The organism is Rothia sp. P4278, from assembly GCF_048512945.1.
Lineage (GTDB): Bacteria > Actinomycetota > Actinomycetes > Actinomycetales > Micrococcaceae > Rothia.
Genome location: NZ_JBLXXU010000001.1, coordinates 1 through 57,671, shown reverse-complemented (window position 1 = coordinate 57,671; position 57,671 = coordinate 1). Strand labels below are relative to the sequence as shown.

Here is a 57,671-nt window from a genome sequence, read left to right as displayed (position 1 = left end):
AAATCGTCGATATAAGCTTTGACGTGCTCTGAGGCTTCACGCTCAACGGCCTGAATACCACCGGCGACCACACTCGGCAGGGCAGCAGGAATCTGGTCTCTACTCACAGTGGAGGTGTATAGTGCCGCCATCTGCATCAGTTGCTGAACGTTCGTGAACTTCGAGATACGGTTTACCACTTGGAACCCAGCGCCAGAGGGCTTAACCTCCACCGCTGACTCAGCCTTAGTAAAAACGGACCCAAAGGCATCAATGGTCTTGATACCCATCTTCTCTGTAATATCCGGGCGTAGATAATGGGCCATCACCCACATCTCAGCTAAGGAGTTAGCAACTGGGGTTCCCGTGGCAAAGGTAGCGACCGAGGGCAACTGGCCGTTATAGACCCCCGCATCTTTGAGAGCTTCGATTTTCAAATCGCGCAGGGTCCGCAGGATAAAATCCATATCCATTGCCTTATTAGACCCCACACATGCCAGCTCTCTAAAGTCAGAGACACGAGGAAGATTCTTATAATGGTGAGCCTCATCAACGAAAAGGTAATCGCAGCCGGTCTCTTCGAAAGTGATGCCCGCGACCTTAGAACTCATGAGCTTTTCAAGACGAGCCTCACGGCGGGCGATAGCAGCCTCAATTGTCTTGACCTGCACCCTATCCCCAGCGCTCTCGCTCAGGGACTCACGCAGTGCGTCAATCTCATCTTGAACCCATTGCCGCTGACGACGCGGGGACACCCCAATCTGGCTAAAGACTGACTGCGGACAAATCACTGCGTCCCAGTCCCCACCAGCACTCATTGCCGCAAATCGACGTCTCTCGGCGGCACTAATTCCAGTGGGAATAGTCAGAACTTTGGCCCCCGGATACCACTGGGAGAACTCACGCGAAATCTGGTCGGTCAGGTGGTTAGGCACCACCATCCACGGTTTATGAGCCACACCGGTACGGCGTAACTCCATAGCACCCATAATCATGGAGCCGGTCTTACCCGCGCCCACAACATGGTCCAGCAGAACCGAAGGTTCATTGACGATACGTGCAACCGCTTCACGCTGGTAAGGGTGAGGCACAAACTCAGGGGCCAGCCCCGGCAACGTTAGAGCCTGTCCCATCGTCGAATAGTCAGGCTGAACATAGGCGTTGTACATCTGATTGAAACGCGTCTCAATATCAGCTGCTCGTGCCGGGTCAGAAGCTACCCAGGAAGCGAACCGTTCTTTTAGAGCCTCACCGCGCTCTCGGGCTAGGCGAGTTTCTCCCTGGTTGACTACATTGCGGGTCTTACCGTCCTCAACGATCTTGTCGTGAACCGTAATCGCACGGTTATTCATGAGCTTCTGGAAAATATCAACCGGGGTACGCCGGGAAGTGCCAAATTCAAAGAGAACAGCGGTGGAAAGTTTGGACTTTGAGACGTTCGGGACATCCCAGCTCCCATCGGCAGCCCGCTCAATCTGCATATCGACGCCAAGCACCTCACGGGCAAAATCACGGTACTCTTCAGCAGATACGAAATGTACCCCCGGCTGAACGGAAATTTTATCCAGGGTGGCCCATTCCGGTAGTACCGCTTCAAGTTGTTCAACGTTTGCCTCGTACCGGGAATCTTCGGCGGCCGCGCTCTGAGCTTCCTGTAGTTTCTGCCGCACATCTCCAGCGAGGTACTTCACTGCAGGAACCAGTTCCCCAGTCGCAGGATCATCAAACACCAGAGACCCCAGCTGCTGACGGGCTTCTTCTTCGCTTACGCCCAACAGCTCACCAATACGCCCCAGCGACACTGTTCGAGTCTCGTCTAAGCTAATCGCCAGAGCATCAGCGGGGGTATCTGCAGCGCGGGCACCAATCCTCGGCTGGTACATCTCAGATGAGAAATACTGAGACTTGGTTGCCTTCTGCTCAGCCTCATGGAAATTCTCAAGTGCTACCAGCTTCCCAAAATCGGGGTCAGCACGTAGTGCACTCAGATGAGCTTGAATTTTAGTGTCCGGTAACGGTTTAGAGGCCTCAGACTTCCACTCCGCTAGCATTTGCTCATCAGGGCTCAGTAAGGCGCGTTCTGAAGCTGGTAGCTCCCGGTGGGTATCTTGCCAGCGTTTCAGCTCCGTGGCCACAGCCTTTTCTTGTTGCTTCTCAGTCGGGACTTTACCGGCTTTGAGAGTGTACCGGTTAATAAGACCATAGCGCTGAACATACTGGTCATAGCGAGTATTCAATAGCTCTAGTTGTCGTGATACTTCATCAGTATCGCCACGAGCATCCACCGCTGCACGTACAGTTTCTTTCAACTGCACCAGACGGTAAAGCTCATCATCGCTAATCCGGTTTGCCCCACGTCCAGGAGCCGAAAACGCACGCCATGTTCTGTCCTCCCCCAGCACCTGCACCCCACGGTCCCCTACAGTACGCAAAGATCCCACAAAGGTGTCAGCATCAGCCTCATCAGCTTCAACTAGACCACCAGCGGCCAAAGCTGACAGAGAGACTGACCGACTGATTTCAGGAGAGTAAGGGCGGGAATCACGGGCAACGTCAATATGGTGCCGCAACGCATGGTCAATCCGAGACACCAGCTGCTGACGGTCATCATCACTTGTAACCAGTAGACAAGGACGCGGAGGGTAGCCACCAATACCCAGATTGGTCTCGCCCAGCACAAACTGTTTGTTCTCTTCAAAATACCGTGAGGTATAGATGCTGACCTGTTCACCGTCCATCTCCCCGGTAACAGCGTGCCCACGTACCCACCGCTCATGTTCGGCAGGATCAAGAGGCACCCCATCCTCACGGCGGCGGAAAATCAGAATATCGGTAGCAACCTCTGTACCAGCCACACGGCTAAAAGCCCCAGAGGGTAGACGCACCCCTCCAATGAAATCGGAATGCTCCCCAATGACCTCCCGTGCTTTAGAGGTTTTTGAGTCCATCGTGCCTGTTGAGGTAATAAATATCCCGTATCCACCAGCAGGCAAATGCTTCATGGACTTGTGAATGAAGTAATTATGCAGGCTAAGGTTCTCGCGGTTATCCACCCGGTCAGCTAGGCGCGTATCACCGAAAGGAACGTTGCCAATGACCGCGCCCAAAGCCCCATCGGGGATAAAAGTTTTTTGGTAGCCCTCAGCCCGTATCGTTGCTGAGGGGTAGAGGTAATGAGCGATTTTCGCAGTCATAACATCAAGCTCAACCCCGACCATCTGTGCAGAGTCTGGGGCCTGTCCAATGAAGTTGCCCGAACCGCAACCTGGTTCTAATACGGTGCCACCATCAAACCCGGCATACTGCAAAGCATCCCACATGGCCGAGGCAATCAGTGGATCGGTATAGTGCGCGTTGAGAGTCGTTCGGGAAGCCTGAGCAAATTCCTCAGCGCTCAGCAACTCCTCCAGTTCTTTGCGTAGCTCCTGCCAGTCCTCCCGGTAGGAAAAGATTTGGGGTATAGCGCCCCATGATGAATAACCGGCTAGAATCTGCTGTTCCTCAGCAGTGGCATTACGCTTCTCAGAATCAAGACGTCGAACCAGCGCTAAAGCATCCAGGTTAGCTCGTGCACGAGCTTTTAGCCCAGAGGGTACGTGAATCTCAGTACCGGGCGAAAAATTTACGCTCGAAGGTTTTCCGCCTCGATCTGGCTCAGCTCCACCTGATTCACTTCCTGCATCATCTGCTCTAGTTGCTGAACGCTGACGTTCTCCGGGGTTGGACTGCCCGGTGCGTCCTCCAGCCGCTCCTGCCACAAACGCATCAGCAGACGCCGCCGTTCCACCGGTAGCTGCTGAATCCCCTGAGTCTGAGGCAGATGCTCCCACATCTGCTCGAACCGTACCTCCATCGGCATTTGATGGAACTCCCACTGAACCGCCCAGCGTCCCGCCCGGCTCTCCCACTCCCGTTCCAGAGCTTGCCCGTTCTCTTCCCTGGACTCGTCCATCTGCGCCAAGTAAGGTGCCGGAACTTGCTTCTGCTCCATCATCTACTCCTAGTGTGTCAAAAAGATCAGGGTGCTCGTCAAAAGCCTTGGTGTTCATTGATACTACCTACAAACGTCTTGAAAATGAGGAAAAGGAATTACACGCATACCGGCAGGGTGCGTGTAATTCCTTCAAAAACTAGGGGTTGAAACGGCCTGAACCATGCGCTCTATTGCATCTGCGCGCCGTGGTCCTGCTGGCTGTGAAGCATCTGGTCCTGAGCCGCCTGCTGGTGATTAGGCTGCTGAGCAAGCGGCGGGCCCTGTAGCGGTTGCGGACCACCGGCCACCCCTTGCTGCGCCTGCACTCCTTGTTGGGCTTGAGCCTGCACCACTTGCTGCGGAGCTTGGTTCGGAACCACTTCTACCGTTGCAAAGCGCATAGAGGCAGATACGTCCGAAGCCCAAATACGACTAGATACTTGGGGGTTGCCCTCCTTGTCAAGGTAGGCATGAGTGGATAAATCCCCCTCTACCTTGACGAACTGCCCTTTTTTCAGCGATGCCTCAACGTTTTGGGCAAGATGTCCGTTTGCCTTGTTATCGGCATCAATGGCCACGTCATAGTAAATTGGTGCACCATCAGTCCAATTGCCTTCTGCATCGCGAACCCTGGTACTTTCTGCCAGGGTAAAGGTGGCCAAATTACGTCCCTGCGGTGTAACTACCCACTGAGGGTCTGCCACAAGGTTGCCTTTGACCTGGTGATCTCGAATACGGGGTGAAGCCATGAGAAGAAGCCGTCCTTTCAAGATTGCTTTACCCCCTAGCCCGACCAGTAGCCAGGAGGTTCGAAGCGTTCGCCTCACCCCGTATTCACAGGTACACCACAACATGTAAATGATTTACAAATACCAATGGTCTAATAAGATTATGTTTAGCTCTTTTTTTCTCGACCTCTGGTCATTCTTCAAAACAGAATCAGCACCAGTAACAGCTATTACCGCCATACTCGGTGTTCTATTTGCAGTGCTCAACCTCAGAAAACTGGCCCAGGACTCCCACGACCGCACCCGCCCATATATCGCCTTAGAGCCCCGGCTCGGAGTGCAGCTCAACGGGGCCATAGACCTGGTAGTAACGAACTATGGCCAATCCCCCGCCCAAAACGTAGTGCTCAGACCATTGGAAAAATTTGAGCCAGGGGATGATGAGTACATACTGGAACGACTTGAGAAAGTCCTTAATCGCCCTTTCTATATCGCCCCGAATGCAAGTTTCAGAGTTATGTGGAGAAGTATTTACTTGGGTAATGATTCTGGGGCCCCGGAAGTTGTCCAAGTAGAAGTCACCTATCAAGACACCAAGAAACGTTTGTTTCGAAAGTCCCGAACCTACCGCGAGATACTAACAGTAGATACTGGTTTTGCCGTCGCAACGCCCCTACCATCTCAGGGCCCTAGGCGAACATCAGGAAAAGAATCTGAAAAGGCTCTCGTCAATATTGCCAACGCTCTTAGAACCCTCAACCAGCACATCGGCAACCGCTACTAACAACAAAAGAGGGGCCTAGCATAACGCTAAGCCCCTCTGATCGAATAACCTACCGCTCCCAGTCCGGAGACGAACTATCACTCTGTTCAACGAACAGATGATACTGCTGCTCACGCTCCCGCTCAGCATCAACATCCCAACCCTCTGGTGCTACTGTCCCAACTGGGACAGTAGCACCTCTCGTAAACTCAGTCTCACCCCAAACTGACCAAGCACCCTCAATACGCTGCACATCCTCACGTTCCTGTGCTGAATCCCCAGCACCATCAGCCCAGGCCCACCTATCGGCCAACAACACCGCAGTACCACCCGCAGGTTCCTGCACACGAGTCTCCGAAACAACCACCGGCCTATCACCGATAATCTGCTCACCCGGCTCATCAACCCATTGCCACCCAAGATGCTCTTCAGCAATCACACGAGCCTGCCCGTCTGTGACCACCTCACCAACCGGCAGCTGGTGCTCATCCGCAGACTCACGGACCACAACCCACGCATCCTCACCTGCACGAACAAGCCCATCCCGACCGGTCTCAAACTCCACTGCACCCTCAGCGTGAGGTAGCTCAGGGCGCGCACCTGGCACCCCGTCCCACTCCCAACCAGCCCTTGTAGCAAAATCATAGGCATCATCACGATCAAGAACCTGACCGCGATACTCAGCTAGAAACTCAGCGCCATCCCCCACTTCCCAACGACCCTCATCATCCATCACAAGGTTCTCCTGCTCCACCAGTCGAGCAAAAGCTGGGTCCTGCAAATAGGAAGCAAACTCATCATCAGCTTCACGAGCATGCTCCCAGGCAAACTCATCATCACCCAACCGCTCCTGCCGCTGTTCAACGGACTCAGTACGATGCCCCAGAACCTGCTCAGGCAAAGAAGCAACCGACATAGCTAAGTCATCTCCGGTCTCACTGCTCTTTGGAGCTACAGGCCTTGCCCCATCCCCTTCAACCGGGTTCAACCTCCGTCCGTCCGTCAAATCAATAAACCCGGCCGTCTCGCCAAATTCATCTACCACCTTCGCGTGATTACCCCATTGCTTCTTATCAGCCGGTGCCCACGAACCTACTTTTACACGACCAGACTCAGCTAAAGAACGCATTCGCGCCTGCCAGTACATAGCCTCTTCTTTAGATAGCTTCATCAGCTCAACCATCAGTTCCGCGAACTCGGCCGAGACCTCTTTATCCGCCATTACGCTCCCTTACCCTCTCCAGCTTCAACCGACCGAACCGAAAACTCATCAACATGCCAAGCCCCATAAGAGTCCTGATACTCCCAGAATGTACGGGACAAATCAGCGCCAGAAACCTGAACGCTCAACACCGGCGCACCCTCCCCGGAAAAGGACACCACTGGCTCCGTAACATGCAAAAACGGTAGAGCCTTTTCAGGGACCTCAACCTTCTCAGAGCGCACTTCAGTCCCATCTTTAGTCACCAGTACAGCACGCCATGAACCAGCTGAGACCTGCTGATTCACATCAGTAACTTGATGCAAAAGCCGCTGCCAAGCCCACTCATCGGTATCAATAGCGTTTGGATCCACAGCACCATTGAACTGTTGTTCCACTTGATGCTCACCATTCCGACACCGAACTTGAGAACACCCCGCCAGACGCTGAATCAATCCCGGATAATACGCGTGCCAAGCTGTAAACGGCGTCAAAGAAGCATCCGGGTTATGCCATGCCTTCACCTCAGCATTAGCTCCAACCCACAAAAACTCAACCACATCTGAATGCAAAAACCAGCACCCCGGTAACAACTTCTTATCAACCTTGTACGTCACAGCAAACCAGTCCACCCACCCCCTCAACCAAACCCACGCGTCCCGCCGAAGATCATCATCAATCTCACGCCAGGCATAACCTAGAAAAGGATGAATATCCCGCAAATTCGCCGCATCAGCCATTTTCAAAGCCGGAGGGTCATAAAGCTGCCCACTATCTCCTCCACTGGTTTGTTCACCAGAAACATCCGTCAAATCACCATCAAACTCCTGAGAACCTTGCCCCATCAGCGCATCTAACTCCGCGTCCAAATCACGCCCAGAATCAATGTCATCCCACTTACTAGCCACCTAAACCACCTTCCTAGTACCAAAAACTGCAGCAGAAATACGCTCACTCAAAGCAAGCATCGACTCAAACATAGACCCACCAACCGAACGCCTAATTGCCCTAATCTGCTCATAACAAGCCACATCAACAAACATTCCGCAGCCCAAATTCTCATCAGCAATCAAACGTCTTTCCTCAGATACCTCATAGGGCCGCCCGCACACAAAACAAGCACGTTCACCCTCTAACTGGCACATCAACGAACAACCTTCCTCATTACAAAGAAACTATTTACCCGTATTGGCTCCCAAGCGACCCCGCGTCAATCTCTGCTGGCGCGCCCGAAAACTATTAATAATTCGCAACGACGCTAAACGCCTATCCAGACCCACAAAATCACGGCCATTAGTATCCAAAATCCTGTGCAACTGCTCATGATCCTCACGACACAGCAAAATCACATCTGAATCTTGTTCACCAGATACCCAACGACCTGACGCATCCTTCTCCACACCTGCATACGACAAATGATGCAGCTCTAACGCAGCACCCTCCCCACGCGTCCGACCGCATCCAGCACACGCAGGAACAATACCGGCCGCCCTCAACCTGGCATAAAAACCCCGCCGAAAAGAAGCCCACGCATCAGACCGCAAATACCCTTGCCGATACCCAACAGCCCGTGAAGCATGCTTACGCCCCAGACCCACCTGTAATCACCTCACCCGGCGTCAACTCATATGCCTCCTCAATAGTGGTAGCCCGTCCAGCCATCAAGTCCTCAAAACGCTTCTTAGATTCCTTAATATCTTTCGCGTCTTTCCGGTCAATCCACCGAATCATCTTCATCAAAATCGGCCGGGAGTTACGGTTCAGCAAAATACCGTACCCGGTAGGGATACGCCGCAAGTCAGAAACAGGCAACACCGCAACCTTCGTCTTTTGGTAACTTACTGACTGCCCCTGAGCATGGGAATATGATGTCGAATGAGTCTCAACCTCACGCTCACCAGCAAGGTCCGAAAACCGCCTCAATTCTTGCTCATTATTAGAACCCCCCAACTGAATCTGCAAAATAGCAGAATCAATCAGAGCCTGTGCTTCATCTTCGCCCCACTGGCCACGAGCCTGTGCAGGCGACTGGAAAATAACAAACGCAGAGATGCCAACACCACCGCCATCAGCCATAATCTGCGGTAGAGCCTTCCACGGTGCCATGTTCGCAATCTCATCAAGCACCAGCGACATGGGTGGGTCCAAACGGTTACCTGGTAACTTGAAAGCCATCGTGCGGGCCGTCTCCACAATCTCATCCATCAGAGCAATCAAGAATGGGGCCACAGCCGCGCCACCAGCCTTAGACCCCACCAGATATAAAGTGCCCTTCTCACGGATAAACTCAGCAGGATCAAGGACCTTATCCCCCGGTTTCGGGTCAAGAGTCTCAGCAACCTGCGGCACACTTAACGCAGCAGTAGCGCCCTGCACCCCCATCCACCGCGAACCACGGGTCTTAGGATCAGATTTAATCTCACCATCAAGCGCATCAGCCCAGCCCGGAGTCGCATCAGGAGAACGCCGCAAAATATTGACCGCTTCAACAGCAGTATCAGCGTTCTGGCCCCACAAGGCGAATGTAGCAACCGACACCTTACCAAGTGCTGCCGCTTGCAGCAGGTACGTCAAAATTGTCTTAGCGTAATCAGCCCATTCAGCATTATTAGTTGAAGAGCCCAGACTCGTTGCACCAATCAGCGCGCTAGCACGAGAAACTGCAACCACCGGAGACTCACACCCCCGATAGGGAGTCCACTTCAAAGAGGAACGCACACCCGATAACCCTTGCGGATCAAAAACAATGCACGGACCAACTTCCTGGCGCTTCTTATACGTCATGGCGACATTATCCCCACGAGTCGAGGTAGTAATCACCGCACCCGGAGAATCAAGAATACGGTTCACCACCAGGTAGAAACCTTTACCCGAACGAGGAGGCCCCAACACAACAACAGAATCTTCCAAGGTCTGCCAAACATCCTGTAAGTCGCTGCTTCCCAGCTTCACACCAACATCAGACAGTTTCGGCTTCTTCATCGTTGGACGAATACTGTTCGCCTTCTTACCCAGAGCCTTACGACCAGCTTTCAGCTTAACCTCACGCCCCTTAGCGATACCATCACGCTTCTTCAGATCCATTAGGAAACGGGTATCAGACTCCTTCCAATTGCCCCAGGCCACCAACACAGCTGTAACCAAAAGAGCAACTACAACGATAAAACCCACTAGCACCCACACCAACATTGTCTGAGAAGGAACACACTCACCAGCAGCAAGCCCAGCAGGGTCAAAACCAGAGAAAATCGCTCCTAACAGAGGGCCTGGCCCAGGGTAGACCATAGAACCAGCACCACAAGAAACCATAAATGAAACCCAGAAAACAGCTGCTGCACCACCCAAAAATCCCACTATTAGCAGGCAACCGGCAACCAACAACAGCAACTGCCCATCAACGTACTTACTCACGCCGCTACCCTCTCTTTCTTCTTCGCGTCCTCAGCCTTCGCAATCTCCATTGCCGCGTTTGTATTGAATACCGGCTCCTCAGGCTTCGACATCCTGTTCTGAACCTTGAAAGGCTTACCCTCCAAAAGCCATAGCCCTTGCCCCTGCTTCAGCTTCGACACAATATCCCACTGCCGCTCAGACAGGCCCAACTTCTCAATAGTGCGTTCACGCTCAGACTTATTCTGGTGGTACACCACCTGAACCGAAGAGTCACCCAACAAGGAATATGCAGAAGCACGAGAGGCCGAGCCCTCATCACCAGCCATATCTAGGTCAGAAAGCTTGTGCAAAACTAGGACGTTGAAAAGCCCATAGGCTCGTGCCAGCTTCACTTGGGTTATCATGCGCTGCAAAGACCCGGCATCATTCAGAGCTTCCATCCCCTCCTCATACACCACAATGCGCTGACCATACTCATCAGTGGTGACAGCAGCTTCAGCCCATGTCTGGATACAGGCATAAGCAATCTTCTTCACCTTGTCAGAGCTATTAGCGAATGACCGGGTATTGAATACAGTAATCGGTGCCCAAGGATTGAACTCAACAGTTGAAGCACCATCAAACATGCCTTTCAAATCACCCTCGACCAGGCGCTCCAGAGTATTTGCTAGTTGCTCAAACGCCTCAGCCCTGCTTGCACGCCCTAAAAGCTCAGGTGCTGGGGACCGTACTTCATCCAACAAGTCCGGAATAATTACAGTGCGCCCCTCTAAAGCAGCCTTGGCCTGGGCTTCATCCAAAGCAATCGCCAGGACGTTAGACTCGGCAGAAGTTAGCTCACGGCCCTCAGTAACAACACAAATTGCGTTCATCAACGACAGGCGGCGCTCACGTACCATCTGCGCCCATTCCTCATCGCTCAGGGGCTGTCCATCAACATTGAGCTTCGGGCGGTTACCCGCATCCAAGGGGTTAATCCGAGTTCCAGAACCCTGCCCAACGCTGATGACATCTCCGCCAAGGTAATGCGCGACCGGGACCCACTCACCCTTCTTATCAGTCATAACCAGGCCCAACCGGCCTGCCTGCACCAACCGGCACACTAAAGATTTCACCAGAGTGGACTTGCCCTTACCTACACCGCCCAGAGCTATCATGGACATACCGGTGATAACGCCCGCCGCGTACAATTCCCACGGGTCAAAGTAGAAACCACCGCCACCCATTTCATCCGAGCCAATGTATACCCCAGGCACACCCAGGGAACCAGAGGCAACAAAAGGGTAAGCCGCAGCCAATACATAGGAGGTAGTTCGACGGGTGCGGAATACACTGACGATACGACCGAAGAAATTATTCTTACGATTCGCCCCTCCTGGACCATACAACGGCCCAGGGATGTAATTCACTCGTTCACGGTCTACCTCACGCTGGTACTTCTTCCGCACTTTGCGCTCTAACGCACGCTTCTCAGCCCGGGTGAAATCCACTTCATTTGGATCATCCCACGAGAAGATACCAAGCTCTTCAGGTTTCTGCTGAATATCGTTAACCATGTCCTTATAACCCCCTGTATCCACAAAATCTTTTTGGCTCATAGACCTAGAAACGGTCAGCTCCATACCCCAGCTGAGCAGTTGCCGCCAAAAAACCTTCAAACTGTGCCCCGTAGCACTTGATAAGCTTCAACTGGGCACGGGCTGCCGCGGAGAACAAATCACGCTCATGTGCTTCCAGCTCCTCACGACTCCTAGCAGAAATCGAAATATAGGCGCTGTAGGCAACGTCAGAAGAGCCCTCCACCAACTCCTGCTCCCGACGCTCTAGGTCTTGCATCTCTCGCTCAGACTCACGAGATAGACGGCGGCCCATGCTCTGGGCAATACCCTGAGCCGTCTCATAGTTCTTAATTTCGTTATTGATACGGTGCAGTGCCTGCTCGTCCTCGCCCCGCTTGATGACCTGAGTAATGGAGTGCCGAAAATCAAGACCCAATACAACCTTCTCCATGAAGCCCGGCTTCACAGGTTTCATCGGCCATTGATCTACAAAGTAGGACCGATGCCAGACATCGTTAATCTGCATCTCAGTCCAGTACCGATTAGCACCGACAATGAGCGTGTCAGTATTGTGGGTCAAGTTATTAGATGGAGTCATAAAGTCACTAGTCATACGGCGACGTTCAGGGACGCTCACCCAATGAGACGAATACCCAGACGCTACGATGTCACCCTCAATAGCGTCCATTTTCGCGTCAGCGGTACGCAACATACCAACCACACCACCACCGTTATCCTTGATTTCTCGTACCATCTCAGGCAGGGACAGATTAACCGTTAGATACTGCTCATGTTTCTTCTGCACGTTGTTACGCAACAGATCAATATAGCCCTGGTGAGCTACAGGGTTCAGCGCCTCACCCGCACCATTAGCCTCAGCTGCCGCCCGGTAGTAATCAATCATCTGCTCACCCGATACCACTGTGGTTACATCCGAAGGAAACAGGGCCTGTACTTCACGGTGAGCACCCACCAGGTTAATGACAGACTCCCAGGAGTCCAAGATGTCCTCCTGGCCGCTAACATCCTGCATCAAGAAATTCTTTGCATCAACAATGGCTGTAACTACCAGCCTCTTCTTCACAGGATTATGTACTACGCAACGGCCACTAGGAGAGGAATAGACGTTTAGCTCATTCGCGGCACCTGGAAGATTCAGGCGGATAGGTTTGGGGGTCTTAGCAGGAACGGGCTCACCCCACTCTCGTGCTTCTGCCTCAGCCTTCGCATCCGCTTTAGTAGCTGCAGCATCCGACCTGGCGATTGCTTTGGCATCTGCATCCACGCCAGCATAACGATACTTATTCTGTCCTGAAATCTTCCGTAACCAATGCTGCATCCCTAGCTCAATCCACTCAAACAAGTGCAGATTCCTAAACCTGCCCCACCCAACAAAACCGATAAAACTCAACATCCCAGGTGCTATTACCCATCCCAAAGGGAAAGGCAATATCAGCACCAAAACCACCGTAAAAAACAGCAGCATCAGCACCACTATCAGAGGCAAAAACTCAAGCCCCAGAATCACACCGCGTTTCTCCTTACGCGGAAAATTAACTTCCTCTAAAATCAATTCCTCAGTAGACATCAGCCAGTCCCTCCTACTTCCGACGCGACCGACGAGTTGCTGAACGAACTACGTTAACGCCCCCACGAACTGGCCCAGTAGCTGCAGAACCAGTTGCCTGATCCACACCGCCGATAGAACCAACCGACGTAAAGGCCACCAGCTTCACCGCAGCAAATGGCATAGCAATCGCCAGTACAAGCCCCGCCAGGCCGGCAAAAAATTGTGACGACGAGTTGGCATAGTTGAAAATATCCTGTGACATCAAAATCAAAGCCGCAGAAAATGGCTTAGCTAACAACAAGCCAACCACCAGTTGAGACCATGATGAAAACCACGACTTAGTAACCTCTAAGCTGGTAGCAACAACAGCCCAACCGGCCATAGCCGCAAGAATCACAATCGCCATTGACCGTAGCGACATCACGAAGCCCAAAATCATTGAAAGAAACCAAATAATAATCGCCAGCAATAGAGCCCCAAGAAGCTGCCAACCACCAGCCTTATCAGCCAAGCCGTCCCACATGAAGTACCCATCAGCAACACCGGTAATCTTCCTGTCAGAAACCTGCAAACCCAAAATGTTAATAAAAATACCTGCGTGCCCATCAGAGTAACCACCCATGAGATAACTTGTCGCCTCATCAGCAACAGCAGACCCAACTTGCACAGCCCACACAGCGATATAAGTCCCAGGAACCCCCAGTACTGCTCCCACAAAAGCTCTCGCCATGCTCAAACCTGAGCCCTTTACAAGAGCCACAATGACCTGAATAGAAACCAGCAACACAAGAATCGGGACAATAATTGGCATCCATGTCGCCAGCATCCCATCGGAGGAAGGAGTACCAACTACAGCTGCCCACCAAGAATCATCAATATTGCTCGACTCAAAAGCATCTTTGAGATACTGATCGGAATCCACGATGAACTTCTCAATCGCATCAAAAAATGTTTGGCCGGAATCCTGAAAAATATCCAGAAAGCTCATCGCCTATACAACCCTTCATACGTACTGATGGTTAAAAATCAGTAGCCGCTGTCGCGGCTACTGACTAACTCGTTTAGACGATTGACTGTCCTGTGAGCCAAAATACCAAACCAGAGATGCTACCAAGCAGGATGACCCCGGCCAGACCAAGACAGATACCACCAATACCGACCTTCTGAGCACCGGAACTTGAAACAGCGCGACCAATGAGGGCAATCATGATTCCGATAGCCAAAACAACGACTGAGCCAAGAATCAATGTACCCACGACCGAGCCAGAAAGACTCTGAATTGTGCCGAACCAGGGGCCGTCGCTATTGGGGGTAACGCCAGGGTCAAACCCACCAGACTTTGGTTTTTTCTTCTCTGCCGCCACGATGATCGGGGTGGCAACGGAGTAAAGATGAGTTGAAGCAGTAGCAAGAATGGACAAAATAAACTCCTTGTATTGAAGTGAAAAAATATTTGGGATATTCAGGGGGTAATAATTTAGAACTCTTTTGCGTCGCCGCCACAAGTTCCGGAATCAAAGTCATCGTGCTCGACCCAGGTTGCATGCTCGACAAGCGGGGCCTTGGGGTCAAAACTGTCGATACGACTCTTGTACGAAACCTTGATCTTGTAGCAAGGGTCAGCAGCGTTCTCGTTATCTGCCTTGGGCATGTACTCAATACGCGAGAAATTCTTCGCATTGTCACCATCGCCGGAAAGGTCATACTCTTTATTCAGCTCATCAAACTTAGAACCTAGAATCGACTTAGCCACAGCCAGATTGTCTGAGTCTTTCTTAGCGGTATAAACCTCCTTAGTTTCCATACCGTTAACCTTGGTGTAAGCAGCTACCACCTTCTCTGGCTCAGCAACTTTCGCTGGAACATATAAGGTTGAACTCCACGCAACAGCCCCAGATGCAGAGCCAAGAAGCAGTGCACCGGCAGCTGGCAAAGCCAACTTCCCTGCATCCATCGAACGGCTAACAAAATTAGACCTACCAGTGAGCCGCTGGGCCATTACACAAAAAATCACAAAAGCAGCCAACGCTACTAGGGTGACAATGAATCCTCCAACGGCCATACCTACACCATGCGTCAGTGTTGGGAGCTCAGCTGATGAGTTAGTACCCACTTGCGGAATCCTCCTAAGTAGAGAGAAAAATCAGGTCAAGCACGAACGCTCACCCTGTATTCCTTCCCTGCCCCACCTGCGTAAATCAAAAACTTGGAGAATACTGGCACATCTTGCCCAAAACATTATGTAAACCTACCTAGCCCCCGGTAGGCTGAAAACATATTCAACGACCCCACAAGGAGACCATGATGGAAGGCATCGTCGCCATCGGAATTATCACCGTACTAGTCCTAGCAATAGCCAACTTCGCCATTGATCTAGCACGGGCAGTTATACGCCAGATCTTCTCCCCTGCCGGGGCAATCCTCGCTTTCATCGCCATCATCATCTTCATCTTTAGCGGGCGATAAGCCCCCATATCCCAGCTACAAAAGGCTGTGGCCCCTAGCTCAACAGCTAGAGGCCACAGCCTTTACCCATCTATCCTCTTACTGAGGCAACTCATCACGCCAAGCATACGACCCAACTGACCACGCGCCATCAGAGCCCTGAACCATCACCAACTCGTAAATCCGCACCCTTTCTTTCTCCGCCCAGTACATGCCGTCCTGCCCCATCCAATCCCAACGCACAGCAAGCTGGAAAAACTGCACAGGTCGCCCATCACGAGCCTGTATGCCCCCGGATCTCACAACATTAGAAAAGTCGGAATAAATCTCATAGTTCATGACATGAGGAGCAGAAAACGCCTTCTTCTCTACCACCTTCTCATCCCACGCAACAGCTTCAGCAGGAACCTCAGCCACCCGCTTAGCTAGGGAACTATCAAAAAGAGGAACAGTACGTTCAACTGCCTCACCATAACCGGTGTCACGCGCTGAATCCCAAGTTGCAAGAGAGAGTACCGCAATACGCGCAACCGACTCAGCATTTGATCGGCTAACAGAATGGACATCTGGGAACTGAACCTCCTTTACTACACGAGCCTCCGCTAAACCAGATACAGAAGCTGAAGCAGATTGTGCAGAAGAAGGAAGCTCAGAAGCAGAAGGAGAAGAACTCTCCACCACAGGTGATTCGCGGGCAAGGAAGCCCGACTGACCCCAATACACCCCAGCCCCAACTGCACCCACTAGCAACAATAAGACAGCTAAAACCTCTACGATACGCGCCCGATGCGTTCCCCCAGAATTTGAACCCACCACAAAACCTTTCACTTCAACATGACTAGCGTCCCAAATGGGACAGTTTGACTATTTCGCTTCAAAAACCCCAGTGGAAACATCATCAACCAGCCATGAACCATCCTCCTGCTGCACAAGTAGCAGGTTCACCGTGGCATAGCCGCCGTCCATACTGCCCCCCGCGCGGCCAACCCAAAGCCACTGAACCATCTTCGATTTATGAACTACACCCTCATCGGCATAATCCATCTCCTCAGTTGGAGCATCCGAGACCGTAGGCCGGGTATATGCCTTATGGGCACCGACCTCAACCCACTGATTCTGCAAAGCGTTCCGCTCCGGCTCCACCAATTTGCTTCTCAGTCCGTCAGTCATCAAACCATCCGCCCGGAGCATACCAGCAGTCATCGTAGAATCAACAACAGAATCAAAGCAGTATGAAATCTCAACAAACCGAGTAGCTACAGCATCTGGATCAGCTTTATCAACACCATCAGCGGTCTCACAGGTGCCATCAGCCAGCACATAGGTCTCAATTCCGCTCCCACCTCCCCCACTAGGCGAGGAGGACACGATACTAGATACGGCTGAAGCTGTTCTATCTGCACTGGCATTAGCAAAAGCGTCCGGCTTCCCAGCCCCTAACCGCTGAACCACCATCACGCCAAGAACAACCACAATCACGGCCAGCACAACAACCACGGGAATTAAGACCTTCTTAGTAGAGTTCATATCATCTCTCCTTTCGCACCAGCACCTAGTTCACCCAGGCGCCCTTAGCTTTCAATATCGGCTCCGGGTCCAGGTTGCCCGACCGGTCTTTGAACCACCCAAAATTTCGGGTATCAAAACCAGGCTTATAAATCTCTAAATGCAGATGCGTGGGCGGCTGCTTCCCACCCATCTCCAAAATCGAGCCTGCGGTATTACCCTCAACCCCAATCACATCTCCACGTTTAAGCTCCTGCCCCACACTGACCTGCTCAGAATGCAAATGACAAAAACCAAACGTGAACTTAGGCTCGGCAACAGCAGTACCCCATACGCAACCGTCCTTGGAATACTCTTCAATAATGACCAAGTCAGTAGGAGCAATAATAGGGACTCCCGGGTTATAGCCAGCCCCAGGGGTAGCAATATCTACGCCCCAGTGCATACCACCATTCTTGGCGTCGACACCATTGCCTAAGTCACGAGCGCCGTACCCGTTTGTGTACACACAGCCGGGGCAGGGATTAGTCCATTCACCCTCCCCAAGGTCACCATCCCAAGTCACTGGCTTACACGATTCAGAGAACTTCACCTGGGCCGCACCTAAAATCTTCTTCACATACCCCTGAGTCTCAGGGAATGGAGGGATACCCCCATACTGCTGCACTGCCCCCGGACCAGCATTATAGGCCGCCAGCGTCAGCTCAAGGAGCTTAGTAGCATCATCACCCGCTTTGTCTATGAACAGGGTTTTCAAATCATTCATATAAAGGGCATAAGCTTTCATCGCATCATCCGGGTTATAAGGGTCCCCGCCAGGCACATACTTATAAAACGTCGAGTCAATAAACTGCGCCAACCCCTTAGCACCAGCAGGGGAACCAGCATGAGGGTCAAAATTGGACTCCGCCCAAATCTGCGCAGCAACAACAGTCTCCGGTAACGCTGTTTCCTGCGCGGCCTTCTTAATCCGCTCAGCATGTTCCGGGGGAACGTTAATAGTGCGGCCGCCCTCAGAACCAGTTGACTCAATCCCAACCGTGCACCGTTGCGAGGCATTCTGAACTTCCTGTTGCTGCTGCCAGCCCACCACAGCAGTATTCATCAGCAAAAAAGCCACCAAGGCTAAAACAGTACCGAAAATAAAAATAGCCGGCGCAAAAGCAATGAGGAATTTAGCAAGCAAACCTTTAGCGATAAAACCTGTTGCCCGCCTAGTAACGCTCATCGTCTAACCCACCAAACCGTCTCGCTCATGCTGTCCCAGATGGGACAGTTCCGCCGAGGAATTCACGTCCTTGAAATCCTTCTCTACACCACTGGGCATCCCAAAAATCAGAATCGTCACCAGCAAGAAGCCAACGACCAGCAAAAAGGTTAACAACCCGAAAATAGCTATCCGGCCACGGGAATCACCGATCCAAGCCCCCAACCGCTCAACAAGCTCAGACGACTGCGAGAAGTCCTCCCGGAACCGCTGCAACAGGGAAACATCGTCAGAATCAGTCTGTGAGGAATAACGTGAACGTCTACGAAAAATACCCATACACACCATTCAGATTCCTACCTAGTGGGCGTAAATCATCCTCATCTCAAGAGAAACCCATAACGCGGGGGCTACCGCCGCCCCCACACCCCTGCGCCAGCACCCGCTGGACCCGGCTGCCGCACAAAACCCGGCCCCTCCTTACGCGCAGAGCGCGACAGAGGGGCCGGGTTTTGCTTGCCCTGAGAAACGGTGGTTAGGTAAATCTGTGTTCACCTGAATTAGTCAAGAAATAGAACAAGGCGGCTATGCTCTAACCCGCTTGGGGGCAGGTAGAACACAGCCACCTTTTACTAACACCGAAATTCTCTTTCTTCACCCACTGCTCGTTATATCCTCCCTACAAAGAACCACTTTCCACCAAAGACCTGGCAATCATATAGAACTGCTGACACCGATTAATCAGGATTCGGCAGGTATTCGGTGAGTAGCCAGTCATCTCACCAACCTGAGCAATAAGCACCTGCTTATCTACAGCCCAGCCCCCAGCCTGCAAGACCGCAATGGGGAGAGTGCGCAGCCATGCGCGTTCAGCATCGTCGCTCTCTGGGAAACATTCAAGGAGTTCCCGAACGTTCACTGGTTCCAGCTCTCGCCCCTGAGTCCTCCGTTCCCAGTGCACATCCAAAGCCTTATCCACTAATGCTGCAAGATCCTGGAATTGTCGATGGGAGTGACGTAACGTAGCGGGACTAATGCCAAGCCTCGTTGCAGCTTCTTTTACATCCCCATCACACTCACGGATAAGCACCATAGACCTATCAACCATCTCGTGGGAATCACTCACCGCATAGATGACTTCCATGATTTTAGCTAACCTACCAGCTCCTACTATCTTGTCCGTTACCTGCACACCAATATCCTCAGTAACCGGGTGGTAGGACTGGTGAACTTCATCGTGCATGAACGACCCGATGGGAGCTTCTTTGGTTGATACTCCACCTGACTGCTGGAGGATTAGATTTTTGGCGATACCCATCAACCAGCCTTGGAAGTTCCCTTTACTGGCATCGTAGGAAGGCAACCGTCGAGTAGCGGTAATAAAGGCTTCTTGGGCAACATCTTCTGCTGTTGCCCCTTTGCCCAGTGCCCACATCCGTTTAAGGACATATTGGCGTACTTGTGCGTAGTCGGCCAACATCGTTTCGTTCCAGGTGTTCTCTGGTGTAGTTGCAACCATAATCATTCACCGCTCAGTCCACCGTATTGAAGTTGCTCTCTCATTGCTCCCCCTGGAAAAGTTCAGGCCGTGCTTCTTTGAGCTCATTCAGGCGGTTTGATCCGGTACGTGGGCTCTTCCCAATGAACCTTCCAACGGATGCACCAGTGACCTTCTGGCCGGCATCAAGCTGGTTTTTTACCCATGCTGCTAGCAACTCCATGTCATCCGCCCCTTCCTTCTCAGAGTCATCAATATTCTGTTGAGCCGGTTCAGCTTTAGGTGGCTCTGGTGCTAAATTGTCGGGTGTCTCGGTCTGCGGTTTTTGGTCTTGTTCAGGTGAAGCCGATTCTTCTGAGACGGCTTCTTTTACACCGGAGAGAGTGGGCAATGCGTGCATGCTACCCGTTCTACCCTTATTAGTTGCTGGTAGCTCTTCCTGTGGTTTGGAATGCTGGTGCGCCACTGAATCTAGGATTTGGATACCCTTGTCTGAGGTATCAGGTCCATTAGTCAGCGCTACTGGTGCCCGAAAGGCAAGACGTGAAAGTTCTTCAGTGGCAGCAAATACTGCAATCGGGGCCGCGGCGGCGATAGTCGCTCCAATGACCATCTGAACCAAGGTTGTTCCCTCGCCCTTGCTCAGGGCATGGACGGCATTCGCCACAACTGAGATGAGAGTGAATACCCCTAGGGATACCCAAGTGGCCGCCACTCGTTCGTTTCGTGCTTTGTGGATGACGGCAGCCATTGAGTAGGCAAGTATCGAAATATCGATGAAGGCCGGGACTGTCCATCGCAGGTAGCTAGGTAGCCCTACCCAGGCAGCAACATCCAACAAGCCGTTGAAGCTGACTAAGAAGGAGGTGACTCCAAGGATGAAGATCAGCACAACTGTGAGCCACAGAGTCTTAATGGAATCTGGATTGATACGAGGGCTACTGGTAGGGGTTATTTTCACGGCTTCCTTATGGCCTCTGCTAAACTGACCGTGAACAGTACGCAACGGTCGTTGAATAGCTAGCGTGTCCTGTTTATTTAAATCGGTGGGAGTCTTTTGGGTTGAAGCTGAAGGCTCCCACTTTTTTGCGCTCATTTTCTGGCTACTCATCATCGCCCCTCAAACCGCTCAGTACGGTGTCAATGGTAAGCACTGATGAGTCAAGCACTTTGATGATTTCTTCGTTTTCTCCAGTGAGATCAGGCTGAAGATTGAAGAGGTTGATAAGCCCAGCAGTAGCCAATAGCGCCCGGGAGGTCGCAGTGACAAGATGCAGGGTGACGACATCGCTATCGAATCTCTGTCGGTTGTTTGCAAGCATGGACGCTTTGATGGCTTCTTCCAGCTCGGTAGCTAAATCCTCTACCGCTGTCAGCCCATAATCGAGACGGGCTTGTGATGTTGGAGGTGAGACCTTTACCTGGGGCTTATCTTCCTTTGTGCTACTGAAGTATCCAATCCCCATTGACTCTGCTGGCATGTCTAGCAAGCTCTCGTCGAGTACCGGTGCATATTTCTTTTTACTCGTGCGAACTTTGCCGTCTTCACCAGTGATTTCCAGTTCATCGGGCAACTTATTTTCTTCCTGAGCCTTCTGAATCTCACGATTTACCGTAGTCTTTGAGATTCCTGTGCTGGTAGCAATCGCTCGGGTAGGCATACCTGCCTTTGCCATCTGAATAACGGTCTGGGACCGTTCTTCCTTGGGCAGAGCCACCCGTAGATCTCCGAACTCGCCTGTGATGTACCCGTCCCAGCTGGTGTATCCCAGGGTTTTCCATACCTGGTGTTTCCAGGCGTTGATGTAGAGCTGGGAGGTGTCATGGAGGGAATCGCGCAGGCGTGCGGTGAGAGTCTTTGCTTCCTCTAGGGGTAGTTCTTCTAGCAGGTCTGTGTTTTCGATAGCAGGAGCTACGATTTTTTCGATGGTGGTGCTCATGGTCTTTTCCTTTGTTGTTTTTCTTATTTGCTGGATTTCAGTTCTTTGCGCACAGCGCGGGTAGCGTCAATGATAAAAACTGTGCCCAAGGCAATAATCAGAGCTTCGATGGAAAGTTCGGCCGTGGTTCCAGCTATGAAGCTGCTTCGTTCGTCCTGTAGGTCAATTCCAGCGTTATGTAAGCCGATGGCTGCCGTGATAAGGATTGCTAGTCCCGCGAAGATAAAGATCAGTGCCCATTTGGCGAATCTAGCCAGAATTAGAAATGCGATGTTGCTTGCTGAATTTGCCTGCTTTGTGGTGCTGTTCTGTTGTGCAAGGGTGGTCATGGTTTTCCTTTCGGTTGGGTTTGGCCCGCGAGTCGGTCTGCCCGGCAGCCGGGGCACTCGTTGCCCTGGACGTGCTCGGTGTGATGTAGGGGGCAGGTTATGCGTTGGGGAGCTGTAGCCGGTTTTAGCTGCTGTAAGACTGATTCGGCCAGTGAGACCAGTTCACGGAATTCCTTGGAGATACATGAGAAAGCGAACCGCTGAGGGCTCCTAACTGTCTGAGTGGAGCGGGCAAAGACTATTTGGATAACTTGGGCCAGCACTTCATCAGATACCGGGTCAAGCTCGTGGCCAGCTTGTTGCAGGTCTTGCCGTAGCTTTTGGTGATTGACTCCTTGGGTGATTGGTGCCGGGGGCATATCAGTTTTTATTGCTTCGGTCTGTCCGTCAGTCCTTGAGTTATCCACAGGCGCTGTTTCTTTGACAGACTGACTGATTGGGATAGTCAATGGGATAGTCCGTGCGCGCGTTCCTTTTAATGCGGAATCTTCAAAAATGTCAGAGTGATACCTAGCCTGTGTCAGAGTGACACCTTGTGTGTCATCAGGTGTCAGAGTGACACCTACTGGTTGATTAGGTGTTTCATAACTGGGTGTCAGAGTGACACCTACTGTAGATAGCGAGTTATCCACAGGCTGCCCATCTTCGCCCATGCTTACAATCGGTGCCCCAAAATGTGCTTGCCCGGCCTTGTGTAACTGCTTCAATGCTTTCAGCGTTCGCCAGGGTGTCTTGGTCCCGATGTTGTAAAGGTGCAGCACAATGAGGTCTGTTGAGCGGCCACCAAATTTTTTATATGGGCGGCGTTCACGGTGCAACAGATCGGCTTCCTCGAATTCTTTGAGGATGCGAATTACGGTTGATTTACTGACGCAGGTTTCATGCATGATGAACGCCAGGCCCTTATCACCCTCATGGTCAGCGATATAACCATCATCGTCAGCCTGTTCCGCCAGAAACCGCAAGACTGATGTTCGAGGCACAGCACCGTTCTCGAACTCATGTGTTCTGGCCCATTCAATAGCCTTGCTACTCACGCCACGCCTCCAACGACATGCCGCGTTAACTCTTCAATGGGCACCTCCATATAGATTGAAATTTTTTCAATCTCGCTGGGCCTAAACTCAATCAGCCCATTGAGCCTCTTTCGCAGTGATGTCTCAGAAAATCCGAGAAGTTCGGCCAGTTCGTGACTTTTAACGTTGCGACGCGAGGCTTCTGCCCTCACGTTTGCAGCAATCGATTCTGAATAACTCATGGTGCAAGACTATAACTCACAGTTGTATCTTGCAAGATGGTTTCATAACTTTAAGTTATTTTTTTGAATTTTATGTTGCCTTGCAAAATCATGGGGTGTACCGTATCAACCATGAGAACTGAAATTGCATTAACCCCAAACCAGGTTGCAGGCCGCGAAATCAAGACTTGGATGCTACGAACTGGCACAAAGCAGAAGGATCTAGCTGAACTTCTAGAGATGACCCAAGCAGGCGTCTCAAAGAAATTGCGAGGGGATGCGGCGTTCACACTCGATGACCTCTTGAAGATTGCCGCCTTCTTCGACCTGTCGTTGGCTGAACTTTTGGGCGAGGGCGTTCTTAACGCAAAAATCCCCTCCACTGCACCAGGCAGTGAAGGGGAGAAGAAAATCGCCCCAATCGGTTTCATACCGACTGGGGCGACCTATCAAGTTGCGGGGACAGGATTTGAACCTGTGACCTCCGGGTTATGAGCCCGGCGAGCTACCGAACTGCTCCACCCCGCGGCGACTCATATAACTATACACACCCCTACTCCTCAGCGCAAGTTGAAAAGACTATTTGTGAGTGAGAGTACATTTGTAGTTCCGCAAAAACTTAACTCACCTGCCCCTGGCTCTCTGATCTGCCCAGTCATACTGCTGGGCAACCAGCCCCCCCCCCCAGAAACCTAGCCAGCACAAAAGGCGCGGCGCCCTCCCCCGCAGGGGAGAGCACCGCGCCCTCAGATGGAGCCAGGATAGCTAGCCCAAGAAACCGGGCAGCTAGAGCGAGCTAGTTGCCAGCTGATGCTGAGGGGCTAGCCGAAGGACTAGCGCCAGAAACCTGACCTTCGATACCCTCAGCCTCAATCGCGCGCTGGAGGGAATCGTTCAAACGCTTCTGAGCTTCACCGTAGGCAGTCCAGTCACCGGCCTTCATAGCGGCATCGGAATCCTGCATAGCCTTACGGGCATCCTGTAGCGCGCTCTGCAGGGTGCCACTGTCACCACTTGCGGTGCCGCCGGTGGCCTGAGTGGCCTCGGACTCATCGACACCGGCGTCGGTGGCTGTCTGAGCACCTGAGGAGCCACTAAAGAGCTCGTTCAGGGCCTCCTCCAGGGTGGGGGCAAAGCCAACCTGCTCACCAAAGCCCACCAGCACGCGGCGTAGCGACGGATAGGCCGCATCACCGGAGGACTGAACATAGACCGGCTGGACATAGAGAATACCGCCGCCCACGGGCAGGGTCAGCAGGTTGCCGTTGATAACGTCCGAAGCGCCCTGGCGGAGCAGGTTCAGCTCGGTCGAAACCGCAGTATCAGAGTTAAAGACGTTCTGCGCCTGGCCGGGGCCAGGAACCACCGATGAACGCGGCAGTTCCAGCAGGGTCAGTTTGCCGTAGCCTGCGGCCTTCTCGCCGTCCTTACCGGTCCCCGCGTCACCGTTAGCAGAGAGGAAGCCGTACATGACGTTACGGGTGTTGCTATCCGACTGCTGAGGGATAAAGGAGGTGGTCAGCGAGAACTTAGCGGAATCCTCGCCGGGCATCTGCAGGGACAGGTAATAGGGCGGGAGCGGCTTACCGCTATTGTTGGTGGGGTCGTTCGGGATTGACCACATATCATCCCGCGCGTACAGGCTTGAGGCATCGGTCACATGGTAGGCGTTGAGCACCTCACGCTGAACCTTGAAGAGGTCCTGCGGGTAGCGCACATGCCCAATCAGTGATGCGCTCATCTCGCTGTAGGGGCGCACCGTCCCGGGGTAGACCTTCTGCCAGGTCTTCAGAACCGGGTCCTGGTCATCCCAGGCGTAAAGGGTCACCGAACCGTCGTAGGCATTCACAGTAGCCTTGACGGAGTTACGAATGTAGTTGACCTGCTTGTTGGGCAGAGCCTGCGCGACACCGGTAGCTGTCTCTGAGTCAGCGGTAGCGCTCTCAAGGCTAGCTGCCTGCGAGTAGGGGTACTGATTGCTGGTGGTATAGGCATCCACGACCCACTGGACCTGACCATCGATAATCGCCGGGTAGGGGTTCCCATCCACCGTCAGGTAGGGGGCGACCTTCTTAACCCGGGCTGACGGGTCACGGTCGTAGAGGATCTGGGACTCAGAACGTACCGCATCTGAAAGCAGAATGTCAGAAGACTGGAACTTAATAGCGTAGGACAGACGGTTAAAAGCGTTACCGATATTGGGGCCGCCCTTGCCAGTAAAGGTGTACTTGGCGTCATTCCCGCTGGCGTCGTCAGTGGTCTGTGGGCGGTCCAGTTCCAGGGGCTCGTCCTCAGCGCTACCTCCCACAATAGAGTATTCCGGGGAGCTCTGACCAAAGTAAATGCGCGGCTCATAGTCCTCGCTAATAGCACCGGTCGCGCGGATACCGGACTGAATAAACTTGGGCTTACCGTCAGCCTCAACCTGGTTGCCGTAGGCGGCAATCACACCGTAGCCGTGCGTGTAGACAACGTGCTGGTTCACCCAGGATGAGTTGGCGTTCTGCGCTGGGTTCAGCTCACGGGCCGCAATCACGGTATCGGTTTCTACCCCGTTAATGGAGTAGCGGTCCACCGAAAGATTCTTGCCGAACTGGTAGTAGGGGCGGAACTGCTGAAGCTGGGCGAAGGCACCCGAGACCACGTTGGGGTCAAGCAGGCGAATGTTAGAAATCGTTTCGCTCTCCCCCCGCAGGGCACCTGCGGCAGTGGAGGTCGTAGCATCGTAGTTCTTGACCTCGATAGCGTCAAGGCCATAGGCGGCGCGAGTGGCATCAATATTGCGCTGAATGTAAGGGGCCTCAGTCGCCTGCTCGTTGGGCACAACCTGGAAACGCTGAATAACCCAAGGGTAAATACTGCCTGCCACCAGAGAGGTCACAACCAGCACCACGGTGCCAATAAGGGGCAGGCGGAAATTGCCCTTAAGAATTGCCACGGCAAAGAGCGCAGCCACCAGAAGTGAGGCAACAGCCAAAATGGCGTTAACCGGGATGATTGCGTTCACGTCGGTGTACATGGCACCGGCCCACGAACCGCTCTGATCCTGGGTAGCGTTATAGCGGGCCAGCCACAGGCTCGCCGCCCGCACCAGAATAAAGACGGCACCCAGCAGAGCCAGATGACGGCGGAAGAAGACTGTGGTGGTGATGCCCTTTTCACCCACGATGATTCCACCGTAGAAGTAATGCACCACCAGGCCAGCCATGGCCGAGAACAGGATAAAGGTGCTCAACAGACCGGTCCCAAAATTAAGGAAAGGCAGAGTAAAAAGGAAGAACCCCAGATCAAGACCGAACTCGGGGTCGGTCTGGCCGAAGCTCTCACCGTTCATAAACAGGAGCACAGACTCCCACTGGCTGGTAGCACCCGCGCCCACAAAGGCACCCAGCACCAGGGGAACCACCAGGAGCATGAGCTTACGCATCTTATCGATGCTCTTACGGTAGCGCTCCATGTTCTGGTTGAACACTTCCTGGATATCTGCGTAAGGATCAGGAACTGGGTCACCGTTAGCGTCAATGCGCGGAGCCGATGCCCGCCGGGGGGCGGGGGTCTGCGGTACACCGTGTTTGTAGGCGTAGCGCATACTAGCCCAGATAGCCAGACCGGCAAGTAAGGTTGAGCCTAGGAAGACAGCACCCTTAGTCAGGTTCTGGGTAATGAACACCTGCAGGTAGCCCAACTGGTCATACCAGAGGACGTCGGTGTAAATCTGGGTGGCCCCAACAAAAGCAATGACGAGAACCGCCACGATTGCAACGGTCATGCCCAGGGGCTTGTTCTTACCTTGGGGCCTGCGTGATGGAGAACGGGGAGGGGTGTTTCCGGTACTCACGGATGTCCTTTAGTTGTCTTGTGTGTCTGCCGCGCGAACGGCTCGGTCCCACAGCGCCACAATCAATACGGGGACGCTGTGTAATAAGAAACTATTTTGCCAAAGAACAGGGTGACTTACGAGAGCTGGCTTACCTTTTCAGCTCTCAGCACCGACTTTTGGGGCAGTGCAGGTCGGGAAGTTAGCGGGGTCTTGGCCCTGACCAATACGCGTCACCGCCTCGACCGCTTCATCCAGGGTCTCCACCTTAACCACCGACAGGCGGCTGGGGACCTTGCCCACCACCTCATCGCAGTTACTGGCGGGGGCCAGGAAGACGGTGGCACCGGCATCGGCGGCACCCTTCATCTTCTGCTCAATGCCGCCGATAGGGCCTACCGTGCCGTCAGATTCAATGGTGCCGGTGCCAGCAAAGTGCTCGCCACCGGTCATATCGCCCTCGGTCAACTCGTCAATAATACCTAGCGCGAACATCATGCCCGCCGAGGGCCCGCCCACTTCTTCTAGCCCGTACTTGACGGTCAGCGGGAAATTAAAAGTGCGGGAAAGATAGAGGCCAAGAACATAGCGACCGCTCTTATCGTTATATACGGGGGTGACCGTTACCTGCTGGGTCTGAGCATCACGCTTCAGGGTCACGGTGACAGGTTGGCCGCCGGAGGCATTAACCCGGTCAGTCAAGTCGGAATATTTGGTGAGGGGTTCATCGTTGATGTCCGTGATGATATCGCCCTCCTGAACCAGGCCTTCACTCGGGCCACCCTCCACCGCGCCAGAAACATTCAGTGTCTCGGTGTAGTCGATACCCAGCTGAGTCAGAGCCGCTGCCTGAGCAACCTCCTGGGAGTTGGTCATATCGGCGCTATTGCGAGCGCTGACCTCTTCACTGGTGACGGTGGGGTCATAGACCAGGTCGCTGGGGAGCACCGTGGTTGATTCCTCCAGCCAGGTCGACAAGGCACCCAGGGAACCGAGGGTTGAGTTGGGTCCACCGGCTACTTGCACGGTGGTCATGTCCAGGTAGCCGGTTACAGGGTAGGTCTCTGCGCCCTCAATCTCAATCAGCGGCTTCTTATTGAATTCGCCGATGGTGTTGAAGGTAGGCCCCGGGGACTCCGTGACAAAGTTCACGGGGATAACTAAAGATAGTAGGGAGAGGCCCGTAAGGCCTGTTGCGCTCACCGTGTATAGATTTATGTGGGGCTTGCGCGCAAGGCGGCCCATCTGTTCCCTCGATAAAAAACCCATAGGAACAAGATTACAAGTAAAAAATTCGCTCCGTCCCTCAACCCAGCAAACTCCCACTTGGCTGTGGGCTAAAAGCCACTTTTTGCGGCAGGTAGACCAGTAGGCTAGAGGGAAAGCGGGGCGGCGCTCCTGTTGCCCCACCGCGTGTTCTGGAAATGAGGCAAGCAGTGTCGAATCACCCCTTTGATTCTTCAGGTCATGACCCCCTAGAAGAGTTCCTGAAAAAACTCCGTGAGCAGGGTTTTGACCCCAATGCCATGAACGGTGCCCAGGCTTTTGATGCCGATGCCCTGCGCAAGATGGGTCTTCCCCTTGACCCCGCCATGTTCTCGGGTATTTTTGCCCAGGTGAATTCTATGATGAACGCTCAGAGCAGTGATGAGCCGGTCAACTGGGATCTTGCCCAGCAGAACGCCCGCCAGGTACTGGCCCTGGGCAAGGACCCTTCGATAACTTCTAGCCAGACCGGTGCGGTACGAGATGCCGCAGCTCTGGCTGACTTGTGGCTTGACCCTGTCACCATTTTTGAGCGTCCGGCCTTTAGCGTCGAAGCCTGGTCTAAGGCTGAATGGGTGGAGAACTCGTTTGCTACTTGGAAAGAAATTGCTGGCCCGGTAGCTACTGAGGTCACTTCGGCTATGAACGCTTCGATCCAGCAGCAGCTGCCCGAAGAACTTTCCGGCATGCTCGGTGGCGGCAATATTTTTGCGGGCCTGGGCGGCATGATGTTCGGTATGCAAATGGGGCAGGCTATCGGCAAGCTTGCTGAAGAGATTGTCTCGTCCACCGACATCGGGATCCCCCTGGCTCAAGGGCGTTCTGCTCTGCTCCCCGGCGGTGTTGCCGCTTTTAGTGAGGGCCTTGAAATCCCGGCCCAGGAGGTTATCCTCTACCTGGCAGTGCGTGAGGCCACTCTGATTCGCCTGCACAAGGCTAACCCCTGGTTACGCGAGGACATCATCGGCCTGATTCAGCGCTTCTCACGCGGTATTCGCGTTGATATTGAGCGTATGCAGGCATCAGCCCAAGAGATTGATTTTGATCCAGCTAACCCCGAGGCCATGATGGAGGTCTTTGCCGGGGACATGTTCGCTCCCCAGCACACCGAGGACCAGCAGCTGGCCCTGGACCGTTTGGAAACCCTGCTTGCTCTCATTGAGGGCTGGGTATCTCTCATTACCGAGCAGGCCACCAAGAATCTGCCGATGGCGCCCCAGCTTTCTGAGTCTATGGCCCGCCGTCGTGCAACCGGTGGCCCAGCCGAACACGCTTTCGCCCAGCTCGTCGGCCTGGAGCTGCGCCCCCGCAAGATGCGCGAAGCCCTGGCTTTCTGGCGGCATTACGAAGAGCAGCATGGCTTTGAAGCCCGTGATCAGCTCTGGCAGGGCCCTGAGACTCTGCCCACCAGTGAAGACCTCGATGATCCCGAAGGCTTTGCCTCCCGCCGTGCTCTGCTGACAGCTAGCCAAGATGAGTTCGATGCGGCTCTCGAAAAGCTCCTGGCCGGTGGCTACGACCAGCCCGATGAAGAACCCGGTGAAGGCTCAGAAGGTGGTGGCTCCCCCAAGGCTTAGGCCCTCAACCTTGGGGTTTATTTGATCCGAGGTAGGTAAGGCAGGCTCATAGCGAATTTGCTGGCCGGGGCTGGCCTACCTTATGAATAATCCTCCTTATTTATTCCCCTGATGGGGGTGGGGTGCCAGGCACGCGCTGGCCGAAGGTCACTCCTTCCAGAAAGGCACGCGCCTTCTCCTGTTCCGGGTAGAGGGCTTCTAGTTCCCTAAATTGCGGGCTGTGGTTGGGTTCTAGAAAGTGGCAAAGCTCGTGAAAAATCACGGAATCAAGCACGTAGCCAGGAGCACCTTGCAAGGTGTGGGAGATGCGGATAGTGCGCTCAGCCGGTGTTGCTGACCCCCAGCGGTGCTGCTGGTTGGTGACCCAGCGGATAGATGAGGCAGACGGTGCCTGCGGGAGGTAGGCCCGGCGAAGTTTCTCAGCTCTTTGAGCCAAAAGCTCATCGGAAATAGCTCTGCTGTGGCTCTGTTTCTTTCGAGCCGCGCGGCGCTGTATTTTGGGGAGCAGGTTCTCTATGTAAATCTCAAGGTCCTCTGGTGTGCTGGATGCAGGAACCATCAGGCGAATCCGCCCGCCCTCAAGTGGCTGAGCCTGGACGGTGCGCCTGCGGCGGGTGGAGCGCACCACCTCAATCTCCGGGCGGTGCGCGGTGGCCGGCAGTACCTCTCGGATGCTAGCCATTTAAACTCCCTGAGGGGCGATGTCGTCCAAGAATCGTGAGCGCTTACGCCCAGCCCTACCGCCGGGGGTACGCGAGCGCGACCAGGTGAGGGTTAGGTAGGAGCGGGCGCGGGTGATGCCCACATAGAGTAGGCGGCGTTCTTCGTCCACCTCGTCACTGCTCTGGGCAAAGGAGATAGGCATGAGCCCCTCATTGAGGCCACAGAGGAAAACAGCCTCCCATTCCAAGCCCTTGGCTGAGTGCAGAGAGGCCAGGGTGACACCGTTGAGGGAGGGCGCGTCGCGGTGCTGGGAGCGTTGAATGAGGACAGCTACTAGCTCGTAGAGGGTGAGCTCCGGGGGCAGTTCGCTTGCACCGTTGGCTTGGGCCTGTTCACGCGCCAAGGTGCGCTCAGCAACCAGCCGGTCGGCCAGGGAAACCAGTGTTTCCAAGGACTCCCAGCGGGCGCGTTCCTGGCCTGAGCGCTGGGGCGCTTGGGGTGACCAGCCTAAGTTTTTGAGGTTATCGCGTACCAGCTGGGGTATAGAGTCGGTCTCTTCTGCGCCCTTGGCGGCACCCTGAAGCATGCTGATAGCGGCGCGCACCTCAGCCCGGTCAAAGAACTGTTCAGCACCGCGCAACTGGTAGTTGATGCCAAGGTCGTTAAGGGCCTGTTCCAGGGCGGCTGACTGGGAGTTGGTGCGGTAGAGCACAGCAATGTCAGCGGCGGGAATGCCGTCCTTTTCTATCAGGTCTTTAATGTCTTCGGCTATACCGATCGCTTCTTGCTCATCGTCAGCATACTCGAACCACTGGGGCGCCGGCCCTTCCGCACGCTGGGAAATAAGTTGAAGCGGGGGCGCCCAGGAGTAGCGGGTGGAGTCAGGACGCTGTTTGCGGGCGGCCAGCAGGCGGTTGGCTAGGCCGACCACCTGCGGGCTGGAACGGTAGTCGCGCACCAGTTTGACCACGGTGGCCTGCTCAAAACGGCTGCGGAATTCCAGCAGGTGGCGGCTGGTTGCACCAGCAAAGGAGTAGATGGTCTGGGAGGCATCGCCCACCACGCACAGGTCGTCGCGGGCACCCAGCCAGGCATCCAGAAGCCGCTGTTGGAGGGGCGAGACGTCCTGGTATTCATCAACCACAAAGTGCCGGTATTGCTGGTGAATCTGGGCGGCGATTTCGGGGTTCTCTTCGATAATTGCCACGGTCAGCAGAAGGATATCTTCAAAGTCGATGACGTTGCGTTCGTCTTTGAGTTCCTCGTAGGTGCGCAGCAGGCGGACCATGTCGATAGGGCTGATATCGGCGGGTAGTTCCCGGTGGGCCAGATGGGGCATGAGGGTCTCTGCGGTCAGCATGGAGACTTTGGCCCACTCAATTTCACTGGCAAGGTCGCGGACGATAGCGCGGTCAGTTGCCAGGCCCAGCCTGCGGGCCGACTCAATAATGTACTGGGCCTTGTTTTTGATGATTTCGGGCAGGCTCCCCCCAATGGCCTGGGGCCAGAAGTAGCGGAGCTGGCTTAGGGCGGCAGAGTGGAAGGTACGGGCCACCACTCCGGTAGCACCGAGCTGGCGCAGGCGCACCTTCATCTCTTCGGCGGCCCGGTTAGTAAAGGTTAGGGCCAGTACCGCGCGTGGGTTGTAGCGACCAATAGCGATGCCGTAGGCAATGCGGTGGGTAATAGCCCGGGTCTTACCAGTGCCAGCACCGGCCATAACGCACATGGGGCCAGACAACTCGGTCGCCACCCGGCGCTGTTCGGGGTCAAGGCCCTCCAGAATACTGTCAGCGGCGGGGGCGGTCAGGCTAATGGGGTGTGCCCGTAGTTTGTCCTGGTTCATGGTGCTACTCCCCTTGCCCTCGCTGTGTATCATTGGGCCCCGAGCAGGGCCGGTTATCTAGTCTACCGCTCTCCTTTAACCGGGAGCGGAGCGCCCAGCCAGTATTCTATGAGGTGGCGGGAGATTGAACCGGTGCCCGGGAGCTGAACCTCGCCCGAGCTATAGGCCCGGACCAGCTCCTGGCGGGTAAACCAGCGGATTCTTTCGATTTCCAGGCCGTCGGGTTTGACCGCTTGCGGGTTAGAAATCTCAGCCATAAAACCGCACATGAGCGAGCGCGGAAAAGGCCAGGGCTGTGACCCCAGGTAGCGCATGGCGCTTACCTGACCGCCGCACTCTTCGTAGACTTCCCGCAGGACCGCGCTTTCGAGGGCTTCCCCGCCCTCCACAAACCCAGCGAAGGTTGAGTAGCGCCCCGGCCCCCAGGCGCGGGCCTGGCCCAGCAGAATTTTCTCTGCTCCCTCCCAGCGAGCGGTCACTGCGCTAATCACCGCCGGATCGGTGCGGGGGAAAATCTCGCGGCCCGATTCACTGACCCGCACCCAGCCGGCCCGGGTAGCGAATGTAGCCTGCCCGGTAGCCGGGTCAAAACCTGCCGAAGCGTGCCAGGCGGTCAAGGAGGCAGCCGAAGCTAGCACCCGACCCCAGGCATAGGCCAGGCTCGACCCGCCGTAACCGTAAGCCGCATAGTCACGGATGCCCACCCAGCGACCACCGGCACGGGCCGCCAGCACCTGGGCGATGCCTGCTTCTTGGTTCTCAAAGCCCTGGGCCACTATCGGGCCAAGGCACAAGAAATCTTCAAACCGATCAGTCAGCGCAAGAACGGGGGCCTGCCCTAGCTGGGGTTGACCCGGCCCCTGTGATGCGCTCGTGTTCTGCGCGCGGGAGCATAGACTGCCGGCGTAGAGCAGACTAACCTGCCGGTGCCTATCCACCGCCGTGTAATCCAGCAGGGCAGCAGTATTCAGCTCAAAAATCTCTGCTAGATTCAGGGGCACCGGGCGTTCACCCTCCCCCACCAAAACGCGACCAGAATCCACGGCAACCAGGTAGGGCCGTTGCGCCCAGGGGTAAAGCTCCCGCCAGCAGGTAGGTAAAGCCGGGTCAAGCTCACCGGCCAGTGCCCGCCCCAAACCTGCGAAAAAGCCCTCGACCTCCCGCGCCCCTGCACAGGCAGGCACCCCATCAGCCACCAGCGGTAGCGGCCCCAAAGGCCTGAGCACACCGGGAGCAAGGCCCCTACCCGCCCCATCGGCTAAGAGATTGGTCAAATTCTCAGCGTTCATCTCCAATTCATCCCGTCTTCTCTTGTACCCTTGGAAGTGTGACTTCAACTCCCCTTCAACTTGCCGCCATCGTATCAGCAGGCGTACCCGGGCTCTACCCCGTAGCCGCACTGCCCTCAGCCGACGATGCCCTCGACTTCGACTCAGCTATCATCATCGACTCAGCCGACAAACGCTGGCGCGTGCGTGCACCCAAACACCCCGAAGCCAGCGTGCGCCTTGAAGCCGAACACGTTATCCTCCAGTCTTTCTCGCCCGGTATCCGCGCCCGTCTGCCCTTTTTGGTACCCACCATCGTAGGAACCGTACCGCTCGATGGCCGCCAAGCCTTCATCTACACCCACATCCCGGGTAAGCACTGCGACATCGACGAGCTAGCCGATATCTCCTACTCCACCCGCGAGGGCAAAACCAACATCGCCGATGAGATCGCCCACTACATCGCCACCATTCACGTCTTCCCCACCACCATCGTTGAAGAAGCCGACCTGCCGGTCTACACCGGCGAACAGATCCGGGAACGCCGCCTAGCCGAGCTTGACCGCGCCGTAGCTACCGGCAAAGTCCCCTCAGGTCTGCTCACCCGCTGGGAACAGCAACTCAATAACTCCGCCATGTGGCAATTCCGCCCCCGCGTGATTCACGGCGACCTCAACGAAGACAACCTAGTACTCGACCAGAAAAAGGTCGTCGAAATTACCGGCTGGTCCGAGGTCTGTGTAGGCGACCCTGCCCAAGACTTTGCCTGGCTCTACGCCTGCGAAGACCCCCTCTTTAGGGAGCGGATCTTTGAAACCTACCGCAAAGAAATGCCCCAGGAGCCCGACCGCAACCTAGAAGCCCGCGCCAGCCTCTACGCAGAGTTCGGCCTGGCTCAGTGGCTTATTCGGGGCACCGAGCTTGAAGACCGCGTCATGATCTCTGAGGCGGTCTCCATGCTCAATCACCTTGAAGCCGAACTGCTTGCTGTCAAGGCGCTTGCCCCGGCCCTGGACGAGGAAAAACCCCAGCCCCTGGACTAGCTCTAGCCTTCCCGCCCCAGCTTCTCGGCCCGGGCCAGGGCCTTCTCCAGCTCTTGCAGACTACTAAAACGGGTAATTTCTTTAGTTTGGCCCGTTGAGGCATAGAAGAAGTAGGCCCGGACCTGCTCCGGTACAATCCCCTGCAGGCGAGCAAAACCCAGCCGGTAAAGCGAAAGCTGAACCGACCGCTTTTTAAGTTCCTTCTCCGTACGCGGGGGCCGACCGGTCTTCCAGTCCACCAGTTCCCAGACAGTCTGCCCCTGCTCATCAACGGTGGTAAAGACCGCGTCAATACGGCCACGCACCGTCACAGCACCCAGTGGAGTTTCTAGGGGATACTCCAGCGCCCAAGGGGTTCGGTCCGCCCACTCACTGCCCAAGAAGTTCTCTTGAAGCTGGGGCAGGTTCAGCTCTTGGTCAGCGACATCATCGTCAAAATCTTCATCCACATCCAGCATGCCGGTCTGCCCAAAATGCTCCTCTACCCAGCTATGGAAGAGGGTACCCTGGCGGGCGGCAATACCCGGCCTCTGCGGCATGGGCCTGCGAATCTGGGCCAGCACCTGCTCGGGTGAAGCCACCAGGTTCACCAGCAAGGAGGCAGAAAGATGCCCCGGTAGTTCAAAGTCACTCTCGGCAGGTGGTGCAGCAAGCAGAGCCAGCAGAAGCTCGGTTTCCTCCTGCCAGTCCTCGAGGGTTTTAAGGGTCTGCGCTCTCTGCTCCGCACTTAGCTCAGCAAGGGCCTGCTCGGGACTGGGCCCCTCCTGCGGGTCAAGACCGCCACGCACCACGTTCCGGGCCGCCCGCTCCACCACCTGCCGGGGGGTTAGCCCCGTAGCAGACCCGACTGCTACCGGCTCCACCTGCAGGGGAGCATCGGTGGCGGATTCAAGTTCTTCTAGGCTCTGCCAGGTGCGCACCTGCGGCCCGTCAAAGGGGTCAAAAGGCCAGGCGGCGGTGGTGATGCTAGCCGACTGCGGGTTGGCAACACCCACCTGGTCCTCATCCACCCTGGCGATTACCTCCGCCAGCGGGGTGGGGGCCTGGATAAGTTCTTCCACAAACTCCGAGAATGCACGGGGCTTAGTTGCGGTACCCTTCCAGGCCGAACTGGTCAGGGTAAGCAGGGAACGCGCACGGGTAAAACCCACATAGGCTAAACGGCGCTCTTCACCGATGCGGTGCTCCACAGCCTGCTCCGAGAGCAGGGCGGTAAACTCGCCCAGGTCGCGCAGGTTTTCAAAGTCCTCGCGCCAACCGGGCAGATAGTTTGCGTCCCCGCGCAGGGGCCAGGGCAGGGTACTACTCTTCTTAGTCCACCGCTCATCCTTAGCATCGGGGAACTCTCCGACCGCCAAACCGGGCACATAGACATGATCCCATTCCAGGCCCTTAGAAGCGTGGACGGTCAGAAGCTGGACGGCATCGTGCCGGGGAGCCTCAGCGGCCATATCCAGCCCGGACTCTTCCTGAGCAGCGGCATCCAACCAAGCCAAAAAACCGCTGATGCCTGAGGCTGACGAAGCGCTAGAACTCAGCGAGAAGCGCACGGTGTTTTCGCCCTCCTCCGCCTCCAGACCCTTAGCTGCGGCCAGAAGCAGGGCGTTCACGCGGGGGGCGCTGGCCTCATAGGAGGCCGCGACCTCCTGGAAAGCGTCCAGGTGGCGGCGGGCAAGGGCCGAACGGGTGCCGGAGCGGGCGGCCAACTCAATATCAAGCAGTAGGGTGCGCTCAATTTCAGTCAGCAGGGTGCCCAGGTCATCGGCAGTGAACTGGCGCAGGTGCTCTAACTCCTGGGCAAGCAGGTGCAGGCGGTGCAGGCCCTCATCGGTGATACTCCGCCCGGTGCGCGGTGATACCCACCCCGGCTCGGGCAGATTCTCCAGGGCCTCAACCAGGGAGGAGCCATCGGTGACATCGGGGGCCGCCGCCTGCAGGAGCCTGCGGTAGGCCTCTTCCGGTGCTAGTTCTTCCTCCTTCCCCTGGGTAGCAGGGCTTGGGGCCCTATCCAGGCCGTCCAGGATTTCCTGTTCAGCCCGCACCTGGGCATACTCAGCGGCCATACCGTAGCGGATTTCCAGCTCACGCTGGCGTTTGAGAACCCCCGACCACTCAGCAAAAGCCAGCAGGTCAGAAACACCCAGTCGCCAGCGGGCACCGGCCAGTAGGCGCATGAGCGCATCCGACCGTCCCGGGTCACTGAGCACGCGCAGGACGGCTACCGTATCGACGATCTCGGGGGTATCGAGCAGACCGCCCAGGCCCACCACCTGGTAGGGAAGGCCCAGCTCGTCCAGGGCCTCACGGATAGGCTCCATCATGGCCCGCTTCTTGCAGAGCACCGCCATGGTGGGCATCTGGCTCAGCGGTTCATGGGCCCAGCGAGCACGTTCTGAGGCGATCTGCTGAGCCAGGGCACGAGCCTCGTGCTGGTCGGTCAGATAGTTGCCCACCAGCACACGGCCAGCGTCGGCCTGCTCACGGGGCTTTAGAGCGGGCACCTCGATGCGGTGGGCCGAACGTACCCACTCCGGCTGAGAACTCAGCGGGGCGGCGCTGTAGTTAGCCACATCCAAAATCGCCCGGTCGTTACGCCAGGCCACCGTCAGGTAGCTGGCGCTGCAGTCCTGGGCAGGGAAATAATCGTAGAAGCTAAAGAGCTGACCGTCCGATGCCCCACGGAAACCATAAATAGACTGTTTGGGGTCGCCCACCGCCATGACCGGGTGGGCCTCACGCCCCTTAGAAGCACTAAAAAGGTCGGAGAACAACTGCATCTGAGCGTGGGAGGTGTCCTGGAACTCATCAAGCAGAACCACCCGGTAGCGCTCGCGCTCAGTCTCAGCGGCCAGGGGAACCTCGCGGGCAATCCTGGCGGCGTAGGCAATGAGATCACCGTAGTCCATGACCTGCATACCTGCCTTGATGGCAGAGTAGCGTTTGACCAGGTCTGCGTAGAATATTCGCAGGTCAAGGTTCTGGACGATTTCTCTCTGCTCACCGGTAGCCCCTTTGACTGTGGGCTTGCCCAGGGGCGCAATGGAGGCCCGGGTCTTCAGGCACCACTCAATGACTTGGTCGGGGCTGACCAGGTGCTCGGCGCACTCGCCCGAAAGCTCAATGACAGCCTTCACCATAGTGGATTTAGCCACCTCTTTTTCGGGGAGCTTACCGTCATAGTGCTCCACAATTTGAGCCACTAGCTGCCAGGTCTGCGCCCCGCCGAGCATCTGGGCATCGTCCTCAATGCCCAGGCGCAAACCGTACTGGGAAACCAGCGTATTGGCGTAGGAATGGTAGGTGGAAATGGTGGGGTCGGAGGTCATGTTCTCGCCCCGCTCCCCCGGCACCTGGCGAACCAGCCCCTGTCTGCGCAGTTCTTCAAGGCGGGAGCGCATACGCTCGCGTAGCTCACCGGCGGCCTTGCGGGTAAAGGTCACGCCCAGCACCTGGTCAGCCCGCACCAGGCCGTTGGCTACCAACCAGACCACGCGGTCTACCATGGTGGCCGTTTTGCCGGACCCGGCACCGGCCACCACTAGGCGGGGCACCAGCGGAGAAGAAATGATAGCGGATTGTTCAGGTGTGGGTTCTGGCCGCCCCAGGGCTTGGGCTATCTGCTCAGGGGTCAGGAAGGGCTGGGCAGCGGTGGGGTCGTAGCTGGTCATGATTCTCCTGAAACTTACTGGGCAGGGCGGTGGGTAATGGTGCGTCCCCGTGAACACAGCGGGCAGATATCGGGCAGGGCACAGCCGATGCCGAAGAGGCCACCGGCGGTATGGCGAGCTTGGAGCTCCCGACCCGCAATCAGGACGGCGGCCCGGTTGATGAGCTCTACGGCCCAGGTGCTCTCTGCGGTGAGAGGTGCCTGCTCCTGTTCGCTGTAGCTGGCAGTTGAGCCACCTAGCTGTAGCAGCAGGGCACCGCCGGAGAGCTCCTGCAGGCCGGTTAGCACCGGTACCTGGCGGCCCCCAACCTCCTGAGTGGGAAGATCCAAGCTAGCGGACTGGGCTTGTTCCCGGTCGGGGGCAAGGGCCTGGCGCATGAGGGCACCGGCACCGGCTTCGAGGGCGACCTGGTAGGCCGCCAGTTGAGGGTGGCGTTCCAGCTCGGCCCGGGTGGGCTTCTGCTTGCCGGTCTTTATATCAAGAATCAGGAAACGCCCCAGCTGGTCCACCTCAATACGGTCCACGCGGCCCGAGAGCAGGGCGTCCCGGGCAGGTCCGGGCACCAGCACGCTGAAGGAGCCTTCTACACCCACCAGGGAACGGCCCTTGGATTTGAGTTCACGCACATAGTCGGCAAAACGCTGAATCATCTTCTCTGCCCGCTCCACCAGTTTCTGACTCTCCCAGGTGTCGGGCAGGCCCAGCTGGGGTAGGCGGCGGTGCAGTTCATCGCGCAAATCGGTGCCGTTGGCATCGGGCATCTCTTCGCAGATGGCATGAATCAGGGTACCCAGGGAGCGGGAGGTGTCGGTGGCCGCTTCAGCGCGGGAGGCGGCCACAAACCAGTCCAGGGGCGACCGGTGAATCTTCTCAATCTGTGAAGGCGACACCGGGACCGGCCCTGAACCATCAAAAGCCGGGCTGGTCGAGGACAGCGGGAGCATGCCCCACCAGGAGGCCGGTGAAGCACCGGGTAGGGTGAAGCCAGCGGTCTGGTCGGGGTCAGCCAGCCGGTGCAGGAGCCGGGCGGCGGCCTCAGCCTTGGCCGGTGAAAGATGCTGGGCCTCAGCCCACTGGCGGAGCTCAGCAATCAGCGAGCGCAGGGTCATGGGCCTGCGAACCTCGGTGAGTTCCCGTTCACCGCCGGGGGCCGGGGCGAAGATATCGAGCAGTTCGCTGGGTGCCTGGTCCGGGGACGAGACGGCGGTGCACACCACCCGGTCGCTGGCGCGGGAGATGGCGGTGGAGAACATGCGGATTTCGTCATAGCGGGTGGCGCGCAGGCGTTCGGTCAGGAGCTGGCCTCGGCTGACGCCCTGCGCTGGCTGGGGGCCGCCGCTCTGCTGGTTACCTGCCAGGGAGCCGATGGCCGCATCGACCAGGTCAAGACTGCCCAGTAGTGAGCCGCGCACGGTGGTGTTGGGCCAGGTGCCGTCTTGGAGCCCAGCTACATAGACGGTGTCCCACTGGCGGCCAGCGGCCAGGGCGGGTGTCATGATTTCCAGTGCGTCCCGGTAGCTGGTGCGCTCGGCCAGGGTATCCATGGGCAGGTCTTGGGCATCGATGTAGGCCAGGAACTGTTCGGCGGTAGCGCCGGGCATCTGGTCGGTGTAGCGTTCGGCGGCTTCGAAGAGGCCGATCATGGCGTCGATGTCGCGGCTGGCTCGGTCGGCACCACTGCCCCCGGTGGTGGATTGCTCTTGCCACAGGGGCCCCAGCCCCGATGCCTCCCAGAGTGCCCACAGCACGGTCTCGGCGGTAGCACCGGCCTGGTCAAGAGCGCGATCACCAGCGGTCAGCACGGCGGCCAGTCTGCGGGCGGCCGGCCCGGCCCCTGTGCTAGGGAGCAGGTGCGGATTGACCAGGGCTTCTACCAGTAGGGCGTCGCTATCGCGGTTGCCACCGGCTCGCAGTTCATCGGCACGAAGCCGCTGGCGGAGCCTACGGATTTCCATGGTGGATGCCCCGCCCAGGCGGGAGGTCAGCAGGGCAACAGCAGTGTCAGCCCCCAGGCCCCAGCGGGCAAGAGCATCTGCGGTCCCGGCTCCGGTGGGTTGTGCACCAGCCGGTAGGCCCTCAGCCTGCGGTCTCTCGGTATCAGAGTTTTCTGTGCTGGGAGTTTCCATGCTATCTGGGCTCTGCGGTTCGGTGCCCCCGCTCTTTTCCGCTTCGGCTTCTCGCAGGGAGCGGGTATGCAAAATCAGGCTCAGCGCGTCCAGGAAGGGGCGTACCGCAGGTTCGTCACGCACGGGAGTCAGCGAAGCGGCGGTCGCCACGGGAATACCAAGATTACTCAAAGCTCGTTTGAGGCGGGTGACGTCGGAGCCCTTACGCACAATAATGGCGCTCCGTTTGAAGGCTCTGCCCCTGAACAGGTGGTCTTCCAGAATCATTTGGGCAATCAGCTGGTTTTCCTGCTGCGGGTTCTCCACCACCAGGCCCATGACCGATGGACGGCTATCGCCCGCCTTTTCGGGGTTGAGCAGGGAGCCGTCATCGCCCAGGGGTAGCAGGGCCTGCTCACTGGGTGCTTGCGGTGCCGGGTCAAGCTGGCGGGTGTGGGCGGCATGAGCCAGCAGGGGAAGGCGCTGAGCCACGGCCTGCCAGCGCTGGGCAAGCTCGGGGGCCATGCGCCAGCTGGTGCTTAGGTGATAGGTTTCAAGCCGACCGGCAAAGACCCCTGGCAGGGTGCTGGCTAAGTGGGGGCTGGCCCCGCGGAAGCCCTGCACCACGGTGTCCGTGCAAGAGGTGAGGGTGACGGCTGGCCGGTGGGCAAAGGCGGCGGTTATGTCGTCTGCCTGTTGGCGGGCTAGCTCAGCCGTGGCACCGGCGCTCTCTGCCAGGAAACCGGCGGCATCGTGCCCCACCAGCACCGTGAGCAGGCGGTAAATTGAGGGGGTCAGCTCCTGGATATCGTCGATGAGCACCAGGTCAAACCTCGCCCGCTCAGCGGTCAGCAGGGCCGGGTTGGCGACCAGGGCTTTGACTGCCTCGTGGATCAGCCCGGCAGGGTCATAGGCGTGGGGTGCGCGCAGGGCACGGACCTGGCGGTATTCGGTGTAGAGAGCGGCAAGCGCCACCCATTCGGGCCGGTTCAGGCTCTCCCCGAGTTCCCGCACCCGCTCAGCGGTGAGGTCGTATTCGGCCATGCGGTCAAAAAAGTCACGGATCTCGTGGCGGAAGCCCCGAGTATCCAGAGCCTCACGCAGGTCATGGGGCCAGGTGAGGGTACTCCCCTGCCCCTGGCGGTGCCCCTCCAAAAGTTCTTTGAGCAGGACATCTTGTTCCGGCCCGCTCAGGAGCTTGGGAGAAAACTCAACCCCGGGCAGGTAGCCCTGGATGTGGGCGCGGCGGAGTAGGTCAAAAGCGTAGGCCTGCCAGGCGCGTACCGGAGCGCTGGAAACGGTGGCGGTGATACGGGCGGAAAGAGCCTCACGGAAGCGGGTTGCGCTCACACGGGTTGGGGTGAGAACGAGCAGGCGGGCGGGGTCAGCCCCCGACTCAATATGTTCAACAGCCTGGGCGAGCAAGCTATGGGTTTTGCCGGTGCCCGGGGCACCCAAAATCAGGGTCGCGGAGCCTGACGGGGGGAGGTTCTCACTCATAGGGGTCTTTCTGGGGCCGGGCGGGTTCTTGCTCTGTGAATATTCTTCTTCCATACCATCATAGGTGGCTGACACTTTAAGCATGCCGTCTATTGTGCCCTCCAATATTTAGCCGGAGCGGGCTGAGCGGCTACTATCGGTAGTATGACTTCTTGGACCGAGCTTCCCCGCGCCACCTTTGACCTTGAAACCACGGGCGTTGACCCGCAGACTGCCCGCATCGTCACCGCTTCCTTGGTGCTGGTTGACCCGGAGGGCGAGGTTCTGCGCGCCGGTGAGTGGCTAGCTGACCCCGGGGTTGAGATCCCAGAGCAGGCGGCGGCGGTCCACGGCATCACCACCGAGTACGCCCGTGAGCACGGCCAACCCGCCCAGAAAGTAGCCTACGAGGTGGCTATGGCACTTGGCGGTCTCTTTGCCGATGGTGTCCCCGTGATTGCTTTTAACGCCTCCTACGATTTTTCGGTCCTTAACCAGGAGCTGGCCCGCTACGGCTACCCAGCTCTGACCTGCTACCCGGTTCTTGATCCCCTGGTTATTAATAAGCGGGTTCACAAGTTTAAGAAGGGTAAGCGCACCCTGGAGGTGCTGGCCGGTGAGTACGGGGTGGACCTGGAAAACGCGCATACATCTAAGGACGACGCGTTGGCTGCCGAGCGTCTCCTGACCGCTATGAGCCTTGAGTACCCGGAGATTGAGCAAGCCGCAACCGCCTTGCACGAGCTCCAGGTGACCTGGGCTGCTGAGCAGGCCGCTGAGCTTCAGGACTACTTCAACCGCATCGGCAAGCAGGCCGAGGTTTCCGGCCAATGGCCGGTGCGCACCTACGCCTAGCCCAAGTCCTCGTAGCGCCCCAGCCACAGGGTCAGTAGGCTCTGGAGTTGTTCCCGTTCCTCGTTTGAGAAATGAGATACCAGTCGTTTCTCATTCTCCATATGCGCTTCGAAGGCGCGATTAATTGTCTCAAGGCCACGCATGGTAAGACGGACCAGCTTTGACCTTCCATCAAGCTCCGGGCTACTAGTACGTTCTACGAGTCCTGCTTTTTCCAGCCGGTCTAATCGTTTACTGGTCCCCCCGGTAGTGACCATAGTTCCGTAGGCTATATCAGCTGGCCGCATTTCGTAGGGAGCTCCCTGTCGCCTGAGTGTACAGAGAATATCGAATTCCCCTTCGTTGAGCCCGTATTCTCGGTAGACAGCAGTGATGTCTTCGGTTAGGTAACGAGCTAGCCGGTGAAGTCGCCCGATGATGCTCTGCGGTGCTAAATCTATTTCTGGGCGTTCACGCCGCCATTGCTCTTGGATGTAATCTACCCGGTCCATATTTACCCTCCCATTGACAGATAGCTTCCATGGAAGTAAATTTTGCTTCCATGGAAGTTAATTCTAGGTCAAAGATTCTCATCACCGCTATTGCCCCGCTTATCTGGGGTTCCACCTACTATGTGACCCGGCATTTCCTGCCTATGGACTATCCGCTCACCGGCTCAGCAATTCGCGCCCTACCAGCAGGCCTGCTTCTCCTCCTTTTCACGCGTCAGCTCCCCCGAGGTATCTGGTGGCTCAAAACCCTGGTTATTAGCTCCCTCACCATCTCCGGTTTCTTCGTGCTGGTTTATCTTGCCGGTAGTCGCCTGCCCAGCAGTATCGCCGCACTCATTATGGCGCTCTCTCCCATCGCCACTATCCTCATGGCCCGACTCCTCCTCAATGAGCGCATCACCACCCCTAAGCTGATGGGTGGAATCTTGGGCATAATTGGTGTAGCTCTCCTCCTGGGTGGGTTCAGCGGGACACTCGATGTTCTGGGCCTAGTTGCATCGGCCTGTGCCATGCTGACCTCAGCGCTAGGCTTTGTGCTCACCCGCCGCTGGCAACCACCCGTAGGACCAGCCGCTTTCACCGCCTGGCAACTCACTGCGGGCGGCTTGGTTTTGTTCCCGCTAGCTCTAGTACTAGAAGGGCCACTACCCCCACAGGAACCCGTCACCTACGCCGGTTATGCCTACATCATCATCTTCGCAAGCGTGGTGGCCTACCTCTGCTGGTTCAGTGGCCTGGCACATCTACAGGCTTCAACGGTCAGCATCATTGGGCTACTCAACCCGCTCACCGGGCTCCTGCTGGGTACCCTGCTAGCGGGCGAATCACTCACCCTCTTCCAGGGGCTAGGTTGCCTGCTCATCCTTACCGGGATCATGTGGGGCACCGGCACCCTCCGTCTATCCCGCACAAGGGCATAAAATAAACACCGTCACGCTCTTCGAGAGGCCACTTAGGGGGACGACTCAACTAGATTAGATAGAGGAGAAATACCCCACAAACTAGCCCAAAGGACGACCGTGAACGAGCCAGCACCCACCGGCGGCATCTATATGGGGGCTAACCCTACCGCCCACCAGCGCCTTGTTGCCCAATCGGCGGTAGTCATGCAGCTAGGTCTTCTCTTGATGAAATCGGGCGCTAGCGCTTACCGGGTTAAGGCCTCAATGGCCCGCCTGGCCAAAGCGGTGGGGCTGGATGAGCACCACGCCCACATCACCTTCACCGAAATCTCCACCACCGCCTACGCCGGTGAGCACTTCCGCACCGAAATCGCCGAAACCCGCACCAAGGGCATCAACGCCTACAAGATTGACCTACTCGGGGATTTTGTGTCCTCCCTACCCGAGCAGATTGACCCCGCCGTAGCCGCAGCCACACTGACCCGTATTGAGAAGAAAAAGCCCCTCTACGCGCCCTGGCTTCTCGCCCTGGCCGCTGGCCTGGCCTGTGCCGGCTTCGCCTTCCTTAACCGGGGCGGACCCATTGAGTGCGCGGTGGTCCTACTTTCAGCCTTCGCGGGGCAGTTGCTACGCTCCAAACTCGTGCACAAGGGTATGAACCATATGGCGGTCTGGCTCCTGTGCGGCCTACTCTCGGCTGGTCTGTATGTGGCAACCATGAACGCCCTGATTCTGCCGGGGCTGATAGCCGATAACCACCTGGTCGGCTTTATCTCCTCGGTCCTCTACCTGGTTCCGGGCTTCCCACTGGTCACGGGCCTCTTGGATATAGCCCGCATGGATTTCGCCTCGGGCATCTCTAGGCTCACCTATGTCACTCTGCTACTCACCAGTGCCTCGGGTGCAGTCTGGCTGGTGGCTCTACTCTTTAGTCTGCCCCTGGAACAGGCTCCGCCGCCTCATCTGCCCCTGCCTGGGCTTATCATTTTGCAGGTACTGGCCAGTTTCACCGCCGCCTACGGCTTCGCCATGCTTTTCTCTGCCACTCCCCTGGCCTGTACTTGGGCGGGGCTGATAGCGGCCCTGGTGAACCCCGGCAGGATCTGGCTCACCGAGGCAGGCTGGGCACCGCACCTGGCTATTGCCCTGGCTGTCTTTACGGCGGGTGTGCTATCTGAGGTTATTACCCCGCTTTACCAGCGGCGATTCTCCCGTATCTCTCTGTCTGTCCCGGCGGCTGTCACCATGGTCCCGGGGGTCATGTTCTACATGTCCATGGCCCATTTCTCCAACGGAGATGTGGCTCAGGCTCTCAACAGTCTGGTGCGGGTTCTGCTGATTTTCCTTGCCCTGGGAATGGGGCTGGCTTTCTCCCGCCTGCTCATGGACCGTGACTGGCTCTACGACCGGGACACCCAGAACCTGGGGGCGCTCTCCAAGGAGCACATGCGTTAAAACCCTGTACACATCTTTGAGAAACGAAGCCCCGCCCCGGTCTTTTACCGGTGCGGGGCTTCTAGGCTCTACGGCGGGGACCTCTGGCCCCGTCCTGAGCTGGTCTAGCTAGTTCTTAGCCTTTAGGCCACAGCCTGTGCAGCGGCTTCCGCTGCCGCAGGCAGGGCCGAGATAATCCGATCCATGGCCGCATCGTCATGCGCGGCAGAGAGGAACCAGGCCTCATAGGCACTCGGGGGCAGGTAGACACCGGACTTGAGCATGGAATGGAAGAAAGCATTGTAACGGTAGGTCTGCGAGTTCTTAATATCCTCGTAGTTGTGCACACCGGTCTCAGCGGTACCAAAAGCAACCGAGAACAGGTTGCCCGCCCGCTGGAGCGAGTGGTTTACACCGGCGGCATTCAGAGCCTCGGTCAGGGCCTGCTGAAGCTGGGCCGAACGGGCATCAATGGTGGCGTAGACCGAGTCATCGGCGGCCCTAAGCGTTGCCAGGCCAGCGGCCATAGCAATCGGGTTACCCGAGAGAGTGCCCGCCTGGTAGACCGGGCCGGTCGGTGCCAGATACTCCATCACCTGGCGCTTACCGCCCAGAGCCGCAGTAGGCATGCCTCCACCAATAACCTTGCCAAAGGTGAAAATATCGGGGGCCCAGTTACCCTCGGAAGGAGCGGAGTAGCCCCAGTAGCCAGCAGAGGAGACGCGGAATCCGGTCAGCACCTCATCAAAAATCAGCAGAGCGCCGTTCTCGCTGGTGACCTGGCGCAGAAAAGCGTTAAATCCCTCGCCGGGAGACACCACGCCCATGTTGCAGGGGGCGGCCTCGGTGATGATGGCGGCAATCTGGCCGGGGTGGGCGGCAAAGGCCGCGCGCACAGCCTCTTCGTCGTTGTAGGGCAGGACGATAGTCTCAGCCGCGGTTGCGGCGGTAACACCTGCGGAGCCGGGCAGGGAGAGGGTGGCAACACCCGAGCCCGCCTCGGAGAGCAGAGCGTCCACGTGGCCGTGGTAGCAGCCAGCAAACTTGATGATCTTGTCGCGGCCGGTGTAGCCGCGTGCCAGGCGGATAGCGGTCATGGTGGCTTCGGTGCCGGTGGAAACCATGCGCACCTGGTCTATAGTGCCCGGTGCAACAGCGTTAATACGGTTGACCACCAGCTCGGCCAGTTCGGTTTCGGCGGCGGTCGAAGCGCCAAAAGATAGGCCGTGTTCCACAGCGGCGTGCACCGCCTCGATAACGGCGGAGTGTTTGTGCCCCAGCAGGGCTGGGCCCCAGGAGCAGACCAAATCGACATAGTTGTGGCCATCGGCATCGGTCAGGTAGGGGCCGGACGCCTCCACCATAAAAGCGGGGGTGCCACCCACCGAGTTAAAGGCACGAACCGGGGAGTTCACGCCACCGGGAATAACCTGGGTGGAGCGGGCAAAAAGTTCTTCAGAGACGGTCATTGACCGGGCTTCCTTTCGTGGGGACGGCGCGCTCGGTATGGCAAGAGCGCCCCGGTGAGTCTGAATCTAAGCTAACCCGCTAGGGCTTCTGGCGCAACCAGGTAGCGGCATCTGTGGCGTAGTAGGTGAGGATAATGGAGGCACCGGCCCGGCGAATCCCCATAAGGGCTTCTAGGGCTACGGCCTTACGGTCAATCCAGCCAGCGGCGGCGGCGGCCTCAATCATGGCGTACTCCCCCGAGACCTGGTAGGCGGCCACCGGCACGGGTGAGAAGTCAGCAACCTCCCGCACGATGTCCAGGTAGGCGGTAGCCGGTTTAATCATGACCATATCGGCGCCCTGCTCAATATCAAGCTGAACCTCGTAGAGGGATTCGCGGCGGTTGGCGGGATCCTGCTGGTAGGTCTTGCGGTCCCCGGTGAAGCTGGAACCTACCGCCTCGCGGAAGGGACCAAAGAAGGCAGAGGCGTACTTGGCGGAGTAGGCCAGGATAGAGACATCGGTGAAGCCGGCCTGGTCTAGGGCGGTACGCATGGCGGCGATTTGGCCGTCCATCATGCCCGAGGGGCTGACCGTGTGAGCACCGGCTTGTGCCTGGGAAACAGCCATCTTACAGTAGGCCTCTACCGCCGCATCGTTATCAACCACGGTATTACCCTGGGAGTCGGTGGTCAGCGGGCCGCAGTGGCCGTGGTCGGTGAACTCGTCCAGGCAGGTGTCGGCCATAACAACCACGGAGTCCCCGAAGTGCTGGCGCACAGTGGCGATAGCGCGGTTGAGAATGCCCTCCGGTGCCCAGGCGGCAGAGCCGATAGCGTCCTTATCTTGGTCGCGGGGAACACCAAAGAGGTCGATACAGCGCACACCGGCATCCACGGCCTTTTGGACCTCACCAATGACGGTGTCTAGGGTGTGCTGGTACTGGCCGGGCATGGATTCAATGGCGACCGGGGCGTCGATGCCGTCGCGTACAAAGAGAACCTGGACCAGGTTGGCAGGGGTCAGGGCGGTTTCTGCGGTCAGCGCCCGCATGGGGGCAGTGGTGCGCAGGCGGCGGGGGCGGACGGGTAAGGATGAAGGCTGGAACACTGTTTTGTACTCTCTAGGATGCGGGCTGGGAGGCTAAGAAGGCGGCTGTTGCCAGGTCTGCCGGGGCGGGGCTGGTAGCTACCGAAATCTTCTGCGGGCGGGCAGGCTGGGTCAGGGCCTCCGCCGCAGCCCGGGTGCTGGCACCAATAGCGACGGTGGGCGGTAGGGCAAAACTAACCGACCGGGCTAGGGTTTTCAGGAGCAGGGGTGAAGTCGCTACCAGAACGTCCACTTCTGCCAGGGCTTCCCGGGCCTGCTCCAGCGTGAGGGCCACAGCATCGTCCTGGGCCTGAGAATCCTGGGTATCTTCGGGTTCGGCTAGGGGCAGGTCAGCCGGGTAGGGCACCATGTCGTAGACGGCCAGCGGAGCAACAGTGTAGCCGTAATCGGTCAGGCCATCTTCAAGGACGGGGCTGGCGGTAGTACCCTGCACGGCCAGGACCTTTTCGGTGGTGGGGTCTTCCCACTCTTCGTCAATTAGCCATTCTTCAATCATGCCGGCGGCAGACTGGGTGTGGGGAACAAAATCAACCAGCAGGCCGCGTTCGGTCAGGGCGGCTTCGGTAGCCCGGCCAACCGCCGCGATCTGGGCTGCTCCCAGGAGCTGAACCAGGGGCTGACCAATCTCTTGGGCCAGTTTTTCAAGGCCCAGCACCCCGTTGGCAGAGGTGAAAGTGACCCAGGAAAACTCACCGCGCACCAGGGCAAAGGCGATTTCTTCCCAGTCCTCAGGTTGGCGGGCAACCGCCTGGAGGACGGGTGCGCACAGCACCCGAGCGGCGGGGTCGTGGGCCTGGACTTGACGGGTAAAAGCGGCGGCCTGATGAGGGGTTCTGGTAATCAGGTAGGTGCTCATTTTTGTTCTCCTAACCCTGCCAGCTCAGCAGCGCCATCTGCCAGTAATTCCTCAGCTGCACGCACCCCCAGCTCGTAGGCGGTTTCTGGGCTGAGCGTGGCGGTAGCTACCCTATGTCGCATGACTTGGGTTCCTGCGGGGTTGGCAACGGCCACCGAAAGTTCGAGCTGACCGCTCTTGACCTGAGCGTAGGCCCCAATAGGCGCGGCGCACCCGGCTTCAAGACGACGGAGCAGAGCACGCTCAGCAGTCACAGCAAGCTGGGTCTTAGTGTGGTTAACCGCCAGCACAGCGGTACCCAAGGCAGTTTTTTCCGCCCCCTCAAGTTCCTTAGAACGAATTTCCAGGGCGAGGGCGCCCTGCCCGGGGGCCGGGAGCACCCGGTCGGTATCGAGGTACTCGGTAATGGTCTTTTCCAGGCCCAGTCGGCGCAGGCCAGCGGCGGCCAGTACCACAGCGTCGCAGTCACCGGTGATAGCGCCCAGTTTCTTCTCGCCGTGCAGGCCGTGAGCGCCCACCCCATAGGCTTCATTCCCGGCCACCCGGGCCAGGCGGGTGCCCACATTGCCGCGAATATCGACGATGGTTAGGTCGGGGCGCAGGGCCAAGAGCTGAGCGGCACGGCGCGGTGAGCCGGTCCCCACCCGGGCCCGGGCTGGCAGAGTATCTAGGGTCAGTCCGTCACGAGCGCACAGGGCATCCCGAGGGTCTTCACGCAGGGGTGTTGCGGCTACGGTTAGCCCTGGGCAGGGAGCACTCGGTAAATCTTTGAGGGAGTGCACGGCAAGATCAACCTCCCCCTCCAGCAGGCGGCAACGCAGGGTCGCGGCGAAGACACCGGTGCCACCCAGTTGCGATAGGGGGCCGGTCAAGACGTCCCCTTCCGTTTTCACCGTAACGGTGTCCAAAACTAGGCCGGTTGCTGAGCGTATCTGCTCCACGGCCCAGGCTGTCTGGGTGGTTGCCAGGGCTGAGCCTCGTGTGCCCACCCTGTAGTGCTGAGCTACCATCGCTGAATCCTCGTTGTTTTTTGGGTCCTCTAGACTACCCTGCCCCGGTCCCCTAGACGGGAACCGGGGCCAGTAGGGTAAGGAGCCAATCGGTGCCTGTGCTTTCTTAGCGGGTTCCGCCGGTGATGTCGCCGGTGTAGTTGGCAATCACGGGCTTCTCAGAGCCTGGGCGGGTAGATTTGCAACAGTTGGGATTGCAGAAGTCAAACCAACCCTTGCCACCGCAGACACTGTCTCTGGCTTCTTGCACGCCTTGGGCATCCTGAGCCGGAGCGGTGGAGGCAACACGCTCAGCAATCAGCTGGCGCAGGCCTTCCACATAGGCGGGGTGAGTGCCGGGGGTCGGGGTGCGCGTGGCTACAAAGCCGAGGCGTTCGCAGGTATCCAAAGCCTCAGTATCAAGATCCCACATGACCTCCATATGGTCTGAGACGAATCCCAGGGGAACTAGAACCACGCCATCTACTGCACCTTCGAGAGCCTCAAGGGCATCGTTGACATCCGGTTCAAGCCAGGGCATGGTGGGCGGGCCAGAACGGGACTGGTAGACCAGCTCCCAATCCACCTTATCCAGCAGATCGGGGTCAATCTGCTGAACGCCGGACAAAACCGCGCGGGCGGCCTGCAGATGCTTTTCTACATAGGCACTGCCGCCTTCGTAGTCCACCCCGCGTGGGCCTGCTTCGTTTGCGGCGCTGGTAGGGACCGAGTGGGTGCAGAACATCACACGAATTTTACCGTTACCGGCGGCAGGCTTCTGGGTCTGAGTCAGGCGAGCGCGTACGTCTTTGAGGCCCTCAACTAGTCCCTCAACAAAGGGTGTGATAAAGCCGGGGGTGTCAAAGAACTGCCTGACCTTGTCAATCTGTAACTTGCCTTCTAAGCCCAATTTTTCTAGGGCAAGGCCGTAGTCCTCCCGGTATTGGCGGCAGGATGAGTAGCCGGGGTAAGCACTGGTTGCTAAGACCAAGATTTTGCGTTTACCGCGCCGGTAGGCATCTTCAACGACATCTGGCACGTAGGGATCCCAGTTGCGGTTAGCCCAGGTAATTTCAATATCTGGGCCTTTTTCGGCCAGAGCTTCTTGGAGGGCCCCAAGCAGGGCACGGTTCTGGGCGTTGATGGGTGAGACTCCCCCATTGGCGCGGTAGTGGGTTGCTACCTCTTCCAGGCGTTCGTCGGGGATACCGCGCCCGGCGGTAACATTACGCAGGAAGGGAATCACATCCTCCTGGCCTTCGGGGCCGCCGAAGGAAGAAAGGATGACCAGGTCGTAGTCAACAGGGACCGAAGCGCGAGGGCGGGTCAGATTCTCTTCGCCGTGGTAAGAACCCAAAGTAGTCTGATCTAGTGTGGCGGGGCCGTTAGATGCAGTGTTGTTAGGGTCGGTCAGGTTGGGAATAATATCTTGAGGAATTTGAGTAGTCATTTAGGCAAGTACCTGCACAATCTCTGCCGCCGGGATACGGCGACCGGTGTAAAAGGGGGTCTCTTCGCGGACGTAGAGGCGGGCCTCGGTATTTCGGAAGTGACGCATCATATCGACCAAATCTACCAGTTCTGGGGCTTCAAGAGCCAGGACCCATTCGTAGTCGTTCAGGCCGAAAGTGGCGATAGTGTTGGCCAGGACCTGGGGGAAGTCCCGCCCCTTCATACCGTGGTTCTTAAGCATTTCGGCACGGCGTTCGGCGTTCATGTAGTACCAGTCCCAGGAACGTACGAAGGGGTAGACGCAGACCCAGGCTTCGGGAGCGATCCCCTTGGCAAAGCAGGGGGCGTGCTGGCGGGTGAACTCGGCATCGCGGTGAACACCCATGGTGGACCAGACAATTTTGGTGCCGGAGAAAGCGGCGGTGCGGCGGATTTCACGGACAGCGGCTTGCAGGGCTTCTGGCTTCTCGCCGTGAATCCAGACCATGATGTCTGCGTTATCGCGCATAGCCGAGACATCGTAGAAGCCTCGCAGGGTTACGCCCTCTGCTTTAAGGGCTTCTTCGAGCTGTTCGAGTTCGGCGGTGGCGGCAGCACCGGTTACATCAGCTACAGGTGCGGTGTCGCGGGCGAAAACGGTGTAGAGGGCATAGTAGAGCTGGGAATCGCCCTCGGCGGGTGCACCGGGAACCTGCCCCTGAACCTTCTGGGGCTGGCCGGGGTGTGATCCGTGGCCTGTAGTGCCGTGGCCCTGCTGTGCGGTGGGGTGTGACATTGAGGGGACCTTTCTGTCCTGGGGTGTGATGGTTAGTCCTTGTGGGATGCAGTGGGCTTCTTGCGTTCTGCAAAGCTGCGGATATGAGCTTGTGTGTCTGCAGTCACGGCAGCTAAACCGGTGCCGGCGATCCAGGCTCCCACTGCGGTAGCCCCCGGTAGGTCTTCGAGAGCCGAGCGGAATCCGGCGACCCGTTGGCGGTGCCCGGGTGCGGTAGCCGGTAGGGCGCTTGGCCAGCGCACTACGTCGGCGGCTACCAGCTGGCTCTTACTGATGGGAACGCCCAGGAGCTGACCGGCATCGTGCAGGGCCAGGGTAACGAGTTGATCATCGTGCAAGGCTAGCTCTGAGAGGGGTGAGGTGTCGTGTTCCTTACCACGCCCGTAGGAGAGACGGACCAGGTGGCGGCCCTCCCCCGCTTTTTCTGCGACCCAGTCCCATTTGGCGGTGGCGTGGGTCAGAGCCTTGGCACGGACCGTTGTGACGGCTTCGCTGACCAGCAGTCCGGTTCCGCGGGGGGCTGAGTCCAGTGCTGGTTGGTCAAGGACCAGGGAAACCAGTGCGACCTCGGGGCCGGGTGTGATGGGAGGTAAGGACGAGGCAGGCAGGTGAGGCCCAAGCAGGCGAATGCTGGTTTGGGCATCGGTTGCTACCACCAGGAGTTCACTGTGAATCATGGCCGATTTCTCGCCGTATTCGGGCTGGCGCTGGATAGCAGTCCAGGCGCCGGTGACGGGGTCACGGTCAACGGCGATGGTGTCAAAGCCGGTCACAATACGTACCCGGTGCCGTAGCAGTTCATCGACCAGTGCCTCGGAGAGCTGGTTCATGCCGCCCTCGATGCCTGCGATCTGGGATCCTGCCGGTGAGGCTGCCCGCATACGGGCCGACGCGGCAGCTAGGGATCCCAGTTCTTTAAGACCCTCAAGCAGGCCGGGGGCGATGGTTGCAATTTCTAGCTGATCAGGGTGCACAGCGTGAACGCCCGAAACGACGGGAGCAACGAGTCGGTCCAGAACCTGCTGGCCCATGCGGATACGGACCAGGTCGCCCAGCGTTTTGGCGTGGGTACCTGCGGAGCGGGGCAGAACCATGTCCAGTTTGGCTCGCCGGTAGCCGGATCGGTCCAGAATCTTTTTGAAGGCTGGGTCATCAAAGCTACCGGGGATACCCAGCACACCGGTGGACGGTGAGGGAAAAGCTCCCTGGGGCAGGTAGAGCCAGGAACCGCGTGGCTGAGGGGTGACGATACGGTCAGCTAGGCCCAGCTCGGTCAGCAAATCTTTGACCGCTGTGGTGCGAGTTGCAAAGGATTCAGCACCGGAGTCCAGCACCAGCCCTGCAAGCTGGTGGGCACCGACAGCGCCACCCAGGTGGCTTTCGCGTTCCACCAGAGTCACTTTTTTACCGGCTTGGGCGAGTTGGCGGGCGGCTAAGAGGCCCGAGACTCCACCGCCAATCACCAGGGCGGTGTTCTGCGGTCTGCTGCCGTGTAATTCCTGTGCCATTGCCTGCCTCAGCTAGCCTTGCGGGTCTGGGTGTGGATGTATTCGACGAGTCTGGTTAGTACGGTGGGATCGGTGGTGGGCGGTACGCCGTGTCCCAGGTTGACCACGTGGGCCGGGGCGCAACGACCTTCTTCAAGAACACTGTCGGTGTGTGCGGCCAAGGCATCCCAACCTGAGGCTAGCAGGGCGGGGTCGATATTGCCCTGCAGGACAATGCCGCCGCCGAGTCTGCGCTGGGCTTCAGACAGGGAAAGACGGTAGTCCACGCCGATAACGTCTGCGCCGGCCTCGAGCATGGCCGGTAGCAGTTCGGCGGTGCCGGTACCAAAGTGAATGCGGGGCACACCGTAGTGCTCAATGGCGGCCAGGGTGGCAGCTGAGTGGGGCTGGACGAAGCGGCGGTAGTCAGCTTGGCCTAGGGAGCCGGCCCAGGAGTCAAAGAGCTGGACGGCCGATGCGCCAGCCTCGATCTGGGCGGCAAGGAACTGGGCTGAGGTGCGGGCGGCCCACTGACCCAGAGCTTCCCAGGCTTCTGGGTTTGCATGCATCATGGTGCGCGGGCGCAGGTGGTCGCGCGAGGGCCCGCCTTCGACCATGTAGGCGGCCACGGTGAAAGGGGCACCGGCAAACCCGATGAGCGGGGTGGACCCCAGCTGCTCAACGGTTAGGGCTACTGCTTGACGGATGGGATCAAGTGCTGAGTCTTCAAGCTCGGGCAGATTTTTGATGTCTTCAAGGGTGCGCACGGGGGCATCGAGGACGGGGCCGCGCCCGGGCACGATATCTACGCCGACACCCGCAAGCTTCATGGGGATAACGATGTCGGAGAAGAAGATAGCGGCATCGACACCGTGGCGGCGAACCGGCTGGAGGGTAATCTCAGCGGCTAACTCAGGGTTGAGGCAGGAATCAAGCATGGGGATTCCCTCGCGTATCTGGCGGTATTCGGGCAGGGAGCGCCCTGCCTGGCGCATGAACCAGACCGGTGAGTGATCTGCGGAGCGGCCGGTGAGGGTGCGAATCATGGCGGACTCACCGGTTTGTGCGGTTTTGAGAGGGTGATGGGTGGGTAGATGGGCGAGCTGCTCATCGGTAAGTAGGGCGCGCTGACGCAGGGGGGCGGTATTGGTCTGACTCATATCTTCCATTCTGCCAAGTTTATGCCAAAACTTTAGAGACAAACTGTCGTTGAGTCGCCGGTGCAGGGGTGGATGCTTCTTTTCACAGGGGCTAGCCGAGGGAAACGCATAAATAATTGACAACTTTCGAAGAACCTTTTGCCCCATATTTGCACACTTCAGGCCACTTTTGAGAACCTTAGTGACAGACTGTCAGCGATAAAGCTCATTTACCCCCTTATGATAGAGACGTTGTGACCATTTTTAGCCTTGTAGCATCGCATCGCTCTGTTGACCTCACCACCGTGGCTTTTCTCAGCGAAGGAGTTGAGAAAATTCAGCGAAACCTTGAGAAAACCGGTGTTCGTGGTGAGGTTATTTTGTCTACCTGCAATCGGCTCGAACTCTACGCAGAAATCCCCAGCAAACCGGGCGCTACCGAGCAAAACATCAGCAACGATGTCATCACAGTTGCTGAGCGTATCTTTGAGCTGATTGCTAGAGGTTCCGGCCTCTCCTACGACATCGTTGAGAATAGCTTCGACATTCTGGTCAATGCCGATGCCGCCCACCACCTTTTCACTGTGGCTTCTGGCCTTGAGTCCGCTGTGGTTGGCGAGCGCGAAATTACCGGCCAGGTTCGCAGGGCCCTTACCTTAGCGCAAGATAAGGGGCGGGCTACAGGCAACCTGGTCAGGCTTTTTGACCACGGCGCGCAGACTGCTCGTAAGGTTGGCCAGCGCACATTATTGGGTTCGCGCGGTCGTTCTATTGTTTCTGTTGCCCTTGATATGGCAGATGAGGTGGCCGAGAAGTCCTGGCAGGATCGTCGGGTGCTGGTTTTTGGCACCGGAGCCTACGCTGGCGCGACTGTAGCGGCCTTGCACAGCAGGGGAACCAGCGATATCTGGATTTATTCGCGTTCTCATCGTGCAGCTACTTTTGCCGACAAACGAGGCGTTTTTGCCGTCCCCCACGGCCAGCTCCATGAGCAGATGCGAAAGGCGGACATCATTATTGGGTGCTCTGGTGGCGCTTCACCCATGCTTCCCATTGAGATTCCCGAAGGAAAGCGCGTTATCCTCGACCTGGCCCTGACCAGGGACTTTGCTCCGGAGGTAGCTGATCTTCCCCAGGTCGAGCTCATCACGCTGGAGTCGGTGCGCCTGGCCGCCCCCGAAGAAACCGTGGAGTCGGTTAATACTGCCCGCACAATTGTGGACGAAGAAGCTGCCGAGTTTTCCGTCAAAGAGAAGGCTCGCAGTGTAGACGCTGCTATTGTTGCTCTGAGGCAGCACACCATGAGTGTGCTTGATGCCGAGGTAGCGAAGGTACATAATCAGTACGGTTGCACTGCCGCTACCGAGCAGCTTGAGCTGGCCATGCGTCGCATGGTCAAGTCGCTGTTACATACGCCCACCGTTCGAGCCCGTGAGTTGGCACGTGACGGTAGGACCGATGAATATGTGGCAGCGCTAGAAGCTCTTTACGGCATCGAAGTTCAAGAGAACTCCGCTGACGAGGTATCGCCTCAAACCGATGCCTCCTAGCGAGCGGCCACGCCAAGGGCCGCTTTAGCCTTGTCCACATCCACCGTTCCAGAGGTCCGGCCACACACAATGTCCGCATACTTTCCCGACCAGCCAGCTCAGGGCGATTCTAACGGGATTAGTCGCCTACCCAAAGATTTACGTCGCCAACAGCTGATTAGCAATGCGGCCCGCGTTTTTGCTTCCCAGGGCTACCACTGCACCACCATGGATCATATTGCTTCGGCATCGCAGGTCACTAAGCCTGTGCTCTATCAGCATTTCACTGGTAAGAGGGATCTTTACCTAGCTGTTCTCGATGAACAGATTGAACTGCTCCTTACAAACCTTGTTAGCCCCTTGCACGGAACCAACGTCAATAAGGAACGCGTCAAAGGCGTTATCGAGGCTTTCTTTAATTTCGCGCGCACCAATGTGGTGGGTTACCGCATTATTTTTGAGTCTGATATCCAGACGGATTTTGCTGTTCAAGAACGTATCGAGAGCATGCACACCCGGATCGCTGAGCACATCGCATATGTTCTGGCACCCAATGCAGGCATGGACTTTAGCGAAGCTATGATGACTGCTCGCATGCTCACCGGCATGACGCAGGCCGCCGCTCACATGGTGGTAGGCACCGAAACTTCTGCTGAGCAGCTAGCGCTTGCCGAGAGAGCTGTTTTCCGGCTTGCCTGGGGTGGCATCTCAATTATTGACGAAGATTGGGAGTAGGCGGGCCTACCCCGCGTGCTTGTCAGCTCAGACCGAAACCTGCCACGAGCTGCCGCTCCCCTGCCGTAGACTGAGGAACACTGCCAGAGCCCGCGCCAGGTGGGCCCAAACCGAAGGAAGTATCCCGTGGAAATCAAAATTGGTGTACTGAACGTTCCCACCCAGGTCGTTATCGAATCTGATGAAAGCGCCGAGCAGGTTCGCGCTAAGGTGGCAGAAGCTCTGCAGACCGGAGGCCTGCTGGAACTGACCGACTCCAAGGGCGCCACAACCCTAGTTCCCGGGGCTCAAATTGGCTTTGTGGAGCTGGGTATTGAGTCCAAGCACCGGGTAGGTTTTGGCATCGGCTAAACACCCATGTTTCGGCATAGAGGGCCGGGGCGCGGGGGGCCCACGGCGGGCCGCGCA

General features: G+C 57.1%; 47 protein-coding genes and 1 tRNA gene (1 of these 48 running past the window's edge). 11 read left to right on the top strand and 37 right to left on the bottom strand.

Annotated elements, in window-relative coordinates:
• Together ACN085_RS00240 and ACN085_RS00235 are read right to left on the bottom strand one after the other, a co-directional pair.
• Positions 1–4,028, bottom strand: partial view of a helicase-related protein gene (locus tag ACN085_RS00240; RefSeq protein WP_419110219.1) — the 5' end (the start) only. 5,041 nt of this gene lie to the left of the window's left edge; 4,028 of the gene's 9,069 nt are visible here — the first part of the coding sequence; it begins with the start codon at positions 4,026–4,028; the stop codon falls past the left edge of the window.
• A gap of 112 nt (positions 4,029–4,140) precedes the next feature.
• Positions 4,141–4,701 (bottom strand): single-stranded DNA-binding protein, encoded by a 561-nt coding sequence (locus tag ACN085_RS00235; RefSeq protein ID WP_419110218.1) that lies wholly within the window; start codon positions 4,699–4,701, stop codon positions 4,141–4,143.
• Positions 4,702–4,843: 142 nt separating this feature from the next.
• Between ACN085_RS00235 and ACN085_RS00230 the strand changes: the two genes are divergently transcribed.
• On the top strand, positions 4,844–5,464 hold the full coding sequence (locus ACN085_RS00230; protein ID WP_419110217.1) for a hypothetical protein: 621 nt from the start codon (positions 4,844–4,846) through the stop codon (positions 5,462–5,464).
• Positions 5,465–5,513: 49 nt separating this feature from the next.
• Here the strand turns inward: ACN085_RS00230 and ACN085_RS00225 are convergent, their stop codons facing one another.
• From ACN085_RS00225 to ACN085_RS00190, 8 genes are all read right to left on the bottom strand, one after another.
• Entirely contained in the window at positions 5,514–6,665 is a 1,152-nt protein-coding gene (locus tag ACN085_RS00225; RefSeq protein WP_419110216.1) for a hypothetical protein, read from the bottom strand.
• Positions 6,665–7,552, bottom strand: coding sequence for a hypothetical protein (locus ACN085_RS00220; RefSeq protein WP_419110215.1), 888 nt, complete (start codon positions 7,550–7,552; stop codon positions 6,665–6,667). The genes ACN085_RS00225 and ACN085_RS00220 overlap by 1 nt, the downstream gene beginning before the upstream one ends.
• 673 nt (positions 7,553–8,225) lie before the next feature.
• The gene (locus ACN085_RS00215) at positions 8,226–10,055 is read right to left on the bottom strand and encodes a type IV secretory system conjugative DNA transfer family protein (protein ID WP_419110214.1); all 1,830 of its coding nucleotides are present in this window, start codon (positions 10,053–10,055) and stop codon (positions 8,226–8,228) included.
• Complete coding sequence (locus ACN085_RS00210; protein WP_419110213.1) at positions 10,052–11,635, bottom strand: helicase HerA domain-containing protein; 1,584 nt, start codon at positions 11,633–11,635, stop codon at positions 10,052–10,054. Before ACN085_RS00210 ends, ACN085_RS00215 begins: the two co-directional genes overlap by 4 nt.
• Positions 11,636–11,639: 4 nt before the next feature.
• Complete coding sequence (locus tag ACN085_RS00205; protein WP_419110212.1) at positions 11,640–12,959, bottom strand: SCO6880 family protein; 1,320 nt, start codon at positions 12,957–12,959, stop codon at positions 11,640–11,642.
• A gap of 238 nt (positions 12,960–13,197) precedes the next feature.
• Positions 13,198–14,154 (bottom strand): hypothetical protein, encoded by a 957-nt coding sequence (locus tag ACN085_RS00200; RefSeq protein ID WP_419110211.1) that lies wholly within the window; start codon positions 14,152–14,154, stop codon positions 13,198–13,200.
• 73 nt (positions 14,155–14,227) lie between these two features.
• Positions 14,228–14,587, bottom strand: coding sequence for a hypothetical protein (locus ACN085_RS00195; protein WP_419110210.1), 360 nt, complete (start codon positions 14,585–14,587; stop codon positions 14,228–14,230).
• Positions 14,588–14,643: 56 nt separating this feature from the next.
• The gene (locus tag ACN085_RS00190) at positions 14,644–15,105 is read right to left on the bottom strand and encodes a hypothetical protein (protein ID WP_419110209.1); all 462 of its coding nucleotides are present in this window, start codon (positions 15,103–15,105) and stop codon (positions 14,644–14,646) included.
• Between the two features lie 362 nt (positions 15,106–15,467).
• On the opposite strand from ACN085_RS00190, the gene ACN085_RS00185 reads away from it, so the two are divergent.
• Positions 15,468–15,632 carry a hypothetical protein gene (locus ACN085_RS00185; protein ID WP_419110208.1) on the top strand — a complete coding sequence of 55 codons (165 nt, stop codon included), beginning with the start codon at positions 15,468–15,470 and terminating at the stop codon, positions 15,630–15,632.
• A 78-nt stretch (positions 15,633–15,710) separates the two neighbouring features.
• On the opposite strand, the gene ACN085_RS00180 is transcribed toward ACN085_RS00185, so the two are convergent.
• The 10 genes from ACN085_RS00180 to ACN085_RS00135 all read right to left on the bottom strand — a co-directional run bounded on the left by ACN085_RS00180 (position 15,711) and on the right by ACN085_RS00135 (position 23,349).
• Positions 15,711–16,424, bottom strand: a complete 714-nt coding sequence (locus ACN085_RS00180) for a hypothetical protein (RefSeq protein WP_419110207.1) — start codon at positions 16,422–16,424, stop codon at positions 15,711–15,713.
• Positions 16,425–16,475: 51 nt separating this feature from the next.
• The gene (locus ACN085_RS00175) at positions 16,476–17,138 is read right to left on the bottom strand and encodes a hypothetical protein (RefSeq protein WP_419110206.1); all 663 of its coding nucleotides are present in this window, start codon (positions 17,136–17,138) and stop codon (positions 16,476–16,478) included.
• Between the two features lie 25 nt (positions 17,139–17,163).
• On the bottom strand, positions 17,164–18,303 hold the full coding sequence (locus tag ACN085_RS00170) for a transglycosylase SLT domain-containing protein (RefSeq protein WP_419110205.1): 1,140 nt from the start codon (positions 18,301–18,303) through the stop codon (positions 17,164–17,166).
• Positions 18,304–18,348: 45 nt separating this feature from the next.
• Positions 18,349–18,663 carry a hypothetical protein gene (locus tag ACN085_RS00165; RefSeq protein ID WP_419110204.1) on the bottom strand — a complete coding sequence of 105 codons (315 nt, stop codon included), beginning with the start codon at positions 18,661–18,663 and terminating at the stop codon, positions 18,349–18,351.
• Between the two features lie 340 nt (positions 18,664–19,003).
• Positions 19,004–19,843, bottom strand: a complete 840-nt coding sequence (locus ACN085_RS00160; RefSeq protein ID WP_419110203.1) for an RNA polymerase sigma factor — start codon at positions 19,841–19,843, stop codon at positions 19,004–19,006.
• Positions 19,844–19,883: 40 nt separating this feature from the next.
• A complete protein-coding gene (locus ACN085_RS00155; protein ID WP_419110202.1) occupies positions 19,884–20,783 on the bottom strand; it encodes a DUF2637 domain-containing protein in 900 nt (299 codons plus the stop codon).
• A gap of 142 nt (positions 20,784–20,925) precedes the next feature.
• Complete coding sequence (locus tag ACN085_RS00150; RefSeq protein ID WP_419110201.1) at positions 20,926–21,762, bottom strand: helix-turn-helix domain-containing protein; 837 nt, start codon at positions 21,760–21,762, stop codon at positions 20,926–20,928.
• 23 nt (positions 21,763–21,785) lie between these two features.
• Positions 21,786–22,091, bottom strand: a complete 306-nt coding sequence (locus ACN085_RS00145; RefSeq protein ID WP_419110200.1) for a hypothetical protein — start codon at positions 22,089–22,091, stop codon at positions 21,786–21,788.
• The gene (locus ACN085_RS00140; RefSeq protein WP_419110199.1) at positions 22,088–23,128 is read right to left on the bottom strand and encodes a hypothetical protein; all 1,041 of its coding nucleotides are present in this window, start codon (positions 23,126–23,128) and stop codon (positions 22,088–22,090) included. Before ACN085_RS00140 ends, ACN085_RS00145 begins: the two co-directional genes overlap by 4 nt.
• Positions 23,125–23,349: a helix-turn-helix domain-containing protein gene (locus tag ACN085_RS00135; RefSeq protein ID WP_419110198.1), complete on the bottom strand. Its 225-nt coding sequence runs from the start codon at positions 23,347–23,349 to the stop codon at positions 23,125–23,127. The genes ACN085_RS00140 and ACN085_RS00135 overlap by 4 nt, the downstream gene beginning before the upstream one ends.
• Before the next feature lie 72 nt (positions 23,350–23,421).
• Between ACN085_RS00135 and ACN085_RS00130 the strand changes: the two genes are divergently transcribed.
• Positions 23,422–23,823: a helix-turn-helix domain-containing protein gene (locus tag ACN085_RS00130; protein ID WP_419110688.1), complete on the top strand. Its 402-nt coding sequence runs from the start codon at positions 23,422–23,424 to the stop codon at positions 23,821–23,823.
• On the opposite strand, the gene ACN085_RS00125 is transcribed toward ACN085_RS00130, so the two are convergent.
• The 3 genes from ACN085_RS00125 to ACN085_RS00115 form a co-directional block, all read right to left on the bottom strand.
• Positions 23,783–23,856, bottom strand: a tRNA-Met gene (locus ACN085_RS00125). The genes ACN085_RS00130 and ACN085_RS00125 overlap by 41 nt on opposite strands.
• A gap of 268 nt (positions 23,857–24,124) precedes the next feature.
• The gene (locus tag ACN085_RS00120; RefSeq protein WP_419110197.1) at positions 24,125–27,166 is read right to left on the bottom strand and encodes a UPF0182 family protein; all 3,042 of its coding nucleotides are present in this window, start codon (positions 27,164–27,166) and stop codon (positions 24,125–24,127) included.
• A 138-nt stretch (positions 27,167–27,304) separates the two neighbouring features.
• Positions 27,305–28,390, bottom strand: coding sequence for a PDZ domain-containing protein (locus tag ACN085_RS00115; protein ID WP_419100564.1), 1,086 nt, complete (start codon positions 28,388–28,390; stop codon positions 27,305–27,307).
• Between the two features lie 191 nt (positions 28,391–28,581).
• On the opposite strand from ACN085_RS00115, the gene ACN085_RS00110 reads away from it, so the two are divergent.
• Entirely contained in the window at positions 28,582–29,988 is a 1,407-nt protein-coding gene (locus tag ACN085_RS00110; RefSeq protein ID WP_419100565.1) for a zinc-dependent metalloprotease, read from the top strand.
• Between the two features lie 100 nt (positions 29,989–30,088).
• Here the strand turns inward: ACN085_RS00110 and ACN085_RS00105 are convergent, their stop codons facing one another.
• The 3 genes from ACN085_RS00105 to nudC form a co-directional block, all read right to left on the bottom strand.
• Complete coding sequence (locus tag ACN085_RS00105) at positions 30,089–30,670, bottom strand: M48 family metallopeptidase (RefSeq protein ID WP_419110196.1); 582 nt, start codon at positions 30,668–30,670, stop codon at positions 30,089–30,091.
• A complete protein-coding gene (locus ACN085_RS00100) occupies positions 30,671–32,497 on the bottom strand; it encodes an ATP-dependent helicase (protein WP_419110195.1) in 1,827 nt (608 codons plus the stop codon). It lies immediately after the preceding gene.
• 62 nt (positions 32,498–32,559) lie between these two features.
• On the bottom strand, positions 32,560–33,786 hold the full coding sequence (gene nudC, locus ACN085_RS00095) for an NAD(+) diphosphatase (RefSeq protein ID WP_419110194.1): 1,227 nt from the start codon (positions 33,784–33,786) through the stop codon (positions 32,560–32,562).
• 38 nt (positions 33,787–33,824) lie between these two features.
• Between nudC and ACN085_RS00090 the strand changes: the two genes are divergently transcribed.
• Positions 33,825–34,808 carry a phosphotransferase gene (locus ACN085_RS00090; protein ID WP_419100569.1) on the top strand — a complete coding sequence of 328 codons (984 nt, stop codon included), beginning with the start codon at positions 33,825–33,827 and terminating at the stop codon, positions 34,806–34,808.
• Positions 34,809–34,810: 2 nt separating this feature from the next.
• Here the strand turns inward: ACN085_RS00090 and ACN085_RS00085 are convergent, their stop codons facing one another.
• Positions 34,811–38,476, bottom strand: a complete 3,666-nt coding sequence (locus ACN085_RS00085; protein WP_419110193.1) for a UvrD-helicase domain-containing protein — start codon at positions 38,474–38,476, stop codon at positions 34,811–34,813.
• A gap of 14 nt (positions 38,477–38,490) precedes the next feature.
• Positions 38,491–42,081 carry a PD-(D/E)XK nuclease family protein gene (locus ACN085_RS00080; RefSeq protein WP_419110192.1) on the bottom strand — a complete coding sequence of 1,197 codons (3,591 nt, stop codon included), beginning with the start codon at positions 42,079–42,081 and terminating at the stop codon, positions 38,491–38,493.
• Positions 42,082–42,225: 144 nt separating this feature from the next.
• Between ACN085_RS00080 and ACN085_RS00075 the strand changes: the two genes are divergently transcribed.
• Positions 42,226–42,915 carry a 3'-5' exonuclease gene (locus ACN085_RS00075; protein WP_419100572.1) on the top strand — a complete coding sequence of 230 codons (690 nt, stop codon included), beginning with the start codon at positions 42,226–42,228 and terminating at the stop codon, positions 42,913–42,915.
• Here the strand turns inward: ACN085_RS00075 and ACN085_RS00070 are convergent.
• Entirely contained in the window at positions 42,912–43,406 is a 495-nt protein-coding gene (locus ACN085_RS00070) for a MarR family winged helix-turn-helix transcriptional regulator (protein ID WP_419100573.1), read from the bottom strand. The genes ACN085_RS00075 and ACN085_RS00070 overlap by 4 nt on opposite strands.
• Before the next feature lie 50 nt (positions 43,407–43,456).
• On the opposite strand from ACN085_RS00070, the gene ACN085_RS00065 reads away from it, so the two are divergent.
• Complete coding sequence (locus ACN085_RS00065) at positions 43,457–44,326, top strand: DMT family transporter (RefSeq protein ID WP_419110191.1); 870 nt, start codon at positions 43,457–43,459, stop codon at positions 44,324–44,326.
• A 99-nt stretch (positions 44,327–44,425) separates the two neighbouring features.
• On the top strand, positions 44,426–45,763 hold the full coding sequence (locus ACN085_RS00060; RefSeq protein ID WP_419110190.1) for a threonine/serine ThrE exporter family protein: 1,338 nt from the start codon (positions 44,426–44,428) through the stop codon (positions 45,761–45,763).
• Between the two features lie 122 nt (positions 45,764–45,885).
• Here the strand turns inward: ACN085_RS00060 and hemL are convergent, their stop codons facing one another.
• The 8 genes from hemL to hemE all read right to left on the bottom strand — a co-directional run bounded on the left by hemL (position 45,886) and on the right by hemE (position 55,020).
• Positions 45,886–47,211, bottom strand: coding sequence for a glutamate-1-semialdehyde 2,1-aminomutase (hemL, locus tag ACN085_RS00055; RefSeq protein ID WP_419110189.1), 1,326 nt, complete (start codon positions 47,209–47,211; stop codon positions 45,886–45,888).
• A gap of 79 nt (positions 47,212–47,290) precedes the next feature.
• The gene (hemB, locus tag ACN085_RS00050) at positions 47,291–48,301 is read right to left on the bottom strand and encodes a porphobilinogen synthase (protein WP_419110188.1); all 1,011 of its coding nucleotides are present in this window, start codon (positions 48,299–48,301) and stop codon (positions 47,291–47,293) included.
• A gap of 13 nt (positions 48,302–48,314) precedes the next feature.
• Positions 48,315–49,157 (bottom strand): uroporphyrinogen-III synthase, encoded by an 843-nt coding sequence (locus ACN085_RS00045; RefSeq protein WP_419110187.1) that lies wholly within the window; start codon positions 49,155–49,157, stop codon positions 48,315–48,317.
• Entirely contained in the window at positions 49,154–50,167 is a 1,014-nt protein-coding gene (gene hemC / locus ACN085_RS00040; protein ID WP_419110186.1) for a hydroxymethylbilane synthase, read from the bottom strand. Before hemC ends, ACN085_RS00045 begins: the two co-directional genes overlap by 4 nt.
• A gap of 106 nt (positions 50,168–50,273) precedes the next feature.
• Entirely contained in the window at positions 50,274–51,596 is a 1,323-nt protein-coding gene (locus ACN085_RS00035) for a ferrochelatase (protein WP_419100584.1), read from the bottom strand.
• Positions 51,597–52,373 (bottom strand): hydrogen peroxide-dependent heme synthase, encoded by a 777-nt coding sequence (hemQ, locus tag ACN085_RS00030; protein WP_419110185.1) that lies wholly within the window; start codon positions 52,371–52,373, stop codon positions 51,597–51,599.
• Positions 52,374–52,405: 32 nt separating this feature from the next.
• Positions 52,406–53,881: a protoporphyrinogen oxidase gene (gene hemG, locus ACN085_RS00025; RefSeq protein ID WP_419110184.1), complete on the bottom strand. Its 1,476-nt coding sequence runs from the start codon at positions 53,879–53,881 to the stop codon at positions 52,406–52,408.
• A gap of 8 nt (positions 53,882–53,889) precedes the next feature.
• On the bottom strand, positions 53,890–55,020 hold the full coding sequence (gene hemE, locus ACN085_RS00020; RefSeq protein ID WP_419110183.1) for a uroporphyrinogen decarboxylase: 1,131 nt from the start codon (positions 55,018–55,020) through the stop codon (positions 53,890–53,892).
• Between the two features lie 233 nt (positions 55,021–55,253).
• Between hemE and ACN085_RS00015 the strand changes: the two genes are divergently transcribed.
• The 3 genes from ACN085_RS00015 to ACN085_RS00005 all read left to right on the top strand — a co-directional run bounded on the left by ACN085_RS00015 (position 55,254) and on the right by ACN085_RS00005 (position 57,614).
• A complete protein-coding gene (locus tag ACN085_RS00015; protein WP_419100588.1) occupies positions 55,254–56,549 on the top strand; it encodes a glutamyl-tRNA reductase in 1,296 nt (431 codons plus the stop codon).
• 69 nt (positions 56,550–56,618) lie between these two features.
• Positions 56,619–57,263, top strand: coding sequence for a TetR/AcrR family transcriptional regulator (locus tag ACN085_RS00010; RefSeq protein ID WP_419110182.1), 645 nt, complete (start codon positions 56,619–56,621; stop codon positions 57,261–57,263).
• 126 nt (positions 57,264–57,389) lie between these two features.
• Positions 57,390–57,614: a DUF3107 domain-containing protein gene (locus tag ACN085_RS00005; RefSeq protein ID WP_419104637.1), complete on the top strand. Its 225-nt coding sequence runs from the start codon at positions 57,390–57,392 to the stop codon at positions 57,612–57,614.
• Positions 57,615–57,671 lie beyond the last annotated feature (57 nt).

Bases quoted from the DNA above. Each gene is read 5' to 3' on its own strand.
- ACN085_RS00235 (WP_419110218.1), bottom strand. From the start codon at position 4,701: ATGGCTTCACCCCGTATTCGAGATCACCAGGTCAAAGGCAACCTTGTG.
- ACN085_RS00230 (WP_419110217.1), top strand. From the start codon at position 4,844: ATGTTTAGCTCTTTTTTTCTCGACCTCTGGTCATTCTTCAAAACAGAA.
- ACN085_RS00225 (WP_419110216.1), bottom strand. From the start codon at position 6,665: ATGGCGGATAAAGAGGTCTCGGCCGAGTTCGCGGAACTGATGGTTGAG.
- ACN085_RS00210 (WP_419110213.1), bottom strand. From the start codon at position 11,635: ATGAGCCAAAAAGATTTTGTGGATACAGGGGGTTATAAGGACATGGTT.
- ACN085_RS00200 (WP_419110211.1), bottom strand. From the start codon at position 14,154: ATGAGCTTTCTGGATATTTTTCAGGATTCCGGCCAAACATTTTTTGAT.
- ACN085_RS00185 (WP_419110208.1), top strand. From the start codon at position 15,468: ATGATGGAAGGCATCGTCGCCATCGGAATTATCACCGTACTAGTCCTA.
- ACN085_RS00175 (WP_419110206.1), bottom strand. From the start codon at position 17,138: ATGAACTCTACTAAGAAGGTCTTAATTCCCGTGGTTGTTGTGCTGGCC.
- ACN085_RS00165 (WP_419110204.1), bottom strand. From the start codon at position 18,663: ATGGGTATTTTTCGTAGACGTTCACGTTATTCCTCACAGACTGATTCT.
- ACN085_RS00160 (WP_419110203.1), bottom strand. From the start codon at position 19,843: ATGGTTGCAACTACACCAGAGAACACCTGGAACGAAACGATGTTGGCC.
- ACN085_RS00150 (WP_419110201.1), bottom strand. From the start codon at position 21,762: ATGAGCACCACCATCGAAAAAATCGTAGCTCCTGCTATCGAAAACACA.
- ACN085_RS00145 (WP_419110200.1), bottom strand. From the start codon at position 22,091: ATGACCACCCTTGCACAACAGAACAGCACCACAAAGCAGGCAAATTCA.
- ACN085_RS00135 (WP_419110198.1), bottom strand. From the start codon at position 23,349: ATGAGTTATTCAGAATCGATTGCTGCAAACGTGAGGGCAGAAGCCTCG.
- ACN085_RS00130 (WP_419110688.1), top strand. From the start codon at position 23,422: ATGTTGCCTTGCAAAATCATGGGGTGTACCGTATCAACCATGAGAACT.
- ACN085_RS00115 (WP_419100564.1), bottom strand. From the start codon at position 28,390: ATGGGCCGCCTTGCGCGCAAGCCCCACATAAATCTATACACGGTGAGC.
- ACN085_RS00105 (WP_419110196.1), bottom strand. From the start codon at position 30,670: ATGGCTAGCATCCGAGAGGTACTGCCGGCCACCGCGCACCGCCCGGAG.
- ACN085_RS00100 (WP_419110195.1), bottom strand. From the start codon at position 32,497: ATGAACCAGGACAAACTACGGGCACACCCCATTAGCCTGACCGCCCCC.
- nudC (WP_419110194.1), bottom strand. From the start codon at position 33,786: ATGAACGCTGAGAATTTGACCAATCTCTTAGCCGATGGGGCGGGTAGG.
- ACN085_RS00085 (WP_419110193.1), bottom strand. From the start codon at position 38,476: ATGACCAGCTACGACCCCACCGCTGCCCAGCCCTTCCTGACCCCTGAG.
- ACN085_RS00080 (WP_419110192.1), bottom strand. From the start codon at position 42,081: ATGAGTGAGAACCTCCCCCCGTCAGGCTCCGCGACCCTGATTTTGGGT.
- ACN085_RS00075 (WP_419100572.1), top strand. From the start codon at position 42,226: ATGACTTCTTGGACCGAGCTTCCCCGCGCCACCTTTGACCTTGAAACC.
- ACN085_RS00070 (WP_419100573.1), bottom strand. From the start codon at position 43,406: ATGGACCGGGTAGATTACATCCAAGAGCAATGGCGGCGTGAACGCCCA.
- ACN085_RS00065 (WP_419110191.1), top strand. From the start codon at position 43,457: ATGGAAGTTAATTCTAGGTCAAAGATTCTCATCACCGCTATTGCCCCG.
- hemL (WP_419110189.1), bottom strand. From the start codon at position 47,211: ATGACCGTCTCTGAAGAACTTTTTGCCCGCTCCACCCAGGTTATTCCC.
- ACN085_RS00045 (WP_419110187.1), bottom strand. From the start codon at position 49,157: ATGAGCACCTACCTGATTACCAGAACCCCTCATCAGGCCGCCGCTTTT.
- hemC (WP_419110186.1), bottom strand. From the start codon at position 50,167: ATGGTAGCTCAGCACTACAGGGTGGGCACACGAGGCTCAGCCCTGGCA.
- ACN085_RS00035 (WP_419100584.1), bottom strand. From the start codon at position 51,596: ATGACTACTCAAATTCCTCAAGATATTATTCCCAACCTGACCGACCCT.
- hemQ (WP_419110185.1), bottom strand. From the start codon at position 52,373: ATGTCACACCCCACCGCACAGCAGGGCCACGGCACTACAGGCCACGGA.
- hemG (WP_419110184.1), bottom strand. From the start codon at position 53,881: ATGGCACAGGAATTACACGGCAGCAGACCGCAGAACACCGCCCTGGTG.
- hemE (WP_419110183.1), bottom strand. From the start codon at position 55,020: ATGAGTCAGACCAATACCGCCCCCCTGCGTCAGCGCGCCCTACTTACC.
- ACN085_RS00010 (WP_419110182.1), top strand. From the start codon at position 56,619: ATGTCCGCATACTTTCCCGACCAGCCAGCTCAGGGCGATTCTAACGGG.